The sequence below is a fragment of the Mucilaginibacter sp. 3215 genome, assembly GCF_050433785.1.
Taxonomy (GTDB): domain Bacteria; phylum Bacteroidota; class Bacteroidia; order Sphingobacteriales; family Sphingobacteriaceae; genus Mucilaginibacter.
Map to the genome: position 1 here is coordinate 115343 of NZ_JBNPWO010000006.1, position 55774 is coordinate 171116.

Here is a 55774-nt window from a genome sequence, read left to right on the forward strand (position 1 = left end):
TCCCCCAAGCAGCCAGGCCCCGAAATACAAAAGAGGTGTGCTTGAGTTTTTTGCTACTTCTGCCGGCGCTGCAAAAATGCCCATGCCTATTACGAGGCTCACAACAATCATTGAAAGATCAAAGCGGTTGAGTTTCGGCGTTATACTCATGAAATTATAAATACCAATTAATCAGGGAAAACACAAAATCTAAATTTAGCATTAATTTGTTATCAATTGATATGAAGAAATCTTTTATACACTGGTCTTCCATTTTAATTTTTTAATGATCTTAATGAAAGTTTGTGACTATTTTGTAATAAATTGTCATCAAAAAGGTCGAAAATCGAAGCCATACGCTATATTTACCAGTCCGGTTTTAAATGTTTATATCACAAGGTTAAAATATTGGCAATTAGCAGAATTAACTTGCCGGGTTTGATTGAAAAAAGGCACAAAGTTGAATTTTTGACAGAGATATCTGTTTGACTAATTACCGGTTTAACATTAAAAATTGATAAGACTTTAAGATGTCGGGCATACTAAACCTTAAACCTGAATTTAAAAACGATGATAAAAAAAAAGATATCCATTAAGGATATAGCCAAACTTACCGATACCTCAATAACTACTGTTTCATTTGTTTTAAATGGCAAGGGCCGTATTAGCAAAGAGATCAGTAAAAAAATATTGGATGCGGCCCAAAAAAATGGTTATGAACCTAATCGTATGGCGGTTGGTTTGCGTACGGGTGTTTCAAAAGTTATCGGGCTGATAGTGGAGAGCATTGGCGGGCCGTTTTTTGGAGAGATGGCAAAGGTAATTGAAGAGGAAGCGGAAAAAGACGGTTATCGTATTATATATTGTAGTACCAACAATAACCTGCAAAAAGGTAAGGACATGATCAGGATGCTGAGTCAGCAACTGGTTGATGGTTATATTATTACCCCGATGAAAGGGCTGGAAAAAGATATCCAGAACCTGGTTGATAATGAAAAGCCTGTAGTGCTCATTGACGGATATTTCCCCGGGACAAGCATCCCTCATGTGCTGGTTGATAATTATGCAGGCGCCTACAACGCGGTTGATTGTTTTGTACGATCGGGATATAAGAATATCGGGATGGTAACCGCCGACCTCGGGCTGATCCAGCTAAACGACCGGAGCCTGGGCTACAAAGCTGCTTTAAAAGATAATAACCTGAAAGAGAGCAGTAAGATGGTTTTAAAGGTTCCTTTTGATATGGACAAGAATGAAGGGATTGAGGCCGTTAAAGCATTTATTGAAAAGCAAAAACAAATGGATGCTGTTTTCTTTACCACCAATTATTTGGGTACCATGGGTTTGCAGGCCATCAAAGATCTTAAGCTTAGTATCCCCGATGATTTGGCCGTGATAAGTTTTGATGATAACGAAGTGTTTAGCCTATACCCGCCGGGTATTACTACCATACAACAACCTACTTATGACATTGCAAAATCGGCAATTGATATTTTAATGGCGCAGATCAACACCCACAAACTTGATGCTTCAAAAATTGATCTGAAGATCCCATCGAAACTGATCGAGCGGGGATCGACCCTGTCGAAGGCCACAGCGTGACAATAGTTTAGTATTGGTGCACGAATATCCTTAAAAATCATTTGGTAAAACGTTTTATTTAAGTAGCTTTGAACACTGATACTGCTCACCTGGTTAGTTAGAGCCGGTTGGGGTAGTTGGGGGATAACTCCACAATAATTCAACTGCTTCATAGTTCTTTTTTGATAATATTGTTTAATTAATAAAACGCCTGTTGTTTGAAGAGTAACAGGCGTTTGTTTTTGAACAAATTGAAAGGGAAAACTATTAATAATATTACAGAGGAATCTGTTTTAATGATAAAACGTTTTATCTATATTTGGCTGGTTTAATCATTATCAATCGCAAAAACCAAAACTATTCATGAAAAAAATATTTATCTTCTCACTATTCTTAATTTCGGGCTTGTTCATGGGGTTGAATGCCCATGCGCAGGAAGTTTTTAAACAAAAAGGCTACCAGGTAACTTTTATCAGCAAGGATGCTGCATTTAGCACAGATTTGAAAGACAGACTGATCAAAACCTTTTTTGAAGTGTATCCAAAGCTTGCAAAGGAGTACAATAAAAAAACATCTAAAAAAGTAACGTTTGTTATCGATACTGCTTATGACGGCGTGGCTGCTACCGGAAATGACACTGTAGTATTCAGCGCGAAATACATGACCAAACATCCCGGCGATATTGACGTGGTTACTCACGAAGTAATGCACATTGTACAGGCTTATGGCAACAGCGACGGCCCCGGCTGGTTAACCGAAGGGATTGCCGATTATGCCCGTTTTAAATTTGGTGTTGACAACGCCGGGGCCAAATGGGCATTACCCGCATTTAAATCAACCCAAAATTATGATAATGCTTACCGTGTAACTGCACGTTTTTTGCTTTGGGCAGAAAAAAACTCGAAGCCCGATCTGGTAAAAATACTTGATAAGCAACTGCGTGAACATACTTTCACAAACGAAAGCTGGAAAAGCCTTACAGGTAAAACAGTGGATGAGCTATGGGCCGCTTACGCTTCAAATCCCGCGGTTTAAACCGTTTTTTTACAGGTATCTGTAACAAATACCACGTACTCCCATATTTAGCGGGCTGCTTTACATAAATTAGTTGCTTTGTTAAAAAGAGGTTATGAGGCCAGGGGCCGCGACGCAGAATTTCCTCATATATGAGAGGAAACAATGAATATACTTAAGATTACAATGAGAAGAATACTTACAGCATTATTAATAGGTACGGCCGTTTATAGCCAGGCTCAAACCAAAACAGAAAAGCTGGTTGATTATGTTAATCCTATTATAGGTACACAACGCATGGGGCATACCTATCCGGGGGCAACGGTGCCTTTTGGTATGGTGCAATTAAGCCCCGAAACAGACACTGCCAGCTATGAAAAGGACGGTCATTACAATCCGGATGTATACAAATATTGTGCAGGATATCAGTATGACGATAAAACGATAGTAGGCTTTAGTCATACCCACTTCAGCGGTACCGGTCACTCAGATTTGGGCGATTTTTTAATTATGCCAACCGTTGGGGCTTTGAAACTCAATCCAGGTGTGGCCGATAAGCCCGGCAGTGGCTACCGTTCGGCATTTTCGCATCAGAATGAGGTTAGCGGGGCCAACTATTATAAAGTAAAACTTGACGCTAATAATATTACTGCCGAGCTAACTACCACAGCAATGGTTGGTTTTCATCAATATACTTTCCCTAAGTCGGATCAGTCGCACATTATACTCGACCTGATGGCCGGGATTTATAACTACCCCGACAAAAATGTATGGACTTATCTTAAGGTAGTTAACGATTCAACAGTTATAGGCTACCGCCAAACCAATGGCTGGGCCCGCACACGTACTTTGTACTTCGCTATGAGTTTTTCAAAACCTTTTTATCAGCATGGCTATAAAAAGTACGATAAACGCGAGGTGTACGGCGGTTTTTGGGGTAAATTCAATCAAACCAAAAACTTTCCTGAAATTGCCGGCAGGCAGATCCGCAGCTACTTTGACTTTAAAACAGAAGAAGGGGAGAAGATCAAAATTAAGTTTGCCATATCTTCTGTAAGTATGGACGGCGCGCTGAATAACATGCGCACCGAAGCGCCGGGTTGGGACTTTGATAAGGTGAAAAACGATGGTCAGCAGCTTTGGGAACAGGAACTGCATAAAATTGAGATAGCCGGAAGTAAGGAAACCAAACAAAATTTCTATACCTCCATGTACCATACCATGATCAATCCTACGTTGTACATGGATGCTGATGGTCAATACAAAGGCCTTGATCAAAATGTACATAAGGCTGATGGTTTTACCAATTACACTACATTTTCGCTTTGGGATACTTATAGGGCATTACACCCGCTGTTCAATATCATTGAGCCGAAACGTAACGCGGATATGATCCAGTCGATGCTGGCCCACTTTGATCAAAGTCCGGAGCATATGCTGCCGGTATGGTCAAACTCCGGTAACGAAAACTGGTGTATGAGCGGTTACCACAGCGTTGCTGTAATTGCCGATGCTGTAATAAAAGGTAATGTGAATTTTGATGCTAATAAAGCGCTTGATGCCTGCGTTACCACCGCCCGCCACCGCGATTATGAAGGTATTGGTGAGTATATGGATAAAGGATACATCCCTGATGAGAAAAGTGGTGTGTCGGTATCTTCAACCCTGGAGTATGCTTTTGACGACTGGGCTATTGCTCAACTTGCTAAAAAACTGAACAGAAATGACATTTACGAGGAATTCATCAAACGCTCGGGAAATTATAAAAACGTTTATGACCCTGCAGTTGGTTTTATGCGCCCTAAGCTGGCTAATGGCTCGTTCAGAACAAAATTTGATCCTTTGAGTACCATTAACGAAGGTTTTATTGAAGGTAACAGCTGGAACTATACCCTGTTCGCTCCGCAAGATCCTGAAAGTTTGATTAAGCTGATGGGCGGCGATAAGCGCTTTGTACGTTACCTGGATTCATTGTTTACCATGAACCTACCTGATAAATATTTTGCCGAAACAGAAGATATCACCCGCGACGGTATTATCGGTAACTATGTGCATGGTAACGAACCATCGCACCACGTAGCCTACCTGTACAACTGGACAGATAAGCCATGGAAAACACAGGAGCGCGTACGTATGATTTTACCGATGATGTACAAGCCAACCCCCGACGGTTTAGGGGGCAATGATGATACCGGCCAGATGAGCGCCTGGTACATATTCACCTCACTTGGTTTTTACCCGGTTGCTCCGGGTTCAGATCAATATTCAACCGGTAGTCCGGCTGTTGACCATGCGGTGATCAATTTGGATAACGGTAAAAAGTTTACGATCAACGTAAAAAATCAAAGCGCTAAAAACGTTTATGTGCAAAAGATGATATTGAACGGCAAACCGCTTGATAAGCTATTCATCAGTCACAATGAGATCATGAATGGCGGCGAGATTACTTTTTATATGAGTTCGAAGCACAAATAGAGATTGGTTTTGATTTCGGATTTCGGGTTTCCGATTTCGGAGTTAAAAAAGGGCTTTCCGCATTGGAAGGCCCTTTTGTGTTTGAAGACTTTATTGGAGGATAGCTCAAGATTACAACATGCCAGAGAAACGTTATTGCTGGGCACGAAGCAATGCCAAACTCTACAAAGCGGCTTTGCAAACCGGATCGTTTCGTGCTTCCATGTTTTAAACAGCCTTTACATATAATATGGCAGTGGACTATAGCGGGCTGTTTTCATAAAATTCGGTTCTTATTTGCAATAAGATAGCTTCAGCTTTTTGCAGGTCCGGTTTGTTGGGCAGAGCAGAGGTTCGATATAGTTCATTGATTTGCTCCATTTTTTCGTCAACCATTTTCATTAACTCATCAAATTCAAACTTGCCGTTACGGATTTTTAGCAGAAAATCCCTGTCCGGCCGGTTTACGATTACCTGGCCGTATTGTGCTATTTCTCCGGCCATATTGAGCAGGCGAAAAGTGTGCATCATATTTTTGGCATCGTAGCTTTTGCCGTGCGATAACGTGCTTTGATAGCGGACCTCATTTCTCTTTGCTTCCCACTCACGGTATTCTGTATACTCCTTGCAGTATACAGAGTAGCCATCTTTATTAAAATTCATTACAGCCAAATGTGCTACCCCTTTTGGTACGGAGCTTAGCTGTACATCATCAGCGTCAGCACCAGATGTTATTCCCCTGAAGTAGCCTGCCTTCAATTGTTTTTGGTGATAAAGCAGGTATACATCCCTGAAATGATCCAGGTTTACCAGGCCGCATTGTTGCTGCTCAAAGTTGTTTACCTGAAGCCACTCCTTTAGCGTAACACTGCCATTATCATGGATCACATAACAAAAATCCAGCACGGTCTTACGCGCCTCGTCTATTGGTTTGTTGATCTTTTTGTTTAAACCGCGGGCCTTTTTTATTTGTGAATGTGCATAACCTGCAAAGGTATCCAGGCAAAGTTTCGACAGGAAATCTTCTGGCTTTATTAAATCCATCAACGGGTGACGGTACAATACAAATTGGCCGGGTGTGCTTAACAATTCCAGTATGTTGGGGTTGTTTTTGGTAAGCAACTCCAAAAAACGCCTGATCTCAAAATAAACCTCATCATTAGTGCTATTAGCAACCTGATCGGTTTGCGTAAAGCCATAAAGCTGCCTTTGAGGCATGATAAATATGCCTTTCTTATCCGTCTGAGCCTTTAACGTTGAGGTTATAAGCAGTGCTCCCGCTGATACAATCAAGCAGGAGCAGTTTCGGGTTTTGTTGCAGATCATCAAAGGTCATTACAGTATATATTTTCTGAACAATTGGTTCAATTCATCCGGCTGTTTTCTGTCTGAAGGAAGCAGCGGTATCTGCTGCTGGCAATAAGCAAGCGTATCCTCCAGCCAGGTTTGCAATAGCGGTACCGGTTGTATCAACGTTTTTTCATCGGCCATTTGCTTCTGAACAAGCAGGTCATCTACGGTATCCTGAAAATGTGTGTCGCTTATCAAACGTCTCAATTTACTAAACTCCATTGGCGGCACTGTTTTGCGGTCCACTATCCAAAGACAGGCCAATGTTGATCTTAGAGCATAAAAGTAACGTTTCAGTTTTACTTCGCTTTCCTGCAAATCATCACGTAAGGTGTTAAAAACCAATGATGAATAGTGATTAGCTGATGCCCTTGGCGAAAGGTATTCCTGCATTATATTCCTTATCTCATTGGCAAAATCACTGGCTTCACGGTAAACTATAGGTGATTGTATCCATTCAAACAAGGATATGTTTGACTTAAGGAATAGCTTTAACGCTTTACGTATATCCCAGCCGCGTATATCCAATACATCATTTATAGGCAGGTCTATAAAATCGGGCATATCTGTTATGCCGAGGTAATAGTTTACAGGACGGGCGTATATAAAACGCACATCAAAATCACTATCGGGCGAGGCAAAGCCCCAGGCCCGGCTTCCGGACTCACAGGCGTAAAGTATTTTTATGTTTTCAGACTGCTCCACTTCAAGCAGCTTTTGTAATATAGTTTCAGTCATGAGATTTAATGTTAAAGTAAAAAATGAAAGAGCTACTGGCAGCAGGTGTATTCCGGATTCGAACCGGCAGGCATGTACTGCTACATGCTTTTCAACCAGCGAAGTAACACCCGCTTACGGCATCTTTCATTGCCTATCCCTGACGGGAGAAGTCTTTTTGTTTAAAAATCAGGGAATAAAGAGCGATGAATGGTAGCGCTTTGCTTGACAGGCGAAGTAATGCTTACCTACGGCATCTTTATTCCTGATTGCAACAGGTTTAGGTATAAAAAGTTAATGAACAACAGGTTGAAGGCAATGGCTAACAAGTGGTTGAGTCGTCCCATGCTCCAAACTGTCTGAGCTACCTTAGCTTGCGGCTAAAGGCCGGATTTTTACCGGCGACCCTGGGGTTAAAAAGCGAAGTAATACTTATTTACGGCACTTTAACCTGTTGTTCATTTTAAAAATAAGGGCTACTGTCAACATACGTTCAGCAATGCTGTTTTCTGCTCTAACCAACTGAGCTACTCCGGGTTGCTCCGGAAGCCGGGCTCGAACCGGCGATACGAAGTAGCGCACATTTACGGCACCTTATTTATTTTCAATATTTTAAAGGAGGGTAAAAATCAATAAGTCTCTTTTTCTCCCGCTCGTAGACAAGCCCGACAACGGGTCCGTGACGAAGTATTACTTATTTACGACACCTCCTTTTATAAAGAGCAAAGGCGGCAAGAGATCTGGGGGCTGCAAGCGAGGACTCGAACCTCCATCACGGCTTTCGCCACAATGCCCTCCCCATTATTGGCTGCGAAGTAACCCTTGCCTACGGCATCTTTATTTTTTAAATGCAGGGAAGTTAGCCTCCCTGCACGTTTATAAATCTATATTGTTAATAATGTTCAGTGCCGAGCTCCCGTTTTCAATTGCTGCTAACACATCAAAAACTTTATCGCTCCAGCCTGCAATTAAATACACATCGTTTTGCAATAGCTGCAATGGTGCCTGGCCATAACCTGCCAGGTCAAACAGGTACAGTTTTGCTTGTGGGGCTACATGTTGTTTATAATAAACCCATTGCTCCTGGATGTGATTGCTGCCACCGTTACTGTTCCATAACTGGCAATCGGTAAACAGCATTATTTTATCCATTTGCACACGGCGGGTACTCAGGTCATGAATAACCAGGTATCCATTGGTCGAGTAACCCACTTCACCTTCGCGGCGATAGAACTCCTGCACGTTGCCCAAAATGTTACCGCGTGGTACTGTAATAGTTTTCCAGCGGTCGCCAAACATACCCACCTCCACATTTTTGCAGCGCGATTGTAACAACATGGCCAGCATTAAACCAATATCATACAACAGCACTTTTGACTTTGCCGAGATCGATTTCTGCATGGAACCAGACACGTCGCAGGCCAGCAATACGCGGGTGTTTTCATCAAAGCCCCTGATATTGGCAGCACTTGCTTGTACCGCTTTTTCCAATGCATCCAGCAGTTCTCCGGTGTAGCCTTTGTTGCCGGTTATGGCTGCTTTGGCTGCCCTCGCAATATTTTGTACCACCGAGGCCGGCATTATCAGCTCACGGTAAGCCGCCAGGTAGCGGAATGGAAACTGTTTGGCTTTAGCCACCTGTTCGCCATCGGCAATGGTTGCGCACACTTTTTTAAAGTGCACATAGCTTACGCCTGCATCCTGTATGTTGCGCAGGTTACGCAGCAAGGCCATATAGCCAACTTTACCGCTATCAATCAGTTCTTCCCATTTGGCACGGAACGCTATCGCTTTAGCTTCGGCGCTATCAAAATTTAGCTGACCGAGTGCAGATAGCTCTGTTTCCCAGGTGTAAGGCGTTTGCAGTTCGTTTGCTGCTATCTTATTAAAGATCAGCTGTTGCAGATCGTCTTTAGCCCTTGGATGTACCAGGAACAAAGCGTCGCGCATTTTTATGGCGCCATCGCGGTTATATTTAGCAAATTGGTATTCATCAAAGCGGTTAAATGCTTGTGATAAACCTTTTTGCATTTGTTTTGACAAGCGGTTGAGCTTTTTAGTACCCTTACGCTGGTTCAGTGTTTCATAGCAGGCCAGTAGTTCGGTGATTTCATCGGCACGGCCGATAACCCCGTCGGTAACCCGGGCAACCAGATCGTTGCCCGAGTGCAGCTTAGCCAATTCGGTAACCAAAACCAGCGGTACCGAACGCATATACATTTTGGTACGTGCATAAACTGCCAGTTTACCAACAAATACCGGGTTGCATTGAGCTATCAGGTTGCGCAGGCGCTCCATACGTGCCTGGTCTTTTTCATAAAAGGTGTCGTTTAAGCTCCAGGTTACTACCGTGGTGTACAATTCCATTTCGGCGCTCATGGTAAAGGCTTTTGCACCTTCATGATTTACCGTTTTGGTTTTTACTCTGCTTAACAGGTTGAATTTCATTTTGAACCTCCTTTATTTCGTTTTGTTGATACAAAGGTTGGAGGCTACTGCGCAGTGTATTTGCGCAGTGAAAAATATTTTTATTTTTTTTTAATTTATTATTACGCTGGGCAGTTGTTAGCTTCTTACAACCTTTGAAAAGTGGGTATAAACGAAGAATATTTTAGGTTTTCAACTTTCGGTGCGGGGGCCAGCGTTAGGGATGGCAGTGGAAAGCCCGCAGTGTGTATCGGCATAGCGCGGAGACCAGGCGAGGACTTGGAACGTACAGCCCGGGCCGTAGGCAACGCCATTGTCTGAATCAGAATTTACAGAATTTGAGAATTGACCGAATGCTAAACCAATAAAAAAATCCTTAGTTCATTTAGCTCAGGTATGATATTAAAACAAATTCGAAATCGAGGATCTCAACTCCGAAATCAATAAGGGCGTTACCTATGGCCCGCGCTATCTGCTCTTACTGTACAGGCATTAGCCATATTGGCCGGTATCCGCTACTATCGCTAACGCAGCCTTTGCGAAGAAAAAAAATATTTTCATAATTATTTTTATTTTAATATTTTTTGTATCATTGCATTATGAAAACAACAATATGTATACAGTGTCCATCACCCATACTGATTTATCAGAGGAGATAGCCTATGTATATATAGTAAGTATATAACAACATTAAAAATCCTCTTAGATAAAAACTAAGGGGATTTTTTGCTTTACAGGGTAGTATATCAATTGGTCAGATTACCACATTGGGATGTGGAGGCTCCTGGTTCGAGCCCGGGTTACCCTACTGATTTACAGCTGGAAATATAGCTCGATAGTAAGAGCAGCACCCTTATACGGTGTCGGTTAAAGGTTCAAGTCCTTTTATTTCCACAACATGGCCGGTTGCCCGAGTGGTTTAAGGGAGTCCTCTGCAAAAGGAATGCTCGCAAGTTCGAATCTTGTACCGGCCTCTTTTATTTTTGCCTGCGTAATAGCATTATGCAGGCCTTAACTTTCATAAGCCCGGTGCAGAGCCGGGTATGGGTAACTATTGTTTTTATTTATTTAATAGTATTTTTTACAATATCTTGTTGAGTATTTTTGAGTTTCTGTGATGGTTTGTGAAAGTTATAAGTCTCAGCAAAAATTGCGCTCCTTTTTGCCTCTCACAAAATCAAGGGGCTTTTGATCTTAACTAAGGTAATATCTATTTAAAACAACTGTTGAAACAGGCAGTAGAGGAATGTAGGGAATATGGGTTTTGGAAAGGCTTAATATTTCCTCGTTAAATACATCCACAGATTATTTGCTGATAATGGTTTATGTACTATCGAAGCCTTGCTCATGGTACAAACGGGTGGCCATTTGAAACGCTCTTTATAACCTCGTTTCAAGCCTTCTTTCAGAAGTTCAATCTCAGCCTCACTGAGTGTTTGCCTGTTTGCCTCCATATCGTGGCTAATAAATTTATGAAAAATAAGCTGTATGATGAAATTTGAAAAGGCCGTTGATAAGCAAGACTTACGAAGTTTCCAAAACTTCGTAAGTCTGTAAAAAATTAAATCTGTGAGTAAGTTGTTGGCACCAGTATAGTTGATGTTATTTTGCTCACCAGCAGGGCATCGGCATATTCGGGCATAGCGCTGATTTTTTTCCATTGCGGATCACTACCAAAAGCTTTCCAGTGAGCATTCTTGGCATCAAGGTCATCAAAGGTGATCATATAGGTAAGGTTAGGCCTTTGTGAACCTATTACGGTTTCGCCCCAAAAAACGGGCTTGAAACCGAGGCGTTTAAATACATCTATTTCGCCTTCATCATTAAACATTTCAATCTTCTTTTTACCTGCGGCTTCAGTTGCGCTTTGATACTGCCTCAACTCAAAGATCCTCGCTTTATTTTCGGGTGCTTCCAGGTGCGGCATGTGTACAAATGCTTTTAACAAAGAACTTTCTATCCGTTCATAAGCCGGGGCGGCGGCCGGGGCATTAAGGTAAGCAGCGCCTTTGACCTGCAGTTCTGCATCGCCGGCGAAACTATCGGTCACTGTTGCGAAATGGGCAAGACTGTTAAACTGCACCAGCACAAAAAGCCTGGTTTGGCCTTCGGGCTTCATTTCGGTAAATACGCCTACATGTTTTACACCTAACCGGTTGAAGGCAGGGATAGCAGTATCTTTCAGGAAGTCCTCTACCAGTTTTTGCTGTTCCGAATTTTTAAGGTTGTATACCCTTAGTTCATAGTATTCGGCAGCTTTGGGGGAAGTTTCTGTAGCTTTGCTCATGGCAGGTAAAACAGTTGCGGTTACACCGGTTAACAGGGTTGATTTAACAAAGGAGCGCCTTTTCATAGCAGGTTTGATTGTTTGGCTAAGATAGGTTTTTCGGCAAAAAACAAGTGTCACATTTTTGTTTTGAGGGGAAATCCGGTGCTTAAGCATCATCCGAATGTATTATTAAACAGTGCAGGCGGATTCAATTTTGGACAGCCTGCAAATTTCTCTAATTTGGCTTTCCTGCTTTTTGCAGGTTATTTAATTATGAGCCAGCTAATACTACCCGCCTCCACCTTTGATTTTATGAGGCAACTGAAACAGAACAATAACCGCGACTGGTTTGCTCAACATAAAGAGCCATATCAACAGCAGCTTGAACTGGTGGAGGTTTTTACTGCTGGGCTATTGAACCTGCTCAATACGCATGATGTTATCGAAACGCCCAGCGCAAAAAAAGCCCTGCACCGCATTTATCGGGATATCCGTTTTTCGAAAGATAAAACGCCTTTTAAAACTAACTGGAGCGGGAATTTTAAACGGGCGGGCAAGCACCGCCGCGGCGGTTATTATTTTCACCTGGAACCAGGCAATACATTTATAGCAGGTGGCTTTTGGGCCCCGGATACGCCCGATCTTAAGCGGATCCGAGATGAGATCGCTTTTGATGCCTCGCCGTTGAAGCAAATCATCGGCAGTAAGGAGTTTACAAAAACTTTTGGTGTTTTGGAAGGCGAACAACTAAAAACAGCCCCCAAAGGTTACGCTACAAATCATGAAGCTATTGAGCTGCTGCGTTATAAACAGTTTTTAGTAAGACGGCGCTTTACAGATGAGGAGGCTTTACGCCCGGATTTCATCATAAAAGCTTCTGATACTTTTAAGAATATGCGCCCCTTTTTTGATTATATGAGCGATGTGCTCACTGCAAATGTAAACGGCGAGGAAGATTAACTATTCGTGCCTCGTTGAGCCGTCATTAGCCTCGGTGATCTTACTGAGGTTGTAATGCATTTGCCCGTTATGTTCTTCACCTTTAATAAGACCTTTGTTGTAAAGGCCGACAAGAGTGGTTTTAACCAGCGCGGTAACCTGTTCGTTCACAATGCCGGGCTGCAGGGTTTCCAGTTCTTTCAGTACACTGTCTGCCGTACCTTCGCCAATTTGCGCCAGCGCATATATGGCTTTATTTTGCTGGGTATCCTGTGGATCAAAATGAGAAGGGATGTGCAGTGGTTTATATTCTTCCCTGAATTCTTCGTCGCTTAATGTCATCGTAGTAAAATTTATAATAACACTACAAACGTTATTAAAGTTTGTGTGACATTTTTAGCTTAAATCCAAAACAATAAACGCGGGCTTGCGGCCCGCGTTCTGTTTTCTTATAGAAAAATAGTTTTTAAACTGTTGAAGGGCTTCTGATAATGCCAAGTAAAAATGAAATTACGGCAATTACCAATAAAGCATGGATTAAACCTGTTGCCGAATAGGCAAACACACTGATCGCCCATCCTATTATCAGGATAACTGCGATGATATACAATAGTGATCTCATATTTTGATGTATTTAGTTTGTTATATATAACACTTTAAAAATCGTGCCATAATTCAATCTTTATTGAAAAATATTATTTATATTGAAAGTAAATTAATTTTATCGAAATAAGGATTATGGCATCTCTCTTGCTATATCTTGATGCTGCACTTAACGCTACATATGAAACCATTCTTTATTACTATAGCTAAAAATTTAACTCTTCTTATAATACCGGACAGTGATGCCCATGCAGACGGTCACCCGGTGTTAACCTATACTTATAGTATTTATCGCCGCGATAAATCAACTTTAAGCAAGCTTAACCAGCCTGATAAGCTTTTGCAGGTAAATAAAAAGAATAATCCCGATTACCTGGGGTATATTACTTTTGAGCAACCCGGAAAAGTTTTTAGTTACGTTGCCGACGGCGAAAATGAGCTATCGCCCGATGAGGTACTGGAAGTGATTGAGGAGATCAATCATTTCAGGGATACGCCGCAATTGTGGATTATTTAAATTATGTATAAACGCGGACAAACGCGAATGCGCTAAATGATTTTTAGCGCATTCGTGTTTTGTAGGAAATAGCAGAGCGTAATGCTTATTTCTTAGTTGGAGGTATCAACTGCATAAAAGTTACAATGCTGCTGGCCTCATATGATTGAATATCGCCGGTTGGGGTAGGCACGGCGTAATTACGATAAGTAAGGTTCCTGCCATCGCGGTTTTTCCAGCCGGTGTTAACGTTGGTTTGGATCCAGCTCAGGTATTGACTCTGGGCACCCTCGTTGATCAGTTGCACTATATATTGCGCGAAAATAGCTTTCAGAACACCCTGTTCGTTAAAATCCCCTTCGGCAGGTAATATACCGTTGGTGCACATATTGTTTTTTACATAATCGGCATATAGTTTGGCGTCGTTAAGGTAAGCTGCATCGTTGGTTTGTTTGTATAAGGCCATGGCTGCACCAATAGCGGTACCAGAATTATAGGTATAGTCCTGACCACCCGGAGGGTTGTTGCCTATTTTGTTATCGTTCACTTTGCCCGATGCATCCACCAAATTAGTTTTCGACCAGGCATAGATAGACTTGGCCTTATTAAGATAAGAGACATCCTTAGTGATATTATACAATTTCATAGCTGCTATAACGGTAGGGAAGTTGATACATGAGTTTTTTCCGCTGTGCTGAAAATCCCAGAACATGCCGCCATCTATAGGGTCATAAGAGCCGTTCCAAACCCTGTCGAACCCGGATTTTGCTTTTTCAAGATAAGTGGCATTGCCGGTAAGCTGGTTGGCGCGTGCCAGGGCAATAACCCACCACATCATATCGTCATAAATAAACCAAACAGTGGTGTTGTTCCAGTTGTAGCCATCGTAATGATTATAATTACCCTGATATATATCGCCAATGCGGGTAAGCTGTGCAGGGGTTTTGGTACGCTCATAAACATTCATGGCCATATCCCAGTAAATAGCCTGCGTCCATATAGCTGCAACGCCATCTTTTTTTGTGGTACTGAAGTATAGCTTATTATTTGAATCGTAAAAGGCGTTATTGAATGCTGTATAGGCAAGGTCGGCATCGGCGCTGCTAAAACCGGTACTATTATCGGTTGGGGTAGTCGTATTTGTATCAGGCTTCGATGCAGCGGGTGTTACTTCTTTGCCCTTACTGCAACTTACTATTGTAATAAACAAACTTAGGACTAAAAAGCAGATAGGTTTTTTCATAATTATAAATGTTGGTTGGTAACGGGTTTGGCTATGGTTGGTAGTGTAATAAGGTTTTTAATTATTGGTTAGTTGATCGCTCGCGAAGCAATTATAGGCCAAAAAATGTGTGCTGACTAAGGTTTTAACCAACAAAAAATCATTAACCCAATTTTTAACCGTGATTTTAACCGGTTGAGGGGGCGTTTTTACGTAAGACATAATAAACTTCGTCATGTTGAACTTGTTTCAACACCCCATTTGCTAAGACGGCGGCAAAGCAAACGTTTATTGAAATTACTGTTTTTTGTGGTTAAAAGCAGAGTGATCTGCACGGCGAATACCTAAGGGTCTCTCGCAGAGGACCCTGATGGGACAAGAACACGCTGTATACTATGGAGATGTCGTTTTGTCTTACCCTTGCGCAGGTTTACGTTTTGCGGCAGGAGGTTTACTTTCCTTTTTCTCTGGCGAAGATACCGCCGCGGTAACTGGGGGCTGTTGAGGTTTATGCCCATGTACCAGCCGCTCATGCATGAAGTGTGTAAGCTTATGATGGAATGGTACCAGCACGGAGGCCAGGCATACCAGGATCACCAACTCAAGTACGGGTAAATGGTTACTGAGGCGCTGCACAAAAGGATGAATAAACAGGGTTAGAAATTCAAAAGCCAGCAGCAGGCATAACACGCTCATAAACTCAATCACCTTGCGGTGGGTACGGCTTTTGCTCAGCAGTAACACTACCAAAAAAAATGTCGGGATAAAAACAGCTATGCCTACCATTTGCAGATTAATTATCCGCGCCTCTTCTTCGCGGTGCTTTTCTTCGGCAATTTCTTCCTGCCGGGCTGCTTCGTTAAAACTTAAGGTTTGGATCTGCTTAATTTTTTCTGCATTGAACATACTGTCTTTAGCGGCGAGGGCGGTTTTTAAATAAAGCAGTTCGAGGTGCTCATTTTTGCCCCGGTACACATCGGTAAGCAGGTTACTGGCGTGAAAAATCCCCTCGGGATATAGCGCGGCTTTTGCAGCATTAAGGGCCAGCGTTGCATAATAGATGCTTGAGTCGGTCATGCCTTTTTGCTTATAGAGTTGCGCTACGCTGTTATAGCTGTCGGCAAGGCTGTTTTGGTCGTTTACTTTTGCAGCATAACTTATACTCACCCGGTAATAATCAAGCGCCAGGGCGGTGTGTCCCATTTTATAGTTAATGTCGCCTAAAATGGATAAGGTGTTTGGCATGGTAGCCGTATCTTTTAACGTTTGCTTTATGGCATAAGCCTGCATCTCATAGTTTAAAGCCGAATCAACCTTGTTAAGCTTGATGTAACAGTTGCCGATATTGGCCAGAATAATACCCAGGCGCGCTGTTTCATGCAGTTCTTCGGCAACAGCTTTAGCCTTAAAATGGTAGGATAGGGCTTTTACGTTATCCAATTGGTCGGAGTAAACGATGCCTATATCGCTGAGACTTTTTAAAATACCCAGGCGGTCGTTAATTTCTTCGCGTATTTTTAGTGAGTTGAGCAGAAAAGAAAGGGCCTGGTCATACTTGCCGTTTTTCCATAAAACCACACCCAGGCGGTTCATGCAATCGGCCTCGCCTTTTTTGAACGAGAATTTGCGGGCCAGCTCAAGCCCCTGCTGTGCATAAATCAGTGCGCTATCTGGCCGCGTGGCCTGCAATTGTAAACTTAATTGGCGTAAAGGTTCAACACCTGCGGTATCATTTTTATGCTGGGCAGCTTCTGATCTTAGCTGATTTAATATGTTTTTTTGAGCATAGGTATCCGTGGCCATGCCGGTAAAAAGGCATACGCAAACCATTCCCTTTAGTATGTGGTTTAGCATAAATTATAAAATAAAACAAAGCCCCAGTTTTAGGGGGTACAGATATACAGGGTAATGGTACCGGCCAGGTAAAACAGTTCCTAACTATCCATCGACGGTTCTTCAGTTGCATCATCCGGGTCGGGTGAAGCTACAAACCCGTCGGCAGCTTCGTTTTCAGGCTCAAGGTTTGTTTCATCATCAGCAAATCCCATTGAGGTATTTTTGTCCCTAAAACCCATAGAGGTGTTTTTGTCGAATGCTTTGGTTGATGTACTCATGGCTTTAATGTTTAAAAATCAGTTTGAGTTCAGTTAATTGCTAAGCGAGCAGGTACATAAATATACATTTATATTTTACTGATGGTCAAATCTTTACGCTTTATGTGAAATGGAGTGCCGTTTTATGCGGATAGTTGCCGGTTTTGCGGAAAGTATATTAAATGAGACTGAAAAAAAGAAACCGTCAGCTCATAAAGGAGTGGATAAAATAGAAGTGACCGAAACAAATTTATTTACACTTGCGACATGGCTTTTTTTCGATGAAGTAAGGCCTCTTTTACATATTCCCCGTGGTTTTTATGCCAGCTGGTTATTTCGGCCGGATCAACAAATTTTATTTCGAGGCTTTCTATGGATGTTTCGATATTGCCGCTAATGTATTTGCATAAATAAAGCACTACTACCGAACTATGAGGCTGCTGAAATTGACCGGCGGGGACAGCAAAGAATTTAATGATCTCAACCGGTTCAACAATTAGCCGGGCCTCTTCCCAAAACTCACGTTTCATGGCTGTTTCCGGGTCTTCGCCAATATCAACCCAGCCGCCGGGTAGTCCCCATAAAAAGTCGTCGCTGCGGTGCTCAACCAGCAGGCGGCCATTGTCATCAAACAAGATGCCGTTAACGCCTACTTTGGGAGTGGCATATCCCAGGTCTTTGCGAAAGCGTTCTTTTAAAACTTCGGTTTCCAGGCCGGTAAATTCGCTGTACTCCTGTGTGGTTATATCCAACAGTTTTTGATAACGCTCCATATCGAAAGGACTTTTGGTATACCTGATACCGGTTTGCGCCAGGGCATAGATGTTTTCAAGCAGGTCGATATAGTTCTTTTTCATATGATGCCTGCAATATAGCTAACAGCTGATATAACCGGGGTAAAGAAATTATAAAATCATTGTTTAAAGATATTTGCGGATGGAAGGAATTTATTACTTTTAAAAATCCTTGGATTTTCTTGTACCTGCTTCCTACCGATTAGGTTCGGGATATACGAGTTCGAATCTCGTTCTGGGCACACTTTATAGTTTCACGGCAATCTATAACTCTTGAGAGTTCGAGTCTCTCTTCGGACACAGAATTGTAAAACCCTTTTAAAAGCAATTTAAAGAAGGTTTTGTTTTTTTAGTTGATTTTATAAAGTGCGTTTAACGCATAATAAAGCCACTTTAGCGGTCGGGGCACGTATTAAAATTTATATATCTTCCCTGATTCTAAAATCACTAATTCAGCGAACTGACCTGTCTTTTGTATGTTTTCCATAATTTCATCTGCTATATTTTTAGCTTTTTGAAATGTTATATCATCATTAAAGGTCATCTGTATACCTGGCGGCTCCCACGAATAGCTGAACTCATCTTGACCAACTTGATAGTAAGGCCAATTGTCTTTTTGAATTTTGGTCCATTCAAAGGAATTTGGCGTCATGATCTCATCATGATTTTCAGCCGTTATTTCTAAATCACCAGTTATTAGAAATTCAAAATTCTTGCCAGTCCATTTTGAGCTATCTGGTGCTATAGGGGTAACAATATTTTCTTTCGATGTCTTTATCATCCTGTCAAAAATGGACTGTACCAATTCCAACATAAAATCAGGGTTTTGCATTTTTTTAATATGCTCAATAATTTTAGCCTGGTCAATATGGTTTTTTATGAATTCCTCTCCCTGTTTGGTAACAGCATATTTTACGGGATGACCAAATCCATTGGCTTCAGCAACATATAATAAATGGTTATTTACTAACTGAGATAGATTATTTTTCGGGTTTCCTGGAAAGTCACATCTATCCAATCGCATCATTAATGTATATGGACTACTTATTGACGTTTTTGATATAAGAATCAATACTAACTGATCTCTTTCTGATAGCTCATTTGGGTTAAATGCTGCGCTATTTGGATCAACGGACGGTGGATCATATCGGGTGATCGTATTCAGCTCAGAAGTCGTTTTTCGGCTTTTTAGAAAATCAAATATACCCATCGTGAAATTGGTGTGTTTAGTGTGAATAAATTTAAATAAAACTCATCGTAATTAAGTAGTATCTATTGGATTGATTATCAATAAAATACATTTAAATTTAAACATAGTCCCATGATCTGCACGTTTATAATTCTTAAGACTGTAATTAAACATATTATGTGAAAGGCCTAAGTGAAGCCTTCGGATAATAATATGATCTGTCGCATTTGCCCTATCATTTGTCGCATCTGCACCGCAGGCGTTATAGGCTTATTATGGAGATTTGTATCATCACAAAAACAATAAGTTAAACATCAAATTAAAATCCTTATGAGAAAGATAATCGTTTTAACATTCATGACATTAGATGGCGTAATGCAGGCACCGGGTGGCCCGGAAGAAGATCAGTCAGGCAGTTTTAAATATGGCGGCTGGTCGGCACCTTTTATGGATGAGGTTTCTGGTAAACTTATGCAGAAACAGATGGAAGCAACAGATATTCTGCTGGGCCGGAAAACGTTCGACATTTTTGAGGAGTATTGGCCTAAACATGCAGATTACTGGCCAGGTATTAATGATGTAACCAAGTATGTGTTATCCAATACAAAGGATAAATCCGATTGGAACAACAGCGTGTTCCTTACAAGCATAGAAGATATTAAAAAACTGAAAGATTCAGAAGGTTCGGATATTAAAGTCTGGGGCAGCGGGGAACTGGTTAAGTTGTTACTGAAACATGACATGGTGGATGAGCTTTGGCTTAAAATATATCCCGTACTTCTTGGCAAAGGGAAAACCATATTCAGTGAGGACACCGTGCCTACGACTTTGGAGGTAACAGAAAGCACCGTTACACCAAGCGGAGTGATCTTTGTTAATTACAAACGCGCCGGGGAGGTTAAGACCGGTAATATGGGAGCTTAAAAGATTTTGGAGTGAGTTACTTATTCCCCAAAAAGGATCCGCGTCATTTCCTCATAATTATTTAGGAAATGTTTGGTAACCATATAATGCTCCGTTTCTTCGTAACGAACCTGTTTGATGCCCAAACCATCCAGTTGGTAAATGGTTGCGCCCGGGTAGGCTAATAAAATAGGGGAGTGGGTGGCTATAATGAACTGTGAGTTTTCATGCACAAGCGTATTGATGAGCGAGAGTGCCGCCATTTGCCTGTTTGGCGATAAGGCGGCCTCGGGCTCATCAAATATATAAAGCCCGTTGCCGGTAAGCCTGTTGGTAAGCGTAGCCATGAACGATTCGCCGTGTGAGCATTCATGAAGCGACTTTACTCCATATTGCCGTGCAAACGTGCCTTTGTCGTTTTCATAAACGTTTTCCATATAGGTGGCTACGTTATAAAAGCTTTCGGCCCGGAGAAAGAAATAATCGGTTGGCTTTTTGTAGCTTTTTATACCGGTTAAATAATTGAAAAGTTGCGATGAATTATTATGCGTTTGAAACTGCGCGTTTTTTGAGCCTCCCTCGATACTGAAACCCATATGCAAAGCGATGGCTTCTACCAGCGTTGATTTCCCCGAACCATTTTCGCCAATGATAAAAGTAACATCGCGATGGAACTTTAATGACGACAAGCTCCTAATGGAAGGGATGTGAAATGGATAGGCATCAAAAGATGGTACCGTGTCACGTTTCAGTTGGATCTCCTGGAGAAAAGGTTTGGCTTCCATAGTAGGGTAAAGATAGGGGTTTGGAGGTGATGATAACAAGTGCTGGCTTATAGCGGCAATTCAAAAGTCACGCATACTCAACCCTTAATTAATTAATCCTGTGCTGTCGACTTGCGTACCCCTGCAGCAGCGTTGAGATTTAGTTTTTTTAATTGAGTTTCTGCTCTTTAAATTGTCTCCATAATAATTCAGAAACAGGCTCGCCTCTATTTGTGTCTGGGTTCACATTCATAAACACTAAAGCCCCTTTGCCATTTGCGCCTCTGATATTGTCATAATAAACGGACTTATCTTTTATGTCATCTATAAGTGATTCTAAGATCTGTTCAATAAAATAACAAGATTTATTTATTAACCAAGACGTCAAATAGGATAAAGTAAATAATTTATCGAGGTCGTGATCTTTATAGATCAATTTAAAGTCTTTCATCTCAGAGCTTTTAAGAGATATTTTTACATTGAATTTTTCAGTTTTTGGATCACGTTCAATTGAATAATCACGACTCTCCCTTTTGTGATGAATTAAATTTGACCTATAATCATAGAGTCTTCCAACGAAATCTTTGTCAGCTTCATCGATAATTTTAGAACTGAAGCTTTTACCTAAGTCATTCATAGGATTTCTTACTGTTCGAGCTAACTTAGTCCAATATACGGTGTCAGTTTTCTGAGTATTACATATATAACAAACTATATGACTAAAATAATCAAATACAGAAACAAGATTGAAAACGACACTGTCGAAAACCGCAGATATATTACGTTCAAGCATTTCAAAGTAAGGATTGGGACTTAATAATTCAATGTGGTTGGTTCGATGCATTTCGTGTTCTTTACAAAACCTCTCTGCCTCAATTAATTCTTTAAGTAACAACTTATACATATGTCCAGCGGAGGAGAGCCTATAATAAATATTGTCTTTAAGCCTAAAGATGTTTGCTTTTGAGTTCTTATCAGAAGAGTGTTCATCATACATGAGGCTTATAGCTCTTATTCCTAACTCAAGCCTGCGGATTTTTTTTATGACTTCGTCAAATTCCTTTTGCCGATCCACTATGTCATAATATTGTTTCTTCATTTTATAAGTAACTTATTATTTCGAACATTTTATTTGCCAGTTATCATAAACTAAGGTTTCTCCCTCCGCTCCCGTAAGTGTCTTCGCTTGTGGGCATCATTGTAAACGTATAAGGATTTAGCTTTTAATCTGTAAGTTTTTTTAGGACGATACACGCTAAGTTATGCGAGCGGATCGTCTCACGTGAGCCACAAGTGAGGAGACTTGCGGTAGCGTTTGATTATTTGAAATTCAAAGTAATATCATTGATGAAACCATTGTATTGATTTTTGATATCTTTGCCAATGACTTCAAATTCTTTGAATCCATTAATATTATCGATGAAAACTCCGTAGCCATTGTCGGGCTGTTCCATAAATTCCTTTTTGGAAATATTAAGGAATAAATAGTTGTTATCTAATAGATCTGCGTTTTTCTTTTCTACATTTCTTTTGTAAGCAGATTTAACAATATTTCCATTGCCATCCGTCATAGTCATAATTTGCTCCATAAAATTCACAGTAAAATCCATTTCGCAAATTACTTGGTTTATAAAGAAACTAATCATTAGTGGGCTTGCTAAATTGTCATAATATCTTGCTTGATAAATCTTGCCTAACAATTCCAAAAAACGATTGTCAAGATGAATGCTTATATCAGTGTAGCATTCGGTTAACAGTCCTTTTAACTTGCCCCAATTATCCATATGGACGCCCATATTTTTTTTGGTATTTCCGTGTAGGGCGAGTATAACTTTAAAATATTTTTCAATTGAAGAGCTTGCCAGAGTAAGCCCCTGAATTGGATAGTTTTTATTTAATAACACCCTACTGGCAATATAATCTTTGTAGGCAAGCGACCACAATGACAATGCTAATTCTTGATTTTTCATTTTAATGTGAATGTTTTGAAGTAATTTTAATTATTAAGAAGTTGCCAGATATCCAACACCTGTCTATAAATGATATATGCTTGTTTGACTGTGCCTACATGTTGCACCAAAACCTAATCCTCCGGCTTTTCCTTAGCGTCCGCCATCCTCACTATCCTCGGCTGAAAGCTGGCTAATACATCAACCAGATCATGCTGGGCGGCCATCACAGCATGGATATCCTTGTACACCATCGGCGCTTCGTCCAAATCGCTTCCCATCAGGGTGATGCGTTTATCTACGAGATTAGCAGCTACCGCTTTCGGGTCGACAGTTTTGAAGGCGGCGCTTCGGCTCATTAAACGGCCTGCACCGTGTGAGGCTGAGTTGATAGAAGCCGCATCACCCTTACCACGTACCACAAACCCAGGTGTGCTCATGCTGCCGGGAATGATCCCCAGTACACCTTCACCTGCCGGTGTTGCGCCTTTTCGGTGAACCATTACTTCGGTACCATCGGCAAGCTGCTCTTTCCAGGCAAAGTTGTGGTGATTTTCTATCATCATTACCGGTTTAAGGTTAAGCGCACGTGCTATTTTATTATGGATCTCGTGGTGGTTGGCACTGGCATAATCGCCGGCCAGGTTCATGGCAATCCAGTATTCCTGCCCCTCGTCATTATCCAGATTTAACCATGCCAAATGCTTGGCCTCCTGCGGAAGCTTGGTTTTGCTCATGGCAATTTTTGAATAATGATCGGCAATGCTCCCTCCAAACCCGCGCGAACCTGAGTGCGACAATAAAGCGAGGTAACTACCGGCCGGGATGCCCTCAAGCGCACCTTCGGCAACGGTAAGCTCACCCCATTCAACAAAGTGGTTGCCGGTACCCGAGGTACCCAATTGTGAATAGGCTTTATTCTTCAGGTTCCGGATTGTCTTGGTTTCGCTCCATACAGGGCTGTCGAACAACGAAGTATCAAAATGCGTTTTGGTAACCCCGCCAATGCCGAAGTTGGTATGATCAAGCAAAAGCCCTTTAAGCATGTCTGTTTCGGTATCAACTACACCAGCGGGCAAATCAAAAATACTCAAACACATACGGCATGCAATATCCACTCCAACTGCAAAGGGGATGATGGTATTAGCGGTTGTAGCCAGTACACCGCCAATAGGCAAGCCGTAACCCTGGTGCGCATCGGGCATTAAAGCCCCTGCCACGGCAATGGGTAATTTAACCGCGGTTTTCATCTGTGCAAGTGCCCCCACCTCAATATGCTCAAGACCGTAAACCGGGAAGTCGGCAATTTCCTGTTTCAGGGCAAAATTGGTTCGGGGCTGTTTCAGGAATTTTCCTTCTTTTCGTAAGTCGATTACCGCTTCGGCCAGGTTCTTGAACTTACCGCCTTTTTTAAGGGCGTAAGGCATCGGGTCATCAATAAGGGCTTCAAGGTTGGCCAGGATCTGTTCCTTATCCATTACACCGTGTTTTAACAGGCCATTGGCCACACGGCTAAAGTTCTCTAATATCTTTACGTCGTTAATGCCTAGTGAGGTTAATTCGTTGTTGCTTATTTTTATCTTTTCCATAGCGCTCTTAAACCTCCGCCAATTGGCGGAGGGGTTTCTTAATTAGCTGCTTTTGTTATTTAACGATACAAAGTAAAATTGCAACTGCGCAATGTATTTGCGCAGTAAAAAATAATTTAATAATATTATAAAAAAAATGAGGAGTTGGATTTAATCCGCTATTCATTTATTAAGACCGTCATTGCGAGGTACGAAGCAATCCCCAATAGGTAGAGCAGCTATGCAGATCTCCCTGTAAAGTTTGGGATTGCTTCGTACCTCGCAATGACGGGTGTTGACAAACATCCTAAATCCGAAATCAAAATATGCCCGTAAACCGCAATGCCCTTATCCGTTACCGAACCATTGACAGTTGCCTGCAAAACCGCCGCAGGCAATGGAGGCTTGACGACCTGATTGAAGCCTGCTCCGAAGCTTTGTACGAGTACCAGGGGATAGACAGCGGGGTGAGCCGCCGCACCGTACAGGCCGATATTGAAATGATGCGCAGTAATAAGCTGGGGTACGAAGCGCCTATTGTAGTGGTTGATAAAAAGTATTACACCTACTCCGACAAGAATTACAGCATCAATAACATCCCCCTCAATAACCAGGACATGCAGGTGTTGAGCGAGGTAGCCGGTTTGCTGGGCCAGTTTAAAGGCCTGGGGCATTTTGCCGACCTTAACGAAATGGTAACCAAACTGGAAGACAAGATCTACAGCCAGAAGACGCACAGCACACCGGTGGTTGATTTTGAAAAAAACGATAACCTGAAAGGTTTGGAATGGATTGAGATCATCCGCAAGGCTATTGTAGCTAAAAACACGCTGTGTGTTAGCTACCAGTCGTTTAAGGCCAGGGAGGCCAGTACATTTTGTTTCAGCGCTTATTTGTTGAAGGAGTACCGTAACCGATGGTTTGCGCTGGGCGTATCACACGTAAGGAATAAACCACTGCTTACCCTGGCGCTCGACAGGATTCAGACTGTGGAGGTACATATTGACGAGTACATTGAAAACACCCGGATCAATCTCGCTACTTATTATAATGATGTGCTTGGCGTTACCAAATCGCCGGGTCAGCGCGATAATGAAGTCATATTTTGGGTAGATGATAAAAATGCCCCGTATGTTATTACCAAACCATTGCACCACACGCAAAAAATATTAAAAGTTACGGCAGACGGAACAATATTCAGCATTAGGGTGATCATGAACTTCGAGCTGGAGCGTGAATTGCTCGGTTTCGGGCCTAAACTGAAAGTGCTTGGTCCGCGGATCCTGGTTAAACAAATGAAGGATCTGTACCGAAAATCACTGGAGCATTATGCTGGGGATAGCCCTGTACCGCAGGGAAAGAATTTGAGCAGTTTGTTAAATTCGTGACGTAAAGCATTTATATTAGTGCTAATGATAAGCGAAAAAGAAACTACCGGCCTAAGCAAATTTTTAAGCCTGGTATTACGTCATCAGCCCGAAGTAATAAATATTAAACTTGATGAGCAGGGCTGGGTAGCCGTTGATGAGTTGCTGCTGAAAGCGGCTGCGCATGGTAAAGCCATAACTCTTGAAATACTGAACCACATAGTTGAAACTAACGCCAAAAAGCGTTTCGCATTTGATGATGCCCGGCAGAAGATCCGCGCCAGCCAGGGGCATTCGGTTGAGGTTGAGCTGGGTTATGAAGCACAAATACCACCGGAAGTGCTATATCACGGCACAGGGAGCCAGTCGGTTGATGCGATTTTGCAAACCGGGCTCGAAAAGCGGAGCCGGCAACATGTACACCTAAGCAACGACTTGGAAACGGCTGTTAAGGTTGGTCAACGCCATGGTAAACCTGTGGTGTTAACCGTTGCAGCAGGCAAAATGCACCGGCTGGGCCATAAATTCTACCTGTCGGAAAACAAGGTGTGGCTTACCGATTTTGTACCGACAGATTTTATCGGAAAATATTCTTCTCAGGCAGGATAAATCGGAAATCGAACATCCGAATTCCGAAATTGGAAAATGACATTTTTTTGACTTTTGTACCAAATTAGTCGAAACTTTATTTTAAAAAACGCTTGCAGGTTAAGTAGCAAACCTGTTACATTTAGGAAATTATAAACTGAAATGCCAAAGCACATCCTAATTATTTACGTATTGGTTGCCTGTTGTATCCTGGTTATTATGGTCAACTCATTTGTTAAAAACAGGTTAAACAAAAAAGCTGAAGACCGGCGGATCCTGAAACCCGTTAACCGTTCTTAACTATTTTTTAAATCCATTAAGAAGGCCGGCCCTGTGATCAAAGCGGGGCTGGTTCTGAAAAGCATCGAGATCTCCTGATGCTTATATGTATTGTTTATCACCCGTCGTTTTTTTGAAGTTTAAACAAGCCGGTATTAAAATATACGTTGAGGAATTTTTTTTCGCTAAGACGCAAAGATTTTTTTGCCTTTGCGTCTCAGTGCGCTTATTTAATCGCTGACGTTTGCTATTCTGCTAAAATCCATCAAAAACAAAAGTTTCGTTTACAAGCGGTTTCCTTGGCAGCATTTCAGGTCGGATACTGGCCTGGTACACAAACGAGGCTACGATGATGGCGGCCTGTTTCAGATCGTCTATCATCAGGTGGTCGTAGTCGTCCATATTGCTGTGATGTGTGCGGGTTTCATAATCAATAGGGTCTTGCACAAACTGGAAACCCGGTATGCCAGCCCAATCAAACGCCAGGTGATCGGTCGACCCGGTATTGGCCATAGTTACCGTTGTGGCACCAAGGTCATTAAAGGGTTTTAGCCACTGTTCAAATATCGGTTTCATTTTTTCGTTGTTTTGCGCAAAGATCCCCCTGATTTTTCCGGTACCATTATCCAGGTTAAAATAGGCCGATACTTTAGCCTGCTCGGGCTTTACAGTAAATTTAACGCCATCCCTGAAATGTTTTTTAACGTAGCCGAATGAACCGAGCAAACCCTGCTCTTCGCCGCTCCAAAGTGCAATGCGAATGGTGCGTTTTGGTTTAAGCCCAAGCGAATCGAGCAGGCGAACGGCCTCCAGCATTACAATGCAGCCCGCGGCATTGTCGGTTGCACCGGTAGCTGCCTGCCACGAATCAAGATGGCCGCCCAGCATCACCAGCTGCGATTTTAGCTTGGGGTCGGTGCCAGGAATTTCACCCACTACGTTATAGCCGTTTGTATCTTCGGTAGATGTTTTGCCCGTAAAATTCATGGCCAGCTCAACTTTTTGGCCCGATTGGATCAGCCGTTTGATTTTCTGTCCGTCCTCCGAAGCCATGGTAACCTGCGGTACAGTTTCCGGATCAGTTAATTTATAGCCGTAGCGGCCTTGCACAAAAACGGTTCCGTTAACATTACTGCGGCCCGCGCTAATGAAAGCCAGCGCACCAGCATTTTTCAATATGCGGTCTGCCGTTTTAAAGATCTTAAGGTATTTAGTAGTATACATGTCGATCATGGAGCGGGATACCATATAAGTATCCTTCAGGTTGGCTAATGAGGTGTCGGCCAGTCTTTCGGCCGATGGCTCAAAGTCCTTTTTGTAATCAGCCGCATCACCGGTAACCAGCACAAATTTGCCTTTAATCCCGGCAGCGTGACTATTCAGATAAGTAGTATCTATAGCCTGTGCCGATGTAATTACCATAACTTCACCTTGCAGCAGGCCGTTGCTGCCGGGGCTCCATGGATTGGGGTAAGCCCTGATCTGTGCATTATAGGGTGCGCGCATCATCATACTGAAATCCAGCACTTCCCATTGTTTGCCAAAAGTGCCCCAGGGCTCGGTAGCGGCATTGCTCATTCCCCATTTTTTCATGGTGGCAACCGCCCAACTTGCTGCCCGGGCATAACCCGGTGAGTTGGTTAACCGCGGACCGGATACATCGGTTAAATAATGCGCTATCTGCGGAATTTGGGAACTGCTAAGCTCTGCCTTGCGGATGCGACTGAAAGCTGCAGTATCAATAACTTCCTGCTGGGCGTAGCTACCGGTACCGGCAAACAACAACGCGCCGAAAATAAAATTGCGTTTTATATATTTCATAGTGAGGGTTTTAGATTTGAATATAAGGCTTTTAGTTTGAAAAACATAAATAAGAGAGGGTAAAACCTGGACTAAGCCGTGCAGTTAACACAATAAATATTGGTAATACCGCTGATATTCATTAAATAACGTAAAACCCGCATCCCGAAAGCGTATAAACACTATGTTACCCGGGTGTTTTTATCGTCAATTTTATCTTCTCTAATTAAAGCCATTTAACCCAGAGGCTATTTGCAGTTTTCTGAATCAGCAAATAGTTGAAGCAATAGTATTTATAGTGTTCGGGCCGCCTGTATATGGCTTTAAATGTTTGTGAACCAACAATCAAATTATATAAACTTAAAACTACAACCTATGTCTTTTTTATCAAAAATGTGGGATCATGTAAAATCCCTGTTCCACAACGCTTCAGACGTTGTACATGAAATCATTACCGTAGCCGACAAAGTTGCTAACGGACTCAAAAACCTTGAAGCAAGCCAGGCTGGCCAGTTTTTGGAAACGACACTGGAAACCCTGGTGCCGGCATCAGCAGTAATTGTGAATGGCATTAAATTATGGCTGCCCAAAGTGGTTACCGATTTAAACTGGGCAGTACAGGAAGATGGCAAAACAGATGCGCAAAAAATAGCCGATGCGGTGGCTTATTTAGCAAAACTGAAAGGTGCCAATCCCGATGCTTATGCCAGCCAGCTGAACACGTTAAATGCACTGATTCAAAAATGGATGTCGGACCAGCAGGGTGCCGGGCTCAACATTCAGCAGGCCCTCACCATTAGCCAGGTAAACCATAATCCCGACCTGGTTTCGGCCCAATGATATCAAATTGCTGAGTACTGCACACCAGGGGCCGCATCATAAAACAAATGATGCGGCCTTCTTTTTTATAATTATTTTAATGATATGACTGGTCTTTCTTTTAAAGTTTGAGAGCGCTTCGCCTGTATGTAACAATATGCTATCATGTTCAATTTAGTTTGTTTTATTAAGCTTCATAATAAGATATTTATAATGTTGAGTCGGAGCCGGTTTTCCGCCAACCTGACGTTTGTAAACCTTTTTTTATTGAAGATAAAAATGATGAAACGGATATTGTTTTGTTTACTTATGCTGATGACTTGTTTAGGAAACAAGGACGCGAGGGCACAGGCGGTAAATGGTAATTTGCCGCGGTTACTCATCAGGCTGGATGATATCGGCATGAACCATTCTGTAAATATGGCTTTGCTTAAGGCTGCTCAAACAGGCATGCCGCTTTCGGCTTCGGTGCAGTTTGCATGCCCCTGGTACCAGGAAGCAGTTGAAATACTAAAGCAATATCCTAATGTTACGGTTGGGGTCCATCTTACATTGACCTCCGAATGGAAAAATTATCGCTGGGGGCCTGTAACCGGCCGTACGGCTGTTCCGAGCCTGGTTGATTCAAACGGGTATTTTCCGCAATCAACGCGGGCGTTTGCTAAAAGCGGCTATAAACTTAGCGAAATTGAAACCGAGTTGTCGGCCCAGATTGAAAGGGCGCAGGCATCGGGATTAAAAATAACCTATATCGATCCGCATATGGGCATAGCGCTTTCAACGCCCGAATTGCGTGCCCTTACCGAAAAACTGGCTCGTAAATATAACCTGGCCATATCAACCTTAAGCAGCATAACTTATTTCGGCGAAACCTATAAAGAAATGTGGGGTGAGCCTATCGCTACAAAAAAAGCGGCGTTTTTAGCTTATGTAGGTAAGCTTAATCCCGATAAGCCAAATATGATGGTGCTGCATACCGCTACTCCGAGCCCCGAGATGGATGTGCTGGTAGATATGAACAGTAACATGATGAACTCAAAAGAGGGTAAGCCCCTTACCAGTTTGCACCGCCAAACCGAACTTAATGCCTTGCTCTCGCCCGAGTTTGCAGCAATGACGGGCAAAAAGTTTCAGATGATCAATTATCAGCAACTGATTGCCGGTAAGGATATTAGGGTACTTAAAGCGGCAGATAATAAATAAGTACCTATTTTTTTGAAGTAGCAACTACGACAATACCGCCTATAACTAATAATCCACCAAGGTAGGGCGGCCAGTTAACGGTTTTTTCCCTGTCGGCCGATACCTGTATAGGGCCGGCATCAATGATCTTTTCTTTTTTGGTGTAAGTAAAGCCTGTCCAAATGAGCATGGCCGCGCCTACAATAATGAGTACGATCCCTATGGCTTTGTTCATGGTTATATAATTTGGTTATTTTATAATAAATAGCTTTTAGTTACTATTTGTTTTACGCTTGTCGTTCAGATTGACATATTAAGTTTTTTTGCTTTCAACTTTTCTTTAGATTAGAAGCCTGGATCCGGGGTGAATGGTTTTCCAATAACATCCTGAAAATTAATTACCGTAGATGCGAGATGATCTGATACTGGAAACCATATCGGTTACCAAAAACTTTTTTGGGGATAAGTCTTCGGGGGTTAATAACGTTACCATTTTTATTCCGAAAGGAAAGATAACAGCGATAGTAGGTGAAAGCGGCAGCGGGAAAACCACTTTGCTTAACCTGTTATATGGTACCCTGGAGCCCGACCATGGTGAGGTGTTTTTTAAGGAGGAGCAGGTATTAAGCAGGCAAAAAGGTATTCAGCATGCCCACAAGGTTATGCGGATGGTAGCGCAGCACGATAACGATCTTGATCCGCGAATATCGGTATGGGACACCATATGTGAAGGTTTGCCGGCCGAAGATCAAAGTCAGGCTATCCATCATGTTACCGAAGCTTTGAACCTTTTAAATATCTACACCATTAGGGAAATGCCCTTTGGTAAATTAAGCGGTGGTGAAAAGCAGCGCGTAACCATTGCCAAAGCATTGATTAGCCGCCCGGAAGTTTTACTGCTTGATGAACCCTTTAACCAGGTAGATGCCACCTATCGGGAAGGTTTACAGCACGATATCAGGTATGTTGTAAAGGAATGGGGAGTTACGGTAGTATTGGTATCGCATGATCCTGCCGAAATTCTTTCTATGGCCGATGAGCTGATTGTACTTAAAGAAGGCGAAATAGTGGAAAATGGCAGTCCCGAACAGTTATATCATTCGCCTAAATTAATGTACACAGCGCAAATACTGGCCAGCTGCACCCGGCTAACATCGGCCCAGGCAAAAATTTGCGGCATAAAAAGTAAACGCAGCGTAGTAGTGGTTTACGCAGAGCATATTAAAATAAGTAGCCTGGGCGCCAAATGGCTGGTGAAAATGGTGTTGTTCAAAGGCTTTTTTGAGGAATTGATTGTTGAAAAAGATGGTTTAACACTGCGGGTACTCAATTACGACAGGCGTAAGTACCCCGTTGGTAGTAAAGTGAGCATTAGTATCAGTAAGTATTTTGAATTTGGGAAGTGGGAGAGTTGATTTATACTTTTGTCTCTTTGGGACCTTTTAATAAAAATGTTGTTGCGAGGAGGAACGACGAAGCAATCTCGTAGCTATGCAAGCCGGCCATGTATTGGCTACGAGATTGCCGCGCTGCGCAATGACATAGTTTTTATTTTTTTTCGTTCCAGCGCTTGCCGTTACTTCGCTACCGCTAATTCTCCTGTTTTCGCCTTTCTGTATTTTGATAGATTGATCAGCAACACGCTGCTCAATATTACAACCAGCCCAATAACCTGGATCAGCGTTACATGTTCGCCTGCAAAAATTACCCCCAATAATACGGCTATCACCGGGTTAACATAGGCATAAGTACCAACCTGGGTGGCCGGCCTCACCTGTAAAAGCCATACATAAGCGCTAAATGCCGCTATCGATCCAAATATAATGAGATAAGCCAGAGCATACCAGCTTTGTGCCGGTATAGCGTGCCATTGTACGGTTTGTACCTCGTTGTTAAAAAAACTTGTAGGAATAAAAAATATGCCGGCTCCAAGCATTTGCCAGGCCGTATTTACCGATACGGAGCCTTTGGTGTTATAATGTTTTGAATATAATGATCCGGAAGCCCAGCCCAGTGTACCAAGTAAAAGCAATATCATTCCTGGTAATTTTGAAGGGCCTGCCGATGATCCTAATACATCCGCAATCTGATCACGGAATAAAAGTATCACACCTATAAAGCCAATAATGAGGCCGACAATGGTGCTTTTGCTTTTAAAGTTGGTGCTCCAGTTTGGTTTATCAAGCAACACAAACCAAATTGGCGGCGATGTTACCATAATGGCCACCATAGCACTTGGTAAAGTTTGTTCGGCCCATATTACGGCGCCGTTACCTATTACCAGCAACAGGAAACCGCTTACCGCCGCGTGCAATATGTTTTGTTTTACAAAAATCTTTTCACCCTTAATTGCACACCACGCCATTAACAGCAAACCCGCCGTAAAGAAACGCAGCGCGCCCAACAGCAGCGGCGGAAAACCAGCTACTGCAATTTTTATAAAAAAGTAGGTAGAGCCCCATACTATATAAACAGTGGCGAAAGCTATAATAACTAATATGGGCGAAGTGGATTTTGCGGTAGTAGGTGCCATGATATATTATTTTTCGGGTATAACCAATTGTTGTTGTTCTTTTTTGGTTTCGAGCACTATGGTGGTGCGGGTGCTCAAAATATTGGGTATTTTACTGAAGTGAGTGCGCATTAAATTCATTAGCGATGCCGAATCGTAAGTGCGTACTTTTATTAAATAACAGTCCTCGCCGGCTATATGGTGTACTTCCTGCACTTCGGGTATTTTGGCCAGTTCGCCTGATGTGGCATCACTCCCGGGCCCGTCGGCGGCTTTCATAAATATAAAAGCAAGCATTTTTTGATGCAAGGCCGCCGGATTGATGCGCGTTGTATATTGTTGGATCACATTTTTTTGTTCCAGTTTTTTTACACGCTCCAGTATGCCGGATGGCGCCATGCCAAGCTCACGGGCCAGGTCGGCATTAGAGATCCGGGCATTTTCCTGCATCAATCGCAAAATATGCAGGTCGGTTTTATCTAAAATAATTTCCGGTTCGTTAATCATACAGTAATATTCGATATAAATTGAATAAAGTTCAAATATTTTTAATTAAAATGAATTTAATTCGACAAAACTATCTTTATGATGTTTGAACATCAGTTGCTTAAGTCGCTTCTGCAATCAAATAAATATTGTTTTAGCTGTCTGAAATGACTTTTTGATATGCAATAGTTTTTTTTGAAAAAAAATTAAAATGTTTTTAAATCACAATCGTCTTTATCTTTAAAAAGGATAAAGAAATTGACAACAGCGATAATGCCTCAGGACAAAAACAGCCACATCATACAAACAATTGCTTCGTATGGTAAAAGCCTGTTGGGATTTATTCGCCGGAGGGTAAAAAACGATGCCGACGCCGAGGATATACTCCAGGATGTTTGGTACCAGTTTAGCGCTGTTATTAATTCTGAACCGATTGAACAAACCAGCGCCTGGCTATACCGGGTGGCCCGGAACAAAATAACTGATAAGCATAAAAAAAAGACGGAAACCCTGCTTGATGATATGCTGGCCGATGATGAGGATTATGACGATGAGGCACCGGACTTTAAAGCCATACTCCTTACCGAAGCTACCACTCCCGAAACCGAGTATTTGCGCAACCTTTTTTGGGAGCAGTTATTTTTTGCGCTGGATGAATTGCCCGAAGAACAAAAACAGGTATTTGTTTGGCATGAGCTCGAAGATATCCCCTTTGAGGAAATTGCCAAACGTACCGGGCTAAATACCAACACGCTGGTATCAAGGAAACGTTACGCCGTACTACACTTGCGCAAACGGCTTGCCCAGCTTTACACGGAAATTACTGAATATTAAAAATTAAGACATTATATATCATGAAACCATTCTTTTATAAAAGGCGATTTTTTTTCATCCCGCTTGGGGTGCTCGCTTGCCTGGCCGTCATCAGCTTTGTGGTAATGCAGCTGTGGAATAATTTATTGCCGGATATTTTACATGTAACAACTATTACTTACTGGCAGGCCGTTGGCATATTTATTTTATGCAAGATTTTGTTTGGTTTTGGGAAAGGCGGCCCTAAAGGCGGAGGAGGTGCCCCTTGGATGCGCGGACGCATGGCCGAGCGTTTTAAAAATATGAGCCCAGAAGACAGAGATAAATTCCGCGCTCAGTGGGAAGACCGCATGTGCGGATGGAAAGGCCACGGGCATGGCAGGTTTAGCCGTGACTGGGACGATTTTAAGACTACCACAAACGAAGAAAAGAAGACTGAGTAAGCAATCAGCATGTCCGGCTTTAAGCTTTGTGCATTCCGCTTTCAGCTTTATAAATAAATATTTATCTACCTCAAATAACATAACAATGGATGTACTGGTATTTGCAACAAGTGTACGGCAGAGACGGCAGGTGAGCCGGGTACAAAATTTATTAACCAAAATACCTGCCGTAGCCCAATGGAACTTTGACCTGGAAGACTGCGATAATATTTTACGGGTGGAGGCTGAGGATCTTTCACCACGTTATATCGAATCGTTGTTACAAAAGGCCGGCATCCATTGCCAGGAGCTTGATTATTAATACCTGTTTACAATGACAGCCTCGCTTGAACGTAAGCTGATCCGATGGGTCCATATCTTGTTAAGCATCCCAGTTGTAGGGTATATTTATGGCCCGGTGGCTCAAATTCCTAACGCGGCTGCGGCGGTAAAATGGGTATTCTTCCCAATAATAGTACTTTCGGGCTTCTGGCTGTGGAAAGGCTATTGGTTTAAAAAGAAATACAAAAATTTAGTTAAGTGATTGTTTGGCAGCCCGGCTTATTTTTTAGCCGGGCTGTTTATTTCAATCCAGTAGCCGTCCGGATCCTGGAAATATAGTTGTAGTACGCCATCGGCCCGGTAGGTAGGTTCTTTACTGTCGCCTTTCCAGTTTGAGTAGAGGATATTCATTTGATCAAGCGTTTTTGCAAACTCTTTTACCGACGAAACAGTGAAGCAAAGGTGTACGCCTTTAACCTGTTTTTCGTTCCGTTCGGCCTGTATAACGTGTAGTTTTACATTATTGCCAAGACTATACCATTGGTGTACGGTATCGGCAAAGGGGTTGGCAACTTTTTTAAGGTGTAATACTTTGGTATAAAATTCGGTGCTTTTTTTAAGGTTACCGGTAGTAATGGCGATATGATCAATTACCGGTGAGATATCGGTACGGTTTTGCGCTTTGCAAACCACAGGTAAAAGCACAGTTATTGCCAGCAGCAACCTGGTTAGTTTGGCTGTTTTAAAAATTATTGATAAAGATCTCATTGTTAGGATTAGTAATTTAAATGCCTAAAGATATAGGTTTAGCATTATGGTTAAAGTAATGCACAAATAAATTACACAAGCATTCAATGAAAACTGAATATCAATCTTTCGTCCAGGGGATTAACACAATTGATATTGTGTAAATTCCAGTCATTAATATCAATAAGGCCCGCATCGGTCCTGTAATGACTGTCATCAACAGGGCATTTTACTACATATCCAATATCTTTAATCAGCACAATTATTGGTCTTGCACCGCAAACCTTGCAGCAGTTACAATCAACCGATCCTGGTATATTTACATAGCCCCTCATACTTCATCCGGCGTTTAATTAGTTTTTAATTGCGATTAGCTATCAGGTCAATCAACTTTGTTGAAGTACTCGTATTTTATCCTCAAAAATTAAAAAAATGCTAAATGAGAATAAAATCCTCCATAAAAATATAATACGTATGAAACTGAATTTATGTTACTGCCCTTTGCAGATTATTATTTATTTAAGAGAATAATAATAGTTTGTTTGTATTTTACGGTGCCGTTTTATATTAATTTAACGCTGCAAACAGCTATGGAGCAATATCATTATCGATGCTTATAACCTTTCTGGCTATCGGTTTTTTGTTTGTTTGGATTAACCGGGCCATGGCGCGACGGAGTTCCTGAGTTGTAGCTTGAAATAGTTGTCGACTGATGATTATTCCACTGTAACATTCCTTTTACCGCTTTGTTGCCGCACTCTTATGGCATGATAAGTGTTTGACCATAGTTTATCTATCGAAAACTAATAAATCATTTGCTATGAAAACTACTGTTTCACGCTCAATTTCATTATTAATATTAGTAGCAATGGGCTTTACAAGCTGTTCGGCCGAATACCGGGAACGACACAGGCGACGACATGACGAAAGGGTTCGTGTACACGAACGGGTAGTTATACATAATTAAACAGGTAAATACAGCAAAACAGGCCGTGCTTCATCAGCACGGCCTGTTTTGTTTATGGCGTTTAAAAACCGGGATTATTTATGGTAAAATCAATCGTTCCAGAGGTGCCGTGAAAGAAGGCTGCCTTCCAGTTTGTTTTTAATTATAAGGTCGTCTTTATGCAAAATGCAATCGCCCTGGTTGATGTCTTCTTCGGCAGTAACTTTGATGATGCTGCCTGATATCTGTTCAACTATACTTGATAAAGTAAAGATCTCTGAGTCGGGTATTTGTACGGTTAATATTGCCATGGGTAGATGATGTTATTTTTAACAATTCAAAAATATGGTAATAAAATTTACCCAATGTTTTATGAAAGTAAAATTTAAATAACCTTTATTTTACAAATGTATCAACAATATTAATTCACGGTTTTAGTTATCAGTACCCAGTCTACAATGGTTTTGGCATCTCCGGTTTTGATTTTGTTAACTGTATTTTCTGATAAACCATGATAGGGTTTGGTAACCTTGTTAACACCACCGGGATAACCCCCGCCTAATGCAAAATTAAGGATGATGAATTTTTTGTTATCAAAAGCCCAGCGGCCATATTTTTCAACCATTGCTTTTGTTACCGTATAGGTGATTTTGCCATCAACCTTAAAAACAAGGCTCTCAGGCAGCCAGTCTACCGAATATACATGCCACTGGGTAACATCAATGCCTGCCGGGAAAAATACCCGTTTTGCAAGCGGCGTATCGCCAAAATAGCCGGGGCCATGCAAAGCGTGGCTTACCCAGCTTGAGTCGCCTACGGTTTCCATTACGTCAATTTCGCCGCAATTGGGCCATTTACCGTTTCCAAGCAACCAAAAAGCTGGCCATAAGCCTCCGCCTGCCGCCATTTTCATTCTGCATGAGGCCGTGCCATATGTAAACTCCATTTTAGCACGGGTATTAATGCGGCCTGAAATGAAATCATATTTACGCTGCTGTTTACTGGTAAAGCCGGGTTTAAATAAAGCCTTTAAAACAAGTGCGCCGTTTTCGGCACCTTCGGCTTTACCATCTATCATATAAATGGTAGCAGCCGAATCAACATAAGCCTGCTGCTCGTCGTTAACAGTATTGCCGGTAACTTCAACATTCCATTTGCTCCTGTTGAGGGCAGGGTTGTTAAAATCTTCGAAGAAAACAGTATCGGTTTTAGTGTTAGTTTGAGCGAATGCCTGTAACGTTAATAAAAGCGGAACTGATAGCAGCAGGTGTTTTAGTTTCATTAGCGGTGTGTGAGATAAGGGTTTAAAGGTAGATAAATTGGATGAGAGGAACTTAGTCTTTACCAATTGCGATCATAATTTTACAGTAGCGTTCCGGTTTGAAACTAAAATACAATGACAAATAAACAGATGAAGAATCTCTGCTTACATTGTTATATTTGTGTAATACTCATCTTAAGGTTATGGGTAATAACACAACAAACTTATATTTCAGGTCGAAACAGGTTTCATTAATAATGTTGGCGGTAACGGCTATCATTTGCTCCAGGCTGCTGTTCTTTCTTTTTAATGACCCTGAAGGCCCAAATCTTTTAATAGTTGGAGGTTTGGCACTGGCTTTATTTTTGCTATCCTGGGCGGTATATGTATTGGGCCCATTCAAAATAAATGGCTTTAAACGACTTTTCGCGGCAATTTGTATCCAACTACTATTAGTTATTGGTCTCTATTTTTACATGAAGTAAGTTCCTGTCTTTCCCAAAATTTTTGAACCTGGCCTGCATCTGCAATTTTACCCTCTAATTACCTTTACTTTTTTAAATTGCAAACTTATATGGATTCATATGCACAGTAGTGGTTTTTTTAAGGTATTCGCAATTATTGCGTTGATTAGTTTGTTGTTTGATTGGTACATCCATTCCGGCCTTAAAACCTTAACTGCCGACTGGCAATCAAACCTGTGGCGCAACGTTGTTTTATGGGGGTATCTGATCATATCTGTAGGCGTAACCGCTTTATTTTTACTAGGTTTTGGCGCTTTTAGTACAGCAAGCGGCATGCGCCCGTTTCATGAGTGGATGCTAAGCCTGTTCCTGACGTTTTTTATTACCAAATTGGTTTTCATAATCGTATTATCCGTTGGCGATCTCGGGCGGTTTTTCGTAGGTGTATTCAATTTGATCAGTGGTTCGGGCGGGGGCGTCGGGCAATCGGCTTTTCCGGGCCGGCGTAAGTTTATCAGTGAAATAGCGGTACTGGCGGCTGCCGTGCCTTTTACTTCGTTTTTTTATGCCATGCTTAAAGGTAAGTACGATTATAAGCTGCATAAAACCACCCTTTATTTTGATGATTTGCCCGATGCCTTCGATGGCTTTACCATCACCCAGCTTTCTGACATCCATTCGGGAAGCTTTGATAATACCGAGGCTATGCAACGCGGTATCGACCTGGCTAAAGCGCAAAAAAGCGACCTGTTTGTTTTTACCGGCGACCTGGTGAATAATGCAGCATCGGAAATTGAGCCTTATATTGACAGGTTTGGGCAGATCAAAGCGCCTTACGGACAGTTTTCCATTTTAGGTAACCACGATTACGGTGATTATATCCATTGGGATAACATGCAGGAAAAGGCAGCCAATCTCGATAAACTTAAACAACATCACAAAGCCTTAGGCTACCGTTTGCTGCTGGATGAAAACGTAACCATTGAAAAAGGCGGACAAAAGATCTCCCTCATCGGGGTCCAAAACTGGGGCAGAGGTTTCATTCAGGTAGGCGATTTGAATAAGGCGCTTCAGGGCGTACCTCCGGATGCCTTTAAAATACTGCTTTCGCATGATCCTACCCATTGGGAAGAACAGGTTCGTTATAACCCAACAACCATCCATCTTACCTTATCGGGCCATACCCATGGCGCACAGTTTGGTGTAGAGATCCCCGGCTTTAGGTGGAGCCCGGTAAAATACCGCTATGTTGACTGGGCCGGCCTAGCTAATGAAAAGAACCGTTACCTGTACGTAAACCGTGGTTTTGGTTTCCTGGCATTTTCTGGAAGATTAGGTATTTGGCCCGAGGTTACGGTTATTGAGCTGAAGAAAAAGGTAGTGTAACGTTATAAAATACGGATTTGATTTATCGGGCCTGATTTGTGGCAAGGTTTTTATGCTTTTTATATGGAGCATTAAAACTAAGATTATGGCAACCAACGATATAAAAAGGATTGGCAAAAACGGTCCGCAGGTACAGCATCAGGATAGCAATGCGTGGCAAGTGATGAAGCCTTTTGTGCATTTTGGTATGAAAGCGATAAGCGCGATAGCCCATGCGCTTATCTACATTATAAAACATATTCCCAAACCTGATTCGCCTAAACCTTCCGGGCAAAAAGGCGGTAAGATCATCAAAATATGAAATAGTAAGCCCGGTATATTCATATCGGGCTTTTTTGTAATCCGGTACTGGTTATCTACCGTTATTAAACGGAATAAAATACCGTGTTTTCACGGGTTGCGGGACCGTTTTTAAATGGCGAGATTTAAGCGTTGATTAAATCATGCAAAACAAGAACTGCCATTACCTATCACGGGTTGCTAATATTCCCTTCAATAATAATTGATATAATATTAAAAACCTAAACCTTAACTTTAACCTTGTCTTGACACCCGTCAGTTTGATGGGTGTTTTTTGTTTTATACCAGTTCAAATTCATAAGCGTTCAGTAAGTAGCTTGTTGTTTAAATTACAATTTGTACTTACTTTCACCCTCAATGAATCATCTGTTTACCGGTTGCAAAACGCTTCAAAAATTAATACTTCCGGCGCTGTTACTTTCTGCTACATTATCAAAAGCGCAGGTGTTTGGCGGTAACCCGCCATCTATAAAGTGGAAACAGGTAAACACACCACCCGCGCGGGTAATATTCCCGGCTGGGTTGGATTCGGCGGGATTAAGGGTTGCCAATATCGTGCAGCAAATGAACGGCCTGATCCGGCCAACAATCGGTTTTAAGCAAAAACAAATCAGTATTGTATTGCAAAATCAAACTACTGTAGCCAACGGTTATGTAGGATTGGCCCCCTTCAGGAGCGAGTTTTTTTTAACTCCCGAACAAAATAGCTTTGATATAGGCAGCCTGCCATGGCCGCAGCAACTGGCTATTCACGAGTACAGGCATGTGCAGCAGTACAATAATTTTAATGTAGGCCTGTCGCATTTACTCCGTATAATTTTTGGTGAGGGCGGGCAGGCGTTGGGTAACGATCTGGCTGTACCCAACTGGTTTTTTGAGGGCGACGCTGTTTTTAACGAAACCCTGGTGAGCGAACAGGGCAGGGGCCGGTTGCCTTATTTTTTTACCGGTTACCGTGCGCTGTGGGCGGCGGATAAAAACTACAGCTATATGAAGCTTCGCAATGGCTCGTACCGCGATTATGTGCCCGATCATTACCCGCTCGGCTACATGATGGTAGCATACGGCCGCGAAAAATATGGCAGCGAACTTTGGAAAAACGTAACACATGACGCCGCGGCTTATCGCGGTGACTTTTATCCTTTTCAATGGGCTGTTAAAAAATACACCGGCGAAAGTTTCAAAACCTTTTCAAATAACGGATTTGCTTATTTCAAACAGCAATTTGCCGAAGATAACACCCAACCGGTTGACGACCGGAAGAAACATTTTGAGGCCAACCGGCAATACCCGGCTTTTGTGAACGATAGTACGCTCATCTATGCAAAAAATACTTACGATCATTTGCCCGCCTTTGTTATTAAAACCGGTGATAAAGAGGTAAAACTCAGCACCCGTTCCTATTCATTGGATAGTTATTTTGATTATCACAACGGTAAAATAATTTATACATCCTATCGGCCGGATTTACGCTGGGGCTACCGTAATTATAGTGAATTGATGCTGCTTGATGCAAAAACAGGCCAGGAACACCGGATCACATCAAAAGCAAAATACTTTTCGCCTGCTTTTAGTGCCGATGGCCAAAGTATTGTTGCCGTGCAGGTTGATCCATCAGGTGCAAGCCGGTTGCATATTTTAGACACAGCAGGGGAACTGCAACAGGAAATTCCAAATCCGCGGGGGCTGTTTTATACGTATCCTAAGTTTTATGGCGATGGTAAACTGCTGTCGGCAGCGCGCAATAAGGATGGTAAAATGGGGATAGCGCTTACAGAGATCGCTAACGGTAAAACAACGTATTTAACACCCCTGAGTTTTCGCCCTATAGGTTTTATCGCGCTGAAAAAAGATACACTTTACTTTACCCAAACTGATGGCAAAAACGACCGCCTGTTTGTAATGATGCTTAACGATAGAAGTGTTTATGAGATGCTGCCTACCGGTAACGACAGTGGTATAGGCTATTATCAACCTGCTGTAAGCGACAATAAACTGGCCTGGGTAGGTTTTACTGCCGATGGTTACCGGATTAACCAGGCCAATAAAAAAGATTTGAAATGGATAGCCGCCGGGGGGGATTATGCACGCTACCTGCCCGATCTGGGTATCACAGCACTGAAAAAAGATTCGGCTGCCAATTTAGTAACAGGGATAGTTGATAAGCCATTGCCGGTTACCAAATATTCCAAAGCGCATGGTTTGTTTAATTTTCACAGTATCATCCCCAACATCAGCGATCCTAATTATTCATTCGCTATCACAGGTGAGAATGTGCTGAATACTTTTCAGTCTGAGTTGTCTTTTGATTACAATACCAATGAGGGGTATAAACAATTCGGTTTCGATGCCATTTACGGGGCTTTATTCCCCTATATCTCGGCCGGGGCCGATTATACACTCGACAGGCGGAGCTTTTATAAAGGCCAATACGTTTACTGGAACGAGACTGCTGTACATGGTGGCTTGCGGGTTCCCCTGAATTTTAGTGAGGGTAAGCGGTTAACCAGTCTTACCTTTGGCAGCGACCTGTATTTTAACAGTATCAACTTTCAACAAGCCTACAAAGGCAGTTTTGCCGACCGGTCATATAGCTATTTGAATAATTATTTCAGCTTTAGCAATCAAACGCAACAGGCACAGAAAAATATTTATCCCCGGTTTGCGCAAAGCATTGGCGTTAATTATAAATCGGCAATTTCAGGTTCGGGAGCAACACAACTGTTAACAACCGGGTCGTTTTACTTCCCTGGCTTGTTTGTGAACCACAACTTTGTCATCAGCCTGGCGCACCAGCAAAAAGGGAAGGACAACGTGATCAGTTTCTCTAATGATTTCCCTTTCTCAAAAGGTTATACCGCCGAAAACCTGGATAATATGAATAAGATTGGCTTAACCTATCATATGCCAATAGCCTATCCTGATGCAGGTTTCGGTAACCTGTTTTACCTGTTACGTTTACGTGCAGCATTGTTTTTTGATTATACCCATGCCAATGCATCAAATTTTTTTACCGATGGCAGCAGCTTTAAGCAAAACTTCAGATCGGTGGGCGGTACATTGTATTTCGATACCAAGTTCTTTAATCAAAACAGTATCACATTCGGCATCAGGTACAGCAGGCTACTGGATGAGGATTTCTTTGGCGGAATAGGGAGAAACAGGATAGAGCTGGTTTTACCGGTGACGTTTTTTTAAGAGATATCAAAAGAATCGTCATTGCGAGGCACGAAGCAATCGCGAACCATACAGGGCGTACCTGCTAATTGGAGATTGCTTCGTACCTCGCAATGACGACTTTTATATTAAGCCATTTAAGGTGTTTAACTGTTCGCCAGCCTGATCAGTTCCTTAACCCGGTCAACGCCGGTAACATCAATGCTGTATTCATCGCCGGCTTCGTTGCTCATGAGTATATGATCGTTATGAAATTTCATTTTACTGGCAATTTTTATCCTTGCCGATGAGTGTACTTCGGTAGCGCCGGTAAAATGGATCAGGTCGGCTACATTGACTTCGCTTACACCGCTTCCGGGCATAATACTGATACGGCCTGCCGCCTGCTCAATAAGTCGGTTTAAGTTGCTGGCGCCTTCAATAGCCGTGCTTTTACCACCCGAGGTCAGGATCCGCTCGCAGCCCATTTCAATAATTTCTTCAAGGGCTTTATGCTGATCGGCACACATATCGAAAGCCCGGTGAAAAGTTACACCCAGGCCCCATTGCCTGGCAAGGCGTACCATCTCGGTACATCGTTCTATATCGATGGAGCCATCTTCTTTAAGGATACCTATCACAACGCCGTCGCAGCCGGCATCAATACAATACCTGATATCGGCCATCATGAGCTTGTACTCCATATCGTTGTACAAAAAATCGCCGCCGCGCGGGCGGATGAGCACATACAGCTTGATATGGAGCAGGCTGCGGGCCATTAATATGGTGCCGTGCGATGGGGTGGTGCCGCCATCCTTCAAATTTTCGCAAAGTTCAACACGCACAGCGCCGCCCTCCTGGGCTGCCAGGGCCGATGTTACCGAATTAGCACAAACTTCGAGTGATACCTGCATGTTCTTTTAAGTCCATAGTCCATGGTAGATAGTCCATAGCCTTTTTTCATAGTCTATGGTCGATAGTTCATAGACTACTGCTGTTAAGTTAACTATATTCTGCAATATTAAGCCATGGACTATCGACTATGGTCCATGGACTAAATTATTTATAATAACTCTTGCCCGGTATTAACAGGTCCTGCTGCTGCGCATTGCAAACGGCGTATGAAAAACCGCTTTGTATGGCGTATGCACCATATTCACCTTTTTTGTTGATGGCTAAAAAGCCTACCTGGATCTTTTTGGCTATTTCCGGTTTCTTTTTAATAATGCGGTTTACAGCTTCTTTGCAGGCATCCTCGGGCGATAAGCCCTGGCGCATCAGCTCCACTACCAAAAAGCTGCCCACATTGCGGATCACCTCCTCACCAACACCAGTTGATGTTGCGCCGCCAACTTCATTATCTACATAAAGGCCTGCACCTATAATCGGGCTATCACCAACGCGGCCATGTAATTTGAAAGCCATGCCGCTGGTTGTGCAACCGCCGGAGATATTGCCTTTAGCATCAATAGCCAGCATGCCGATGGTATCGTGGTTGTATTTATTACCCGGTTTACCGCCGTTTTCGATATTCATTACAGGGCTGTACTGGGCTTTTTTAAGCCATTCCTTCCAGATCTTTTCTGTTTCGGGGGTTAGCAGTTTTTCTTTTTTCATGCCCTGCTCAACGGCAAACTGGGTTGCACCTTCGCCAACCAGCATTACGTGAGGGGTTTTCTCCATCACCAAACGGGCTACAGAAATAGGATGGGCTATATTCTCCATGGCTGCTACCGAGCCGCAGTTGCCAAACTCGTCCATGATACATGAGTCGAGGGTTACATGTCCGTCACGATCGGGCAAGCCGGTGCGGCCAACGGTATGGTTGGTAATATCTTCGGCTTCGGGGATGCGGGCGCCGGTTTCAATGGCGTCGAGTGCGCGGCCTCCGGCTGATAATACTTTCCAGGCACCTTTATTGGCTATAATGCCAAAATCCCAGGTTGAAATTACGATAGGATAACCGCCTTCGGGCTTTGATATGACAGTTTTTGCGATGGCAGATTTAGAAAGCGCTGCAAATGAAGCACCTGCGGCGGATAATTTAATGAACTTACGGCGGTTGTACATACCGCTAATATATGAAAAACAGTTTTAAGTCGTAAGTTCTAAGTCTTCAGTCTGAAGTCGTAATTCTTGAGTTTTAAGTTAAGACCCTGTCGGGTTATAAAAATGAAGACTTTTGACTCGCGACTTAAGACTTTCGACTTTGAAAAAAAAGCTATTCAAAATCGCGCTGGCAATTAAAGCAATGCCATGCTTTACGGCTATAAAAAGGGAATATCATCAATAAAAATGAGATGATGGCAGTGAGCCAATGAACCCTTTTTTCGGTTGCAGAACCGTAGCGTACATTGGTTGAGCCGCAGTAAGGGCAAATCACCGCATTAAGCGTTTCGTCGTCAATTTCAATATGGTCCTGGTCATGCAGGTCGCCTTCGGCAGCTAAGATTTCGCGGCAGCGTTCCAGGTCGCGCTCAAATATTTTAAGTTTAATGCCGCCTACCGCCTGGTTGTAAAGGGGATTAGAACCAATGGTGTTTTCATCGGCAATAAAGCAGGGGATGCCATAACCTTCCAGTTTGGTACGGATGATATGTGCAAGCATCACATCATAATAGGTTTCAAATGTTATGATCTTTTCTTCGGGTTGAACGGCCATATTGTAGATAAATATTAATCAAAGGTAAATTGTTTTTTATTTAATTTGGACGCCATGAACCGCATCGACCGAATATCAGCCATTTTGATCCAACTACAATCACGCAGGGTGGTAAAGGCCGGTGATATTGCCGATAGGTTCAATATTAGCCTGCGTACGGTCTATCGCGATATTAAAACGCTTGAGGAGGCAGGTATCCCGCTCATAGGCGAAGCCGGCGTTGGCTACTCCATTATGGATGGTTACCGCCTGCCCCCGGTTATGTTTACCCGCGAAGAAGCCACCGCTTTTTTAACCGCCGAAAAATTTGTTGAAAAGCTTACCGATACCTCAACCATGGCGCAATACCAATCGGCCATGTACAAGGTGCGGGCCATTCTTAAATCATCAGAAAAAGATGCTTTGGAAAACCTGGACGGGAGCATAGAAGTGTTGAAAAGTCATAGTCAGAAGCGTGCCGGAAGTGCCGATCATATCCAAACCATATTGGATTGCATCATCTGTAAAAAGATCATGAGCATTGACTATTTTGCTGCCCACTCGCAGGAAAATACCAAACGGGAAGTTGAGCCCGTGGGCGTTTTTTTTCTGGATAGTTTTTGGCACCTGATAGCTTACTGCCGCCTGCGCAGTGATTACCGCGACTTTAGGATCGACCGTATTAAAAAGCTGATGGTTACCGATAAAAGTTATATCAACAGTAAGCATCCTACGCTAAAAGATTATATTGATAAAATGGCTTGCGAAAAGCAGCTTGAGCAGGTGGTGATAAAAGTTGATAAGGAGATCCATAGTTATCTTGACCATCAAAAATACTATGGCGGTTTTGTATCTGAGAAAACTGTAGGCAGTAAAATTGAAATGACTTTTTTGACCATCTCATTAGAAGGTTTCGCCCGCTGGTATATGACCTTTGGCGACCGTGCTGAAATCATCAAACCAGATACACTGCTGCAGCGTGTACGGGAGATCACCGCGACCATCGCCCAAAAAATAAATTAATTTCTTTTCTTTTTTTCCTGCTGACATAAGGCTGTCACCAGTGCGTTGTTACTTTGTTTCATAATGGCAGGGGCAGGGCTTTTATTGGTCGTGTTTTTGCGGGTAATTTAAACCATACACTTATGAAACATTGGATAATAGTAGTATCAAAAGATCACATTGGCCGTGGCATTTCCGGGGGATTTATTCAGGCTAATCATGGTAAACTGGCGCCGCTTAAACGTATGGAGGTTGGAGACTGGGTGGCGGTGTATTCGCCTAAACAAAAGATGAACGGCAATGAGCCTTTGCAGGCTTTTACAGCCATTGGCCAGGTGCGTGACGAGGATATTTATCAGAAGCAAATGGCTATCGATTTTATCCCATACCGCCGCAATGTAAATTACTACGAATGTGCCGAAGTACCGATAGCCCCGATGATTGACGAACTCGATTTTATCACCAACAAAAAAGTGTGGGGCTACAACTTCAGATTTGGATTTTTTGAAGTTCCGGGCGCGGATTTTAAGAAGATAAAGGAACAAATGATCACTGCAAAACAACCACTATTAAATAAAGCTACGTTATGGAAAAATTAACAGTAAATGTGCAGGTAAAATTTAAAGCCCCAATGGCTAAAGTTTGGCAAGGCCTGACTGATCCTGCTATGGTGAAAAAATATTTTTTTGGTACCGATCTTGAATCGAGCTGGAGGGTGGGGGAGCCCATAAAATTCAGCGGGGAGTGGGATGGTAAAAAGTATGAAGACCATGGAACTATACTGGACATTGATCCCGGTACATTTGTAAAATATAATTACTGGAGCAGTATGAGCGGTACCGAAGACAAGCCCGAAAACTATGCTAATATTACCTATAACCTAACCGAGAATAATGGCGAAACCGAGCTTACCATTACCCAGGATAATGTAAAAAATGAGGAAGCCAAAACGCATTCAGAGCAAAATTGGAAAGGGGTTTTTGAGGGACTGAAGAAGTTGGTTGAATAATAATAATTATAAACTAATAATTTATATAATCATTATAATTAACTGTATAAAAATTAATTATATATCAATATAACAAATAGTGGTAGTGTCTCAGTTTGAAATAGGGAAGAGGATAGTTGGTATATTTGTAGATATAGATAAATAATATAATGTGGTAGTGTCTCAGTTTGAAATAGGGAAGAGGATAGTTGGTATATTTGTAGATATAGATAAATAATATAATGTTATGGAAGATGATTTAGTGTTTGGTATGAATGAAGTGCAAAAGATTGTACTGATAGAAATAAAAAAGACCGTTTCCGGTCTGAGTGTAAGAGAGGCAAAGGAAGTATTGCTTCGTGCCGTAAATGAGATAGAGGATGAAACTATAGTTTGCCGTCCTTCTTAAGTGCTGTAATCATTTCTGCCATCCTTCTAACGATGGCATCGGGTAAAATGTGTAAGCCGTTTGCTAATTCATTTACCATTATATGATTAGTTTGCATGATTCTGTCTGTCATGCGTGCATTAAAATACGCAATGTATAATTCGATATTGTCATCGGCATTCTTGCCTGTGTCTTTTTTAAAATCATCTTTTAGGTTGTTGAAGTTGTTTTGAATTGTGTGCATGATGGTTTGATTTAAGTTTATGTGTACAATTTAGGTGTTATTAATTGATTATAAACAAAAAAGGCTGAAATTAATCAGCCAGTCCAACAATGTCCTCTATGCTCATAGGCTCTTTAACTATTTTAGCCTCCATTGCGGGTGTTACCCTTAATGTCTTGTGTATCTTGACAAAGTTGTAGTAAACAAAGTGTAGGGCTATTGCATGGCAATGGTTTTCCATCTTTTTACTGAATGCATTTGTTAAGCGTGTAAATCTACGCATGTGCATACGCATGGTTAAGTTTTGGCGCTCAATCATTGATGTGCTTACATGTTCGGGGTTTGGATTGCCTGTAATGTATACCTTTTCTACTCCTGTTACCTTAGGAGGGCTATATCTTGCCTCTGCGCTACGATCAAATGCCTGTTGATATCTTTTAGCCCCTTTAGGGTTATCGCTCTCATAGTTCTTTATAATCTGTGCAAAGTCTACCTTGCTGCCAAAGTTATTTTTAATTGCATCCTTATAGGTTTTAAGGCCGTCTGTGCTTATTTGTACCCTGTTGTTTAACCTGCTCTTTAAATCCCTCATAAAGTCATGGGCGCTTACTGCATCCCTTGCACCAATGTAGTACGATACTATTAGTTTAGTGTCGGGATCTAATGCAGTCCACGTCCATATATCGCCAGTTTGATCCTTAATGATACTGGTATTGGTTATCTTTTCAACGTGACTTTGTTTAGCATACACAAATGACCATATCTCATCGCATTGTATACGCTCACTATCTAAACTGTGTACTGTTTCATCGTGGAACGCTTGACAAGCTTTGCCAACATCTACCAATAGCTTAGTAACTGTGTTAATGCTACAGTCAACTAAACGCGATGTAGCACGTAGGCTCATACCCTCAACGAGGCAATTAATGATTTGAACTTTCTTGGCAATTGGTAACTTATTCATGCCTCAAATATAATGATTTATATTATTTGTCAAGCATAAAAATCATTTTGTTTTAAGGTTTATTAACGGCATCAATATTTCATCAATTAATTGTACTTTCGTGATGTATTAAAGTATTGTACTAAACTATCGGAGTGCTACCCGAATTCTCACAATCAGCATGCACGCAACCGAGGTATAAGTACGCTGTAAAGGCGTGGCTGTATCTTTATGCGTGTTAGGCCGTGAGAAGCCTGGGTAGCTAAGGATAATTAAGGCCACGCTTATTTTTTGCCCAAATTCTCACAACATGGACTATCACATAGTCAAAGAAAATCTTACAAAGAAAACATCTGAAGAATTATTAACCATTATGGAATATTCACAAGATGACTATACGCCTGATGCGATAATGATATTAAAAGTTATTTTATTGGATCGTGGCATCTCTATGCAAGATGTAGAAGGGGCTGATAAAAGATATAAACAACTCAAGGCTCAAATCCCGGTTACGGGCAATCAACAAAGAATAACCAAACCCGTTAAATCAATACTTTGGATTATAAGCGCCTTATCTGTTTCAATACTTTTATATTTCAAAAACCTAATAATATCACCTACTCTTGATTACATAGTAGATAAATCAAAGACGGAGCAACCTAAAAAATTTGAATGGACTTACGAGAATAAAAATATTATACGAGGTAATTTAATGAAGACATCTTTAATTAAAGGAATGCAAGAAAAGTATAAGAATCCCTTTTGCGATTGTTACATCAAGCACATAGAAGATAGGTATCCAAATGGAGTAACAGATTCAGTACCGCATCTTGTAAAAGATACCATTGTCGGAGATTGTGCAGAATATGTAAAAACGAACGTTAGATAGTAATTACCTTTGTGCATGGCAAAGAAAATCATAACGAAAGCCCACAAGGAAAGCGTAGCCAATTTAGTTAAGGCAGTAATTAAGCATGTGAAGCAAGAACCTTATCTTTTAAAAAGTAATAGTGATAAGCAACTGTAGTTAAAAGGTTTTTATATTCCATGTCTTCTTTCTCTGCATCAATGGCAGCGTTTAACAGTTTTATGTTCTTAAGCATAAGAGGCAAAGACGAAACAACATCTTTGCCCAAATAGGCATCTGCTACAAGGGATGCCATTGTTAATGTGATTTGCTCAAACTCTTCTTTACTCATCCTTTTTACCCCACCTTTTAGCAGCCGCCTTTTTAGCTATTTCCTTTCGTCTCTCCGAGGTTAAACTGTTTGCCCTTGCTTTACCTCCTTTAAGGCCTCCGGCTCTCCCTAATGTGACCGCAGCCTCATTCTTTGGCCTGTCTTCACTGGTGATCTGCTCTAAAATGAAGAACGCACTCTCATTTAAATCCTTTTTTGCCATGTTACAAAGTTAATAATGTGTAATTTTAATATGTTCACTATAACGCATAGGAATAATGAACCATTACAAAGCTAAACATAACCGCTCAAGCATGGGTAATTAGCGGGATTCAAACTGAGACACTACCCAAATAGTAATAGCTCCAGCTATGGATAAAGTAACAATAAAAGGTTTCTTTTTGGTCGGCATTTCGGTGCGCACCACAAATCAGGGCGGCCAGGCGATGAAGGATATTGCCGGGCTCTGGAACTGGTTTATGAGCGAGTATGTTTTACAGCAGGTGGTGAACCGTGTCAGCGATGATATTTATTGTGTTTACACTGATTATGAAAGCGATAAGGATGGCTTTTATACCGCAGTACTGGGTTGCAAGGTAGCTACTAAAGACAATATCCCTGAAGGGCTGATCTGTATTACTGTGCCTTCCGGAAACTATAACCGTTATATTGCCAAAGGTGCACTGCCGCAATCAGTAGGGGAAACCTGGCACCAGATCTGGACAAGTGATATCGACAGAAGATATATGGCTGATTTTGATGTGTATGGAGAAAGGTCACAAAATGCTGATAATGCCGAGGTAGAGGTTTTTGTGGGAGTGAATAACTAACTATCGTCATGCTGAACTTGTTTCAGCACCCCATCAGAAGAGCCGCGTGGAATCTTGCTTGTGAGGTGCCGAAATAAATTCGGCATGACTTTTTAGTTAAAAGAATATAGCGTTTAGACTCCAGAGAATTCTGTAATCATGAAATTGTTATTTGGATTACCTGTTAAAAGTCAATCGTTTACCGGCTTTACCTTCAATAATACTTCCATTATTGTAAGCCAGATTTCCCGATATCAAAGTATAAGCCACTTGAGATCGGAAGGTATTGCCTTCAAACGGGCTCCAGTTACATTTATACAGGATATTACTTTTATTTACGTTCCAGGGTTTGTTTAAATCTACAAGTACAAGGTCGGCCCAGTAACCTTCGCGGATGAAGCCACGTTTTTCTATTTGAAAAAGGGTAGCTACGTTATGCGCCATTTTTTCTGCAATTTGCTCGAGGCTTATTTTGCCATGATGATATAGCTCAAGCATAGCGGGCAAAGCATGCTGAACCAACGGTCCGCCGGATGGTGCCTGCAGGTAAGGCTGCTCTTTTTCTTCAACGGTATGCGGGGCATGATCGGTGGCAATAACGTCAATCCTTCCGTCGAGTACAGCACGTAAAATACCATCACGATCTGCCTCTGTTTTTACCGCCGGGTTCCACTTAATATAGTTGCCTTTTGTTTCATAATCCGCATCGGTAAACCATAAGTGATGGATGCAGGCTTCGGCAGTAATCCGTTTATCTTTTAGCGGTATTGTGTTGTCAAAAAGATGTGTCTCACGCTCGGTAGAAATGTGCAAAATATGCAAGCGGGTGTTGTGTTTTTTTGCAAGCTCAACCGCCATTGATGACGACAAATAGCAGGCCTCCGCGCTCCTGATTTTTGGATGCATCCGCACCGGAATATTTTCGCCAAGCAGTTGTTTGTAATGGGCAAGATTGCTCTTGATGGTAGCCTCATCTTCGCAGTGAGTTGCAATCAGCATTGGTGACTGAGCGAACAGTTTTTCGAGCGTGTGAGGGTCGTCAACCAACATGTTGCCCGTAGATGAACCCATGAACACTTTGATGCCGCAAACCTTGCTGGTATCGGTGCGCAAAACCTCATCTAAATTGTTGTTGGAGGCACCCATAAAATATGAATAATTAGCCAGCGAATTGCGCGACGCGATCTGGTATTTATCCTCCAAAAGTTCCTGCGTTAACGTGTTGGGAACGGTGTTGGGCATCTCCATAAATGAAGTGATACCGCCCGCAACAGCAGCCCTCGATTCTGAATAAATATCGGCCTTATAAGTTAAGCCCGGCTCGCGGAAGTGTACCTGGTCGTCGATGCAGCCTGGCAGCAAATGCAGGCCTTCTGCGTTGATGATTTCATCGGCTTGCGCGTCAATTACCGGATCGATACGATCTATCAAACCATCTTTGATCAATACATCGGCAACGTATTGTTTATGCTCGTTAACTATGGTGGCTGCTTTTATCAGAATTGTAGACATGGGTAGATTTCGGATTTGGAAATTTCGATTTCGGATTTATTAATATGATGCTTATAACAGGTCAAACTTACAAAGTTTTTGAAACTTCGTAAGTTTCAATAGCGGTGGCTATTTCCTGCTCTATCGGAAACTGCCCCAAACTTTTATAAATGGCAGTACCATTGGCGTCGCTATCCTTTACGGCCCATGTTGCCATTGCGTACATTACCGGCCGCAATTCCATGCCCGATTCGCTGAGCCGGTAGGTTACGTAGGGGGGCACAACAGGTTTTGATTCCCTTATGATGATACCATCAGCTTCCAGTTGTTTCAGGTGCTGGATCAGCATTTTTTCTGTAATGGTGGGGATAGATTTTTTTAGCTCGCTGTAACGCTTGCTTCCGGCTAAAAGGTGAAACAAAATGATCGGTTTCCAGTACCCGCCTATGCGTTCCATAACATAAGTTACCGGGCATTCTTTAAATGCGGCTTGTTTGTTTTCCTGTATGGTTGAGCTTTCTTTTATTGCTGTCATGGTGATACATACTTTAGGGTAAGTACTTGTAAAAAAGTAAGTACAAAAATACCTTTGCTTTCAATAAAAACAAAAACATTATGAAAATTATAGTAACAGGTTCAACAGGCAATATAAGCAAACCTTTAACACAAACTTTAACAGCCGCAGGGCATAACGTAACCGTAATCAGCAGTAACGCCGATAAGATAGCCGAGATAGAATCATTAGGGGCTAAAGCAGCAATAGGTTCATTAGCCGATGCTGATTTCTTAACACAAACATTTACCGGAGCCGACGCGCTTTACGCCATGGTGCCGCCAAACTTTGGTGCAGAAAGCTTAAGGGCATACCAAAACGAAACAGGTAAAAGCTATGCCGAAGCCATTAAACGATCGGGTATAAAAAAAGTAGTTGCGTTAAGCAGCATCGGGGCGCATTTGGATAACGGTGTAGGCCCTATAAAAGGCATCCATGATGTTGAGGGGATTTTGAACGGATTAGATGGCGTGGCCGTTAAGTTTATCCGTGCACCGTTCTTCTATATCAATTTTTTCAGTAATATCCCGCTTATCAAGCACCAGGGGATCCTTGGGTCAAATTATCCCGCAAATACAAGGCTGATCATGGTACACCCTAAAGATATTGCGGCAGCAGTTGCTGAAGAGTTGCAAAAGGATTTTACGGGTAAAAGTGTACGCTACATTGTAAGCGATGAGTCAACATCCGGCGGGGTTGCAGCCGTTTTAGGTGAAGCAATCGGCAACCCTAACTTGCCATGGATTGAATTTACTGATGAACAGCTTGCCGAAGGCTTATCACAGGCAGGTGTTCCACCCGAAATGACCCGCAATTTTGTTGAGATGGGCACTGCGGTAAAAAGCGGAAAAATTTGGGAGGATTATGATAAGCACAGGCCTGCATCGTCTGGTAAGGTGAGTTTGCAGGATTTTGCCAGGGAGTTTGCTGCGGTATATAACAGCTAAATTTTCTCATGTAAAAGTCATTATTGCTGAGAAAGCAGTAGGTGGCCTCATCCAACCCCCACCTCAGGTGAGGGTTGGATGCTTTTTTGAAGGCTCCACTTTTGGGAAATTTAGAGATGTTCCACTGATTTGTACCCCGCAACGATCACTTGTGAACGATACGCTCTTCTTGTTTCCTGGTTCTTACTTTCCTGACTCGCACTTTCCGCATTGTTCCTACTTCAACAAAAAGCCTATCTTTGCGGCATGGCAGTAACCTTTGAAGATTTTAAATTTAACCGGCAAATTTTGAACGCGATAGCAGATGCCGGTTATACCGAAGCTACGCCTATCCAGCAAAAAGCCATTCCACCGATATTGAACGGGCAGGATGTAATGGGCATAGCGCAAACGGGTACCGGTAAAACGGCCGCCTACGTATTACCTATCATCATGAAGCTTAAATATGCTCAGGGTGAGCATGCACGCGCGCTCATCATTTCGCCTACCCGTGAGCTGGCCATGCAGATAGAAGAGAACGTGAAAATTTTCGCCGCCAATACCGATTTACGTGTGGTGGTGCTTTATGGCGGTATCGGCCCTAAAACACAAATTGAACAGATCAACAAAGGGGTTGATATTATCGTTGCTTCTCCGGGCCGTTTCATGGATATTTACCTTGCCGGGCATATCGTAACCAAAACATTGCAGGTGCTGGTTTTGGATGAAGCTGATAAAATGATGGATATGGGCTTTATGCCCCAGATAAACCGCATATTGGAAGTGGTACCTGTGAAAAGGCAAAACCTGCTTTTTTCGGCTACGATGAGCGAGAAGGTGCACCAATTGTCGGCTAACTTCCTGGAGTTTCCTACGGTTATTGAGGTTACCCCGCAGGCAACGCCCGCGCAAACGGTTAACCAGCATTTATACCATGTGCCTAATATTAAAACCAAAATCAACCTGCTTAAAAGGTTGCTTGATAATGAAGGCGACATTACTAAGCTGATTGTATTTTGTAAAACCCGTGCGGTGGCCGAAGACGTATTTAAATTTCTGACCCGTAAATTTGGCGAAGAAGAAGTGAAAGTGCTCCATGCCAATAAAGGGCAAAATACGAGGATCAACTCCATCAATTCATTTAAAAACGATGATGTGAAGATCCTGGTGGCTACCGATGTGGCATCGCGTGGTATTGATGTGAGCGATGTAAGCCATGTCATTAATTTTGATGTACCGGTGGTGTATGAGGATTATGTACACAGGATTGGTCGTACAGGCAGGGCATTGCAATCAGGCGAGGCCATTACTTTTGCTACGCCGTCTGAAGAGTATTATATCCGCAAGATTGAGAAACTCATCAAGCAAACCATTCCCGTTGAGCATGTTCCCGACGATGTGTTTATTGAGGAAACCCCTTATGAAGAACGCCAGGACCAGGCCCGGGAGATAGATATGCAAAAGCGCAAAGAAGACCCCGATTTTAAAGGGGCTTTCCACGAAAAGAAATC

General features: G+C 42.2%; 61 protein-coding genes and 3 tRNA genes (2 of these 64 cut by a window edge). 32 read left to right on the forward strand and 32 right to left on the reverse strand.

Translation table 11 applies throughout. The features are described from left to right. Positions 1 to 150 carry the start of an APC family permease gene (locus tag ABIC84_RS12985; RefSeq protein ID WP_426589455.1) on the reverse strand. It extends 1179 nt beyond the left edge of the window, so the window shows 150 of its 1329 coding nt (coding positions 1-150); the start codon lies at positions 148 to 150; its stop codon lies beyond the left edge, outside the window. A gap of 399 nt (positions 151 to 549) precedes the next feature. Between ABIC84_RS12985 and ABIC84_RS12990 the strand changes: the two genes are divergently transcribed. The 3 genes from ABIC84_RS12990 (at position 550) to ABIC84_RS13000 (ending at position 5049) form a co-directional block, all read left to right on the forward strand. Beyond that, the gene (locus ABIC84_RS12990; RefSeq protein ID WP_429263798.1) at positions 550 to 1581 is read left to right on the forward strand and encodes a LacI family DNA-binding transcriptional regulator; all 1032 of its coding nucleotides are present in this window, start codon (positions 550 to 552) and stop codon (positions 1579 to 1581) included. 342 nt (positions 1582 to 1923) lie between these two features. After that, a complete protein-coding gene (locus ABIC84_RS12995) occupies positions 1924 to 2595 on the forward strand; it encodes a basic secretory protein-like protein (RefSeq protein WP_426589451.1) in 672 nt (223 codons plus the stop codon). A gap of 144 nt (positions 2596 to 2739) precedes the next feature. Next, a complete protein-coding gene (locus ABIC84_RS13000; RefSeq protein WP_429263799.1) occupies positions 2740 to 5049 on the forward strand; it encodes a GH92 family glycosyl hydrolase in 2310 nt (769 codons plus the stop codon). 240 nt (positions 5050 to 5289) lie between these two features. On the opposite strand, the gene ABIC84_RS13005 is transcribed toward ABIC84_RS13000, so the two are convergent. The 3 genes from ABIC84_RS13005 to ABIC84_RS13015 all read right to left on the reverse strand — a co-directional run bounded on the left by ABIC84_RS13005 (position 5290) and on the right by ABIC84_RS13015 (position 9543). Continuing rightward, positions 5290 to 6246, reverse strand: a complete 957-nt coding sequence (locus ABIC84_RS13005) for a DNA polymerase beta superfamily protein (protein ID WP_429263800.1) — start codon at positions 6244 to 6246, stop codon at positions 5290 to 5292. Between the two features lie 117 nt (positions 6247 to 6363). Continuing rightward, positions 6364 to 7116, reverse strand: coding sequence for a nucleotidyltransferase domain-containing protein (locus ABIC84_RS13010; protein ID WP_426589445.1), 753 nt, complete (start codon positions 7114 to 7116; stop codon positions 6364 to 6366). An 855-nt stretch (positions 7117 to 7971) separates the two neighbouring features. After that, complete coding sequence (locus ABIC84_RS13015; RefSeq protein ID WP_429263801.1) at positions 7972 to 9543, reverse strand: TROVE domain-containing protein; 1572 nt, start codon at positions 9541 to 9543, stop codon at positions 7972 to 7974. A gap of 141 nt (positions 9544 to 9684) precedes the next feature. Here ABIC84_RS13015 and ABIC84_RS13020 point away from each other — a divergent pair, with 141 nt between their 5' ends. From ABIC84_RS13020 to ABIC84_RS13035, 4 genes are all read left to right on the forward strand, one after another. Then, entirely contained in the window at positions 9685 to 9843 is a 159-nt protein-coding gene (locus ABIC84_RS13020) for a hypothetical protein (protein WP_429263802.1), read from the forward strand. A 414-nt stretch (positions 9844 to 10257) separates the two neighbouring features. Beyond that, a tRNA-OTHER gene (locus ABIC84_RS13025) sits at positions 10258 to 10330 on the forward strand. A 13-nt stretch (positions 10331 to 10343) separates the two neighbouring features. Beyond that, positions 10344 to 10416: transfer RNA gene (locus ABIC84_RS13030), tRNA-Ile, on the forward strand. 6 nt (positions 10417 to 10422) lie between these two features. Then, positions 10423 to 10496, forward strand: a tRNA-Cys gene (locus ABIC84_RS13035). Positions 10497 to 11083: 587 nt separating this feature from the next. Here ABIC84_RS13035 and ABIC84_RS13040 read toward each other — a convergent pair. Then, positions 11084 to 11875: an NIPSNAP family protein gene (locus ABIC84_RS13040; protein ID WP_429263803.1), complete on the reverse strand. Its 792-nt coding sequence runs from the start codon at positions 11873 to 11875 to the stop codon at positions 11084 to 11086. 189 nt (positions 11876 to 12064) lie between these two features. Here ABIC84_RS13040 and ABIC84_RS13045 point away from each other — a divergent pair, with 189 nt between their 5' ends. Continuing rightward, positions 12065 to 12751, forward strand: a complete 687-nt coding sequence (locus ABIC84_RS13045; protein WP_429263804.1) for a DUF2461 domain-containing protein — start codon at positions 12065 to 12067, stop codon at positions 12749 to 12751. Here ABIC84_RS13045 and ABIC84_RS13050 read toward each other — a convergent pair whose 3' ends face one another. Then, a complete protein-coding gene (locus ABIC84_RS13050; protein ID WP_426589435.1) occupies positions 12752 to 13072 on the reverse strand; it encodes a hypothetical protein in 321 nt (106 codons plus the stop codon). It lies immediately after the preceding gene. Positions 13073 to 13196: 124 nt separating this feature from the next. Next, positions 13197 to 13352 (reverse strand): lmo0937 family membrane protein, encoded by a 156-nt coding sequence (locus ABIC84_RS13055; protein ID WP_112652139.1) that lies wholly within the window; start codon positions 13350 to 13352, stop codon positions 13197 to 13199. A gap of 162 nt (positions 13353 to 13514) precedes the next feature. Here ABIC84_RS13055 and ABIC84_RS13060 point away from each other — a divergent pair, with 162 nt between their 5' ends. After that, complete coding sequence (locus ABIC84_RS13060) at positions 13515 to 13850, forward strand: hypothetical protein (protein WP_429263805.1); 336 nt, start codon at positions 13515 to 13517, stop codon at positions 13848 to 13850. 85 nt (positions 13851 to 13935) lie between these two features. Here ABIC84_RS13060 and ABIC84_RS13065 read toward each other — a convergent pair whose 3' ends face one another. From ABIC84_RS13065 to ABIC84_RS13085, 5 genes are all read right to left on the reverse strand, one after another. Beyond that, positions 13936 to 15072 carry a glycoside hydrolase family 76 protein gene (locus ABIC84_RS13065; RefSeq protein WP_354481681.1) on the reverse strand — a complete coding sequence of 379 codons (1137 nt, stop codon included), beginning with the start codon at positions 15070 to 15072 and terminating at the stop codon, positions 13936 to 13938. Between the two features lie 393 nt (positions 15073 to 15465). Beyond that, complete coding sequence (locus ABIC84_RS13070; protein ID WP_429263806.1) at positions 15466 to 16905, reverse strand: tetratricopeptide repeat protein; 1440 nt, start codon at positions 16903 to 16905, stop codon at positions 15466 to 15468. 80 nt (positions 16906 to 16985) lie between these two features. Continuing rightward, entirely contained in the window at positions 16986 to 17165 is a 180-nt protein-coding gene (locus tag ABIC84_RS13075) for a hypothetical protein (RefSeq protein ID WP_426589428.1), read from the reverse strand. 233 nt (positions 17166 to 17398) lie between these two features. Continuing rightward, entirely contained in the window at positions 17399 to 18001 is a 603-nt protein-coding gene (locus ABIC84_RS13080; protein ID WP_429263807.1) for an NUDIX hydrolase N-terminal domain-containing protein, read from the reverse strand. A gap of 349 nt (positions 18002 to 18350) precedes the next feature. Continuing rightward, on the reverse strand, positions 18351 to 19148 hold the full coding sequence (locus tag ABIC84_RS13085; protein WP_426589424.1) for a hypothetical protein: 798 nt from the start codon (positions 19146 to 19148) through the stop codon (positions 18351 to 18353). Between the two features lie 309 nt (positions 19149 to 19457). On the opposite strand from ABIC84_RS13085, the gene ABIC84_RS13090 reads away from it, so the two are divergent. Beyond that, entirely contained in the window at positions 19458 to 20051 is a 594-nt protein-coding gene (locus ABIC84_RS13090) for a dihydrofolate reductase family protein (protein WP_426589422.1), read from the forward strand. 20 nt (positions 20052 to 20071) lie between these two features. Here ABIC84_RS13090 and ABIC84_RS13095 read toward each other — a convergent pair whose 3' ends face one another. From ABIC84_RS13095 to ABIC84_RS13110, 4 genes are all read right to left on the reverse strand, one after another. After that, positions 20072 to 20815, reverse strand: coding sequence for an AAA family ATPase (locus ABIC84_RS13095; protein ID WP_426589420.1), 744 nt, complete (start codon positions 20813 to 20815; stop codon positions 20072 to 20074). A 148-nt stretch (positions 20816 to 20963) separates the two neighbouring features. Then, a complete protein-coding gene (locus ABIC84_RS13100) occupies positions 20964 to 21893 on the reverse strand; it encodes a hypothetical protein (protein WP_426589418.1) in 930 nt (309 codons plus the stop codon). 220 nt (positions 21894 to 22113) lie between these two features. Then, complete coding sequence (locus tag ABIC84_RS13105; protein ID WP_426589416.1) at positions 22114 to 22764, reverse strand: hypothetical protein; 651 nt, start codon at positions 22762 to 22764, stop codon at positions 22114 to 22116. A 113-nt stretch (positions 22765 to 22877) separates the two neighbouring features. Continuing rightward, positions 22878 to 24332, reverse strand: a complete 1455-nt coding sequence (locus ABIC84_RS13110) for an RtcB family protein (protein WP_426589414.1) — start codon at positions 24330 to 24332, stop codon at positions 22878 to 22880. 305 nt (positions 24333 to 24637) lie between these two features. Between ABIC84_RS13110 and ABIC84_RS13115 the strand changes: the two genes are divergently transcribed. The 3 genes from ABIC84_RS13115 to ABIC84_RS13125 all read left to right on the forward strand — a co-directional run bounded on the left by ABIC84_RS13115 (position 24638) and on the right by ABIC84_RS13125 (position 26566). Beyond that, on the forward strand, positions 24638 to 25699 hold the full coding sequence (locus ABIC84_RS13115; RefSeq protein WP_429263808.1) for a helix-turn-helix transcriptional regulator: 1062 nt from the start codon (positions 24638 to 24640) through the stop codon (positions 25697 to 25699). Between the two features lie 24 nt (positions 25700 to 25723). Then, a complete protein-coding gene (locus ABIC84_RS13120) occupies positions 25724 to 26287 on the forward strand; it encodes an RNA 2'-phosphotransferase (RefSeq protein ID WP_429263809.1) in 564 nt (187 codons plus the stop codon). Positions 26288 to 26428: 141 nt separating this feature from the next. Beyond that, a complete protein-coding gene (locus tag ABIC84_RS13125; protein ID WP_167516184.1) occupies positions 26429 to 26566 on the forward strand; it encodes a hypothetical protein in 138 nt (45 codons plus the stop codon). Positions 26567 to 26800: 234 nt separating this feature from the next. Here ABIC84_RS13125 and ABIC84_RS13130 read toward each other — a convergent pair whose 3' ends face one another. Next, on the reverse strand, positions 26801 to 28366 hold the full coding sequence (locus tag ABIC84_RS13130) for a M20/M25/M40 family metallo-hydrolase (protein WP_429263810.1): 1566 nt from the start codon (positions 28364 to 28366) through the stop codon (positions 26801 to 26803). Between the two features lie 354 nt (positions 28367 to 28720). Here ABIC84_RS13130 and ABIC84_RS13135 point away from each other — a divergent pair, with 354 nt between their 5' ends. Continuing rightward, positions 28721 to 29185, forward strand: a complete 465-nt coding sequence (locus ABIC84_RS13135; protein WP_139159911.1) for a hypothetical protein — start codon at positions 28721 to 28723, stop codon at positions 29183 to 29185. Between the two features lie 294 nt (positions 29186 to 29479). Next, positions 29480 to 30367: a ChbG/HpnK family deacetylase gene (locus tag ABIC84_RS13140; RefSeq protein WP_429263811.1), complete on the forward strand. Its 888-nt coding sequence runs from the start codon at positions 29480 to 29482 to the stop codon at positions 30365 to 30367. A 4-nt stretch (positions 30368 to 30371) separates the two neighbouring features. Here ABIC84_RS13140 and ABIC84_RS13145 read toward each other — a convergent pair whose 3' ends face one another. Next, positions 30372 to 30581 (reverse strand): hypothetical protein, encoded by a 210-nt coding sequence (locus ABIC84_RS13145; RefSeq protein WP_090524308.1) that lies wholly within the window; start codon positions 30579 to 30581, stop codon positions 30372 to 30374. Positions 30582 to 30753: 172 nt separating this feature from the next. Here ABIC84_RS13145 and ABIC84_RS13150 point away from each other — a divergent pair, with 172 nt between their 5' ends. Beyond that, the gene (locus ABIC84_RS13150) at positions 30754 to 31761 is read left to right on the forward strand and encodes an ABC transporter ATP-binding protein (RefSeq protein ID WP_429263812.1); all 1008 of its coding nucleotides are present in this window, start codon (positions 30754 to 30756) and stop codon (positions 31759 to 31761) included. A 161-nt stretch (positions 31762 to 31922) separates the two neighbouring features. On the opposite strand, the gene ABIC84_RS13155 is transcribed toward ABIC84_RS13150, so the two are convergent. Both ABIC84_RS13155 and ABIC84_RS13160 read right to left on the reverse strand, forming a co-directional pair. Continuing rightward, positions 31923 to 32879, reverse strand: a complete 957-nt coding sequence (locus ABIC84_RS13155; RefSeq protein WP_429263813.1) for an EamA family transporter — start codon at positions 32877 to 32879, stop codon at positions 31923 to 31925. Positions 32880 to 32885: 6 nt separating this feature from the next. Continuing rightward, positions 32886 to 33365, reverse strand: a complete 480-nt coding sequence (locus tag ABIC84_RS13160) for an Lrp/AsnC family transcriptional regulator (protein ID WP_429263814.1) — start codon at positions 33363 to 33365, stop codon at positions 32886 to 32888. 252 nt (positions 33366 to 33617) lie between these two features. Between ABIC84_RS13160 and ABIC84_RS13165 the strand changes: the two genes are divergently transcribed. From ABIC84_RS13165 to ABIC84_RS13180, 4 genes are all read left to right on the forward strand, one after another. After that, positions 33618 to 34178 (forward strand): RNA polymerase sigma factor, encoded by a 561-nt coding sequence (locus ABIC84_RS13165; protein WP_090524319.1) that lies wholly within the window; start codon positions 33618 to 33620, stop codon positions 34176 to 34178. 20 nt (positions 34179 to 34198) lie between these two features. Beyond that, positions 34199 to 34600, forward strand: coding sequence for a hypothetical protein (locus ABIC84_RS13170; protein WP_429263815.1), 402 nt, complete (start codon positions 34199 to 34201; stop codon positions 34598 to 34600). A gap of 85 nt (positions 34601 to 34685) precedes the next feature. Then, complete coding sequence (locus ABIC84_RS13175) at positions 34686 to 34901, forward strand: hypothetical protein (RefSeq protein ID WP_429263816.1); 216 nt, start codon at positions 34686 to 34688, stop codon at positions 34899 to 34901. A gap of 12 nt (positions 34902 to 34913) precedes the next feature. Next, positions 34914 to 35123, forward strand: a complete 210-nt coding sequence (locus ABIC84_RS13180) for a hypothetical protein (RefSeq protein ID WP_112652120.1) — start codon at positions 34914 to 34916, stop codon at positions 35121 to 35123. A 17-nt stretch (positions 35124 to 35140) separates the two neighbouring features. Here the strand turns inward: ABIC84_RS13180 and ABIC84_RS13185 are convergent, their stop codons facing one another. Next, complete coding sequence (locus tag ABIC84_RS13185) at positions 35141 to 35629, reverse strand: VOC family protein (RefSeq protein WP_429263817.1); 489 nt, start codon at positions 35627 to 35629, stop codon at positions 35141 to 35143. A gap of 799 nt (positions 35630 to 36428) precedes the next feature. Between ABIC84_RS13185 and ABIC84_RS13190 the strand changes: the two genes are divergently transcribed. Then, entirely contained in the window at positions 36429 to 36575 is a 147-nt protein-coding gene (locus ABIC84_RS13190) for a hypothetical protein (protein WP_175489897.1), read from the forward strand. 89 nt (positions 36576 to 36664) lie between these two features. Here ABIC84_RS13190 and ABIC84_RS13195 read toward each other — a convergent pair whose 3' ends face one another. Then, positions 36665 to 36865 (reverse strand): hypothetical protein, encoded by a 201-nt coding sequence (locus ABIC84_RS13195; protein WP_426589395.1) that lies wholly within the window; start codon positions 36863 to 36865, stop codon positions 36665 to 36667. A gap of 110 nt (positions 36866 to 36975) precedes the next feature. Next, complete coding sequence (locus ABIC84_RS13200; RefSeq protein WP_429263818.1) at positions 36976 to 37836, reverse strand: glycoside hydrolase family 16 protein; 861 nt, start codon at positions 37834 to 37836, stop codon at positions 36976 to 36978. Between the two features lie 563 nt (positions 37837 to 38399). On the opposite strand from ABIC84_RS13200, the gene ABIC84_RS13205 reads away from it, so the two are divergent. The 3 genes from ABIC84_RS13205 (at position 38400) to ABIC84_RS13215 (ending at position 43163) form a co-directional block, all read left to right on the forward strand. Then, positions 38400 to 39665: a metallophosphoesterase gene (locus ABIC84_RS13205; protein ID WP_429263819.1), complete on the forward strand. Its 1266-nt coding sequence runs from the start codon at positions 38400 to 38402 to the stop codon at positions 39663 to 39665. 85 nt (positions 39666 to 39750) lie between these two features. Continuing rightward, positions 39751 to 39966, forward strand: a complete 216-nt coding sequence (locus tag ABIC84_RS13210; protein WP_429263820.1) for a hypothetical protein — start codon at positions 39751 to 39753, stop codon at positions 39964 to 39966. Between the two features lie 356 nt (positions 39967 to 40322). Beyond that, positions 40323 to 43163 carry a TolB family protein gene (locus tag ABIC84_RS13215; RefSeq protein ID WP_429263821.1) on the forward strand — a complete coding sequence of 947 codons (2841 nt, stop codon included), beginning with the start codon at positions 40323 to 40325 and terminating at the stop codon, positions 43161 to 43163. Between the two features lie 125 nt (positions 43164 to 43288). On the opposite strand, the gene ABIC84_RS13220 is transcribed toward ABIC84_RS13215, so the two are convergent. The 3 genes from ABIC84_RS13220 to ABIC84_RS13230 form a co-directional block, all read right to left on the reverse strand. Beyond that, positions 43289 to 44035, reverse strand: coding sequence for a copper homeostasis protein CutC (locus tag ABIC84_RS13220; RefSeq protein ID WP_429263822.1), 747 nt, complete (start codon positions 44033 to 44035; stop codon positions 43289 to 43291). Between the two features lie 145 nt (positions 44036 to 44180). After that, positions 44181 to 45191: a N(4)-(beta-N-acetylglucosaminyl)-L-asparaginase gene (locus tag ABIC84_RS13225; RefSeq protein WP_429263823.1), complete on the reverse strand. Its 1011-nt coding sequence runs from the start codon at positions 45189 to 45191 to the stop codon at positions 44181 to 44183. Positions 45192 to 45342: 151 nt separating this feature from the next. Beyond that, positions 45343 to 45783, reverse strand: a complete 441-nt coding sequence (locus ABIC84_RS13230; protein ID WP_090524347.1) for a DUF2007 domain-containing protein — start codon at positions 45781 to 45783, stop codon at positions 45343 to 45345. Between the two features lie 54 nt (positions 45784 to 45837). On the opposite strand from ABIC84_RS13230, the gene ABIC84_RS13235 reads away from it, so the two are divergent. The 4 genes from ABIC84_RS13235 (at position 45838) to ABIC84_RS13250 (ending at position 48161) form a co-directional block, all read left to right on the forward strand. Continuing rightward, entirely contained in the window at positions 45838 to 46785 is a 948-nt protein-coding gene (locus ABIC84_RS13235) for a helix-turn-helix transcriptional regulator (RefSeq protein ID WP_429263824.1), read from the forward strand. Positions 46786 to 46907: 122 nt separating this feature from the next. Next, complete coding sequence (locus tag ABIC84_RS13240; RefSeq protein WP_429263825.1) at positions 46908 to 47363, forward strand: EVE domain-containing protein; 456 nt, start codon at positions 46908 to 46910, stop codon at positions 47361 to 47363. Beyond that, positions 47351 to 47773, forward strand: a complete 423-nt coding sequence (locus ABIC84_RS13245) for an SRPBCC family protein (RefSeq protein ID WP_429263826.1) — start codon at positions 47351 to 47353, stop codon at positions 47771 to 47773. The genes ABIC84_RS13240 and ABIC84_RS13245 overlap by 13 nt, the downstream gene beginning before the upstream one ends. Before the next feature lie 226 nt (positions 47774 to 47999). Next, the gene (locus tag ABIC84_RS13250) at positions 48000 to 48161 is read left to right on the forward strand and encodes a hypothetical protein (protein ID WP_429263827.1); all 162 of its coding nucleotides are present in this window, start codon (positions 48000 to 48002) and stop codon (positions 48159 to 48161) included. Here the strand turns inward: ABIC84_RS13250 and ABIC84_RS13255 are convergent. Both ABIC84_RS13255 and ABIC84_RS13260 read right to left on the reverse strand, forming a co-directional pair. Next, positions 48139 to 48384 carry a hypothetical protein gene (locus ABIC84_RS13255; RefSeq protein WP_429263828.1) on the reverse strand — a complete coding sequence of 82 codons (246 nt, stop codon included), beginning with the start codon at positions 48382 to 48384 and terminating at the stop codon, positions 48139 to 48141. The genes ABIC84_RS13250 and ABIC84_RS13255 overlap by 23 nt on opposite strands. Before the next feature lie 70 nt (positions 48385 to 48454). Next, positions 48455 to 49327: an IS1 family transposase gene (locus ABIC84_RS13260; protein WP_429263829.1), complete on the reverse strand. Its 873-nt coding sequence runs from the start codon at positions 49325 to 49327 to the stop codon at positions 48455 to 48457. Between the two features lie 289 nt (positions 49328 to 49616). Here ABIC84_RS13260 and ABIC84_RS13265 point away from each other — a divergent pair, with 289 nt between their 5' ends. Next, positions 49617 to 50195, forward strand: coding sequence for a hypothetical protein (locus ABIC84_RS13265; protein WP_429263830.1), 579 nt, complete (start codon positions 49617 to 49619; stop codon positions 50193 to 50195). A 79-nt stretch (positions 50196 to 50274) separates the two neighbouring features. Here ABIC84_RS13265 and ABIC84_RS13270 read toward each other — a convergent pair whose 3' ends face one another. Together ABIC84_RS13270 and ABIC84_RS13275 are read right to left on the reverse strand one after the other, a co-directional pair. Further along, complete coding sequence (locus tag ABIC84_RS13270; RefSeq protein WP_429263831.1) at positions 50275 to 50505, reverse strand: hypothetical protein; 231 nt, start codon at positions 50503 to 50505, stop codon at positions 50275 to 50277. Next, complete coding sequence (locus ABIC84_RS13275; RefSeq protein WP_429263832.1) at positions 50498 to 50707, reverse strand: hypothetical protein; 210 nt, start codon at positions 50705 to 50707, stop codon at positions 50498 to 50500. The genes ABIC84_RS13270 and ABIC84_RS13275 overlap by 8 nt, the downstream gene beginning before the upstream one ends. A 148-nt stretch (positions 50708 to 50855) precedes the next feature. On the opposite strand from ABIC84_RS13275, the gene ABIC84_RS13280 reads away from it, so the two are divergent. Next, a complete protein-coding gene (locus tag ABIC84_RS13280; RefSeq protein WP_429263833.1) occupies positions 50856 to 51314 on the forward strand; it encodes a GyrI-like domain-containing protein in 459 nt (152 codons plus the stop codon). 156 nt (positions 51315 to 51470) lie between these two features. Here ABIC84_RS13280 and ABIC84_RS13285 read toward each other — a convergent pair whose 3' ends face one another. Both ABIC84_RS13285 and ABIC84_RS13290 read right to left on the reverse strand, forming a co-directional pair. Continuing rightward, positions 51471 to 52805, reverse strand: a complete 1335-nt coding sequence (locus ABIC84_RS13285; RefSeq protein WP_429263834.1) for a dihydroorotase — start codon at positions 52803 to 52805, stop codon at positions 51471 to 51473. A 67-nt stretch (positions 52806 to 52872) separates the two neighbouring features. Further along, positions 52873 to 53319 carry a winged helix-turn-helix transcriptional regulator gene (locus ABIC84_RS13290; RefSeq protein WP_429263835.1) on the reverse strand — a complete coding sequence of 149 codons (447 nt, stop codon included), beginning with the start codon at positions 53317 to 53319 and terminating at the stop codon, positions 52873 to 52875. 80 nt (positions 53320 to 53399) lie between these two features. Between ABIC84_RS13290 and ABIC84_RS13295 the strand changes: the two genes are divergently transcribed. Next, positions 53400 to 54284, forward strand: a complete 885-nt coding sequence (locus tag ABIC84_RS13295) for an NmrA family NAD(P)-binding protein (protein ID WP_429263836.1) — start codon at positions 53400 to 53402, stop codon at positions 54282 to 54284. A gap of 246 nt (positions 54285 to 54530) precedes the next feature. Next, positions 54531 to 55774: the 5' portion of a DEAD/DEAH box helicase gene (locus ABIC84_RS13300; protein ID WP_176623691.1), read on the forward strand. 109 nt of this gene lie beyond the right edge of the window; only the first 1244 of its 1353 coding nucleotides appear in the window; its start codon is at positions 54531 to 54533; its stop codon lies off the right edge, out of view.

Coding starts and splice junctions, on each gene's coding strand:
- ABIC84_RS12990 (WP_429263798.1), top strand. CDS start 550: ATGATAAAAAAAAAGATATCCATTAAGGATATAGCCAAACTTACCGAT.
- ABIC84_RS12995 (WP_426589451.1), top strand. CDS start 1,924: ATGAAAAAAATATTTATCTTCTCACTATTCTTAATTTCGGGCTTGTTC.
- ABIC84_RS13000 (WP_429263799.1), top strand. CDS start 2,740: ATGAATATACTTAAGATTACAATGAGAAGAATACTTACAGCATTATTA.
- ABIC84_RS13005 (WP_429263800.1), bottom strand. CDS start 6,246: ATGCCTCAAAGGCAGCTTTATGGCTTTACGCAAACCGATCAGGTTGCT.
- ABIC84_RS13010 (WP_426589445.1), bottom strand. CDS start 7,116: ATGACTGAAACTATATTACAAAAGCTGCTTGAAGTGGAGCAGTCTGAA.
- ABIC84_RS13015 (WP_429263801.1), bottom strand. CDS start 9,543: ATGAAATTCAACCTGTTAAGCAGAGTAAAAACCAAAACGGTAAATCAT.
- ABIC84_RS13040 (WP_429263803.1), bottom strand. CDS start 11,875: ATGAAAAGGCGCTCCTTTGTTAAATCAACCCTGTTAACCGGTGTAACC.
- ABIC84_RS13045 (WP_429263804.1), top strand. CDS start 12,065: ATGAGCCAGCTAATACTACCCGCCTCCACCTTTGATTTTATGAGGCAA.
- ABIC84_RS13050 (WP_426589435.1), bottom strand. CDS start 13,072: ATGACATTAAGCGACGAAGAATTCAGGGAAGAATATAAACCACTGCAC.
- ABIC84_RS13055 (WP_112652139.1), bottom strand. CDS start 13,352: ATGAGATCACTATTGTATATCATCGCAGTTATCCTGATAATAGGATGG.
- ABIC84_RS13060 (WP_429263805.1), top strand. CDS start 13,515: ATGAAACCATTCTTTATTACTATAGCTAAAAATTTAACTCTTCTTATA.
- ABIC84_RS13065 (WP_354481681.1), bottom strand. CDS start 15,072: ATGAAAAAACCTATCTGCTTTTTAGTCCTAAGTTTGTTTATTACAATA.
- ABIC84_RS13070 (WP_429263806.1), bottom strand. CDS start 16,905: ATGCTAAACCACATACTAAAGGGAATGGTTTGCGTATGCCTTTTTACC.
- ABIC84_RS13075 (WP_426589428.1), bottom strand. CDS start 17,165: ATGAGTACATCAACCAAAGCATTCGACAAAAACACCTCTATGGGTTTT.
- ABIC84_RS13080 (WP_429263807.1), bottom strand. CDS start 18,001: ATGAAAAAGAACTATATCGACCTGCTTGAAAACATCTATGCCCTGGCG.
- ABIC84_RS13085 (WP_426589424.1), bottom strand. CDS start 19,148: ATGGGTATATTTGATTTTCTAAAAAGCCGAAAAACGACTTCTGAGCTG.
- ABIC84_RS13090 (WP_426589422.1), top strand. CDS start 19,458: ATGAGAAAGATAATCGTTTTAACATTCATGACATTAGATGGCGTAATG.
- ABIC84_RS13095 (WP_426589420.1), bottom strand. CDS start 20,815: ATGGAAGCCAAACCTTTTCTCCAGGAGATCCAACTGAAACGTGACACG.
- ABIC84_RS13100 (WP_426589418.1), bottom strand. CDS start 21,893: ATGAAGAAACAATATTATGACATAGTGGATCGGCAAAAGGAATTTGAC.
- ABIC84_RS13105 (WP_426589416.1), bottom strand. CDS start 22,764: ATGAAAAATCAAGAATTAGCATTGTCATTGTGGTCGCTTGCCTACAAA.
- ABIC84_RS13110 (WP_426589414.1), bottom strand. CDS start 24,332: ATGGAAAAGATAAAAATAAGCAACAACGAATTAACCTCACTAGGCATT.
- ABIC84_RS13115 (WP_429263808.1), top strand. CDS start 24,638: ATGCCCGTAAACCGCAATGCCCTTATCCGTTACCGAACCATTGACAGT.
- ABIC84_RS13120 (WP_429263809.1), top strand. CDS start 25,724: ATGATAAGCGAAAAAGAAACTACCGGCCTAAGCAAATTTTTAAGCCTG.
- ABIC84_RS13125 (WP_167516184.1), top strand. CDS start 26,429: ATGCCAAAGCACATCCTAATTATTTACGTATTGGTTGCCTGTTGTATC.
- ABIC84_RS13130 (WP_429263810.1), bottom strand. CDS start 28,366: ATGAAATATATAAAACGCAATTTTATTTTCGGCGCGTTGTTGTTTGCC.
- ABIC84_RS13135 (WP_139159911.1), top strand. CDS start 28,721: ATGTCTTTTTTATCAAAAATGTGGGATCATGTAAAATCCCTGTTCCAC.
- ABIC84_RS13140 (WP_429263811.1), top strand. CDS start 29,480: ATGACTTGTTTAGGAAACAAGGACGCGAGGGCACAGGCGGTAAATGGT.
- ABIC84_RS13145 (WP_090524308.1), bottom strand. CDS start 30,581: ATGAACAAAGCCATAGGGATCGTACTCATTATTGTAGGCGCGGCCATG.
- ABIC84_RS13150 (WP_429263812.1), top strand. CDS start 30,754: ATGCGAGATGATCTGATACTGGAAACCATATCGGTTACCAAAAACTTT.
- ABIC84_RS13155 (WP_429263813.1), bottom strand. CDS start 32,879: ATGGCACCTACTACCGCAAAATCCACTTCGCCCATATTAGTTATTATA.
- ABIC84_RS13160 (WP_429263814.1), bottom strand. CDS start 33,365: ATGATTAACGAACCGGAAATTATTTTAGATAAAACCGACCTGCATATT.
- ABIC84_RS13165 (WP_090524319.1), top strand. CDS start 33,618: ATGCCTCAGGACAAAAACAGCCACATCATACAAACAATTGCTTCGTAT.
- ABIC84_RS13170 (WP_429263815.1), top strand. CDS start 34,199: ATGAAACCATTCTTTTATAAAAGGCGATTTTTTTTCATCCCGCTTGGG.
- ABIC84_RS13175 (WP_429263816.1), top strand. CDS start 34,686: ATGGATGTACTGGTATTTGCAACAAGTGTACGGCAGAGACGGCAGGTG.
- ABIC84_RS13180 (WP_112652120.1), top strand. CDS start 34,914: ATGACAGCCTCGCTTGAACGTAAGCTGATCCGATGGGTCCATATCTTG.
- ABIC84_RS13185 (WP_429263817.1), bottom strand. CDS start 35,629: ATGAGATCTTTATCAATAATTTTTAAAACAGCCAAACTAACCAGGTTG.
- ABIC84_RS13190 (WP_175489897.1), top strand. CDS start 36,429: ATGAAAACTACTGTTTCACGCTCAATTTCATTATTAATATTAGTAGCA.
- ABIC84_RS13195 (WP_426589395.1), bottom strand. CDS start 36,865: ATGGCAATATTAACCGTACAAATACCCGACTCAGAGATCTTTACTTTA.
- ABIC84_RS13200 (WP_429263818.1), bottom strand. CDS start 37,836: ATGAAACTAAAACACCTGCTGCTATCAGTTCCGCTTTTATTAACGTTA.
- ABIC84_RS13205 (WP_429263819.1), top strand. CDS start 38,400: ATGCACAGTAGTGGTTTTTTTAAGGTATTCGCAATTATTGCGTTGATT.
- ABIC84_RS13210 (WP_429263820.1), top strand. CDS start 39,751: ATGGCAACCAACGATATAAAAAGGATTGGCAAAAACGGTCCGCAGGTA.
- ABIC84_RS13215 (WP_429263821.1), top strand. CDS start 40,323: ATGAATCATCTGTTTACCGGTTGCAAAACGCTTCAAAAATTAATACTT.
- ABIC84_RS13220 (WP_429263822.1), bottom strand. CDS start 44,035: ATGCAGGTATCACTCGAAGTTTGTGCTAATTCGGTAACATCGGCCCTG.
- ABIC84_RS13225 (WP_429263823.1), bottom strand. CDS start 45,191: ATGTACAACCGCCGTAAGTTCATTAAATTATCCGCCGCAGGTGCTTCA.
- ABIC84_RS13230 (WP_090524347.1), bottom strand. CDS start 45,783: ATGGCCGTTCAACCCGAAGAAAAGATCATAACATTTGAAACCTATTAT.
- ABIC84_RS13235 (WP_429263824.1), top strand. CDS start 45,838: ATGAACCGCATCGACCGAATATCAGCCATTTTGATCCAACTACAATCA.
- ABIC84_RS13240 (WP_429263825.1), top strand. CDS start 46,908: ATGAAACATTGGATAATAGTAGTATCAAAAGATCACATTGGCCGTGGC.
- ABIC84_RS13245 (WP_429263826.1), top strand. CDS start 47,351: ATGGAAAAATTAACAGTAAATGTGCAGGTAAAATTTAAAGCCCCAATG.
- ABIC84_RS13250 (WP_429263827.1), top strand. CDS start 48,000: ATGGAAGATGATTTAGTGTTTGGTATGAATGAAGTGCAAAAGATTGTA.
- ABIC84_RS13255 (WP_429263828.1), bottom strand. CDS start 48,384: ATGCACACAATTCAAAACAACTTCAACAACCTAAAAGATGATTTTAAA.
- ABIC84_RS13260 (WP_429263829.1), bottom strand. CDS start 49,327: ATGAATAAGTTACCAATTGCCAAGAAAGTTCAAATCATTAATTGCCTC.
- ABIC84_RS13265 (WP_429263830.1), top strand. CDS start 49,617: ATGGACTATCACATAGTCAAAGAAAATCTTACAAAGAAAACATCTGAA.
- ABIC84_RS13270 (WP_429263831.1), bottom strand. CDS start 50,505: ATGAGTAAAGAAGAGTTTGAGCAAATCACATTAACAATGGCATCCCTT.
- ABIC84_RS13275 (WP_429263832.1), bottom strand. CDS start 50,707: ATGGCAAAAAAGGATTTAAATGAGAGTGCGTTCTTCATTTTAGAGCAG.
- ABIC84_RS13280 (WP_429263833.1), top strand. CDS start 50,856: ATGGATAAAGTAACAATAAAAGGTTTCTTTTTGGTCGGCATTTCGGTG.
- ABIC84_RS13285 (WP_429263834.1), bottom strand. CDS start 52,805: ATGTCTACAATTCTGATAAAAGCAGCCACCATAGTTAACGAGCATAAA.
- ABIC84_RS13290 (WP_429263835.1), bottom strand. CDS start 53,319: ATGACAGCAATAAAAGAAAGCTCAACCATACAGGAAAACAAACAAGCC.
- ABIC84_RS13295 (WP_429263836.1), top strand. CDS start 53,400: ATGAAAATTATAGTAACAGGTTCAACAGGCAATATAAGCAAACCTTTA.